Source organism: Marinobacter sp. AN1, assembly GCF_026013985.1.
Lineage (GTDB): Bacteria > Pseudomonadota > Gammaproteobacteria > Pseudomonadales > Oleiphilaceae > Marinobacter > Marinobacter segnicrescens.
The window spans coordinates 2,239,465-2,297,135 of sequence record NZ_CP110342.1 but is presented as its reverse complement, the minus strand read 5'-3'; the positions used below and the strand labels follow the sequence as shown (position 1 = coordinate 2,297,135).

Genomic DNA, 57,671 nt, shown 5'->3' with positions numbered 1-57,671 from the left:
AGTTCCAGTTCCAGGTGACGTCCATCGAACCCGGTTTCGTCGAGAATGCGGGCTACCGTTGAGGGAAGGTCATGATGCTGGAACTGGATGGCCGACAGGTTTACGGCAAGGGTGATTGGTGGCAGCCCCGCTTCGTGCCAGGCCCGGCCCTGGCGGCAGACCTGGCGCAGCACCCACTCACCGATTTCCACGATCAGGCCGCTTTCCTCAGCGATGGGAACGAAACGTGCCGGGGACACCTGTCCGAGAACGGGGTGGTGCCAGCGTAGCAGCGCCTCGGCGCCGATCAGCTCACGATCAATGAGGCTGACCTGGGGCTGGTAGTGCAAGGAAAACTCGTCCCGGGACAGTGCCCCGCGTAGTTCTGCCAATAGTTGCTGGCGCTCGGACGCTTTTTCCTGCATGGCTCTGTCAAATCGCCGCCAGGTGTTTCGACCGTCGGTCTTGGCGGCATACATGGCAGTGTCCGCATTACGATAGAGGGTGGTGAAATCCTGGCCATCCTCGGGGTATAGCGATACACCGACCGATACGGTGGTCACCAGTTGATGCCCGTTTACCGTTACCGGGGCCAGGACCGCCTGCTGTATGCGGGCCAATTCCGTGGCTACCGAGGCTTCGCCTGACTCCACTTCCAGCAGGGCAATGAATTCATCGCCGGAGGATCGTGCAAACAATCGTTTCGGATCCGCGAGTGCTTGCAGTCGCTGACCAAGTTCCCGCAGTAAGGCATCGCCCATGTAGTGACCGAGGGAGTCGTTAATGTCCTTGAAGTTGTCCAAGTCAATATACACCAGCATTCCTTCCAGTCCGTTCCGGGCTGCCTGCTTGAGCCGCTGCTGGGCAAGTTCCTCGAATCGGGCACGGTTGGGTAGCTTGGTGAGGGCATCGTACCGGGCGAGGAATTCGATGCGGCGCAGGTCCGCCCGTTGCTGACTGATATCCCGCACGAAGGCGCAGAAGCCGTTATTGACCACCCCGTCAAAGAGCTGGATGCTCAGCTCCACGTCCCGAACCTCGCCATCCTTGCTCCGCCAGCGGGATTCGAATCGACCTGACCGGTCGTGGGAGACCCGTTCGAGGCGGAAGCCGATGGCGTCGTTCCGTTCGCTGACATCAATGTCCCGGAGGTTCATGGCAAGGAGTTCTGGCTCGGTATAACCTGTCAGGACCACTGCAGCCTGGTTCACCTGGACAAAGTTGCCTTGTTCATCCGCCAGCAGCAGGGCGTCCATGGAGGCCTGCAGCATCAGTTCGTAGTTGGTCTGCAGGCGTCGGTGTTCGGTCACTTCGGTAGCGATGGCACCGGTACCGCTTATCTGGCCGGCCTCGTCAAACAGCGGGAAGTGCACGGCCTCAAACAGCCTTTGCTGGCCTTCTACGGTTACTGCCTCTGTGGAAGCCACGGCCTTGCCGGCACGGATAGCGGTCTGGTTGTTACGCTCGATGGCGTCGGCAATCTGCGCGTCGATTATTTCGTGCGGTGGCTTTCCCGTCATCTCACTCGCTGGCCTGCCTGCCAGGGTCTCAAAAGCCGGGTTTGCAAGGCTGATTCGACCGTCCCGGTCAGTGATTATCAGGATGGCGGGAGAGTTGGTGACGAAAGAGTTGTTGAGCTGCTCGCTTTGCCGGAGCCTGGCAGTCCGCTCCTCTACCAGCTCTTCGAGGTGTTCCTGGTGGCATTTGAGGTCGCGGAACATGAGCTGATAGGGCGTAGTCAACCCGGTAACAAGAATTCCGCGATATATCAGGTAGGTCGAGATAAACAGGAAATAGTGCCCGATTTCGTTGGCCAATCCGTAGACGCTGACATAGCGGGTAAAGGCTAATGTGGCCAGGATGTTGAATACCAGTGACGCCTGGATAAGCCAGTGAACCCCGGGCTCAAAAAGGCCTCGCCGGGCAAACAGCAATAGCATGGCGAGCCCGAACGTGAACGCGATGACGTATTCGGCGTTAATCTTGAACGGAGTCAGGCCGGCTGGCTCAAGGTAGGCATCGGGAAAGAGCCCGGTAACAATAAGCCCGGTAAAAAATGCTGTAGCGGCTGCATAGCCGGCCAATAGCCAGCCAGGTCGAACAGCTCGGGCCGCCAGCAAGGCGGCCAGCAGGAACGCGAAGGCCTCCAGCGACCGGAACGCCACCCACAGCTGGGTAGGCAGGTTACCATCATCCGGGCCGAACAGTCCGATGCCCCGGTAGGCCAGGGTATGGAAGACCTCAATGCCTGCAATAAAGATAGCCGCTTTGCCGACGATCCGGAGGAAGTGGTTATCCGACCATTGACGGGTGTGCCAGGCCAGGGCAAACAGCCCACACAGAACGATGATCCGGAGCAGCTCGACGAGGGTGTGAAACAGCAGGAAGTGTTCCCTGGCAACCAGGTGCAGCACCATGACAATTGCCAGCACACCGGCAAGCTGGGGTGCTGCAAGCAGGGAGTTGGCTTTATCCGCAGACGGTTTCGGTCCGGCCATGGGCTCTTTGAGTTGTTGAAAAAAGTTTCCCGAGTGTACAACAGCCGTAGAGACAGGCGATATCAATTTGATCAGGGTTTGACCTGGCTCAGTTACCCGGGGTAACCCGTGATCCTTCGTATATTTCGGTAAAGGGGAGCAAGGCGCCGGTACATGGGGCGATAGACGTCCTGGTAAAGCTCATTGTAGAGCGCGCTGGCTTCCCGTTCCGGCTGAAAAACCTCGGGTGCTGCCGCCATCCCTTCGGCCGCTGCAGCCACGGAGGGATAAAGCCCCAGCCCGGCGGCTGCAACCATGGCCGCCCCCAGGCCGGACGCCTCCGGTGTGCCGGGACGGCCCGCCGGCATACCAAAAATATCTGCGGTCAGCTGCATGGCGGCGTTGCTGCGGGAGCCGCCGCCGGCAACGCGTAGTGTTGTAACCGGACGACCACTGCGCTTTTCGATGCGCTCCTTGCCTTCCCGGAGTGCATAGGCCAGCCCTTCCAGCATGGCACGGTAGATATGCGCCCGTGTATGCACATCGCCAAAACCAATCATGGCTCCCTTGGCTTCCGGCCCGGGGTGCCGTACTCCGGGTGACCAGTAGGGCTGCAGCATCAGGCCCATGGAGCCCGCTGGCACCGCATTGACCAGTTCATCGAACAGAACTTCGGGCGCAATCCCCCGCTTCTCTGCCATCCGTTGCTCACGCAGGCCAAACTCCCGCTTGAACCAGCTCACCATCCAGTAGCCACGGTAGATCATCACTTCCGATGAATAATGGCCGGGCAGGGCAGAGGGATAGGGAGGCATGAGCCTGATGGCTTCGATATAGCGCCGATTGGTCACGTTGACGGTGGCTGTGGTGCCATAGCTCAGGCAGGCGACCTCCGGCCCGGTACCACCGCTGCCGAGGACTTCACAGGTCTTGTCTGAAGCGCTGGCAACGAGCGGCAGGCCGGTCGCCACTCCCAGGTGGGCGGCTGCCTCCGGGGTGAGTGATCCCAATGATTCACCCGGGGCGACCAACTCAGGAAGCTGGCTGAGGCGTACTGGCATCAGCTTCCATTTGAAATCGCCCGGGCGGGCCCAGCGGTGGCGCTTATAGTCGAAGGGAAGGTACCCCACCTGACTGCCGGTGGAGTCCCGGTAGTTGCCGGTCAGCCGCCAGGTGAGATACCCGGACAGCAACAGGTATTTCTCGGTAGCGCACCACAGATCCGGCTGGTTGCGGGCCAGCCAGTTTGCCTGGGCGTTGCGGCGGAACTGGTCAATGGTTTCCCCCAGGCCGAGCCCACGGAACAGCCATCCCCAGGGGCCTGGCAAGGGGCCATCAATGTCGGCATGGCGTTGGTCGAGCCATAGTATTGCCGGGCGAAGGGGTTTGCCGGCACCATCCAGAGAAACAACCGTGCCCCGCTGTGTGGTGAGGGTTACTCCCTTGACTTGCCCGGGGCTGGCGTCAGTACTGCGCCATAACAGCTTGCAGGCCTCGCCCATTTGCTGCCAGAAATACTCGGGGTGTTGTTCCGCCCATCCGGGCTGGTCTGAAAATAGGGCTCGATGGGCTGGTGTCCGCGGCCCACCAGGCGGCCTGCAGAGTCGAACAGAAGCGCCCTGACACTCTGGGTTCCCTGATCAATCGCCATGATCAGTGGGCGGTTATTGTCTGCCAGTGTCATGGCGATGCACGCTCTGCAGGCAGGGAGAATGCCTCGCGCCACAGGGCCCGGTAGCGCTCGGTCTCGTCTTGCCAGCGTTCATCCGACCAGTTCAGTTCCGGCTGCAGTCGGTTCCGGAGTTCTTCCAGTAGGTGATCGCCTCCCTCCGGTGTCAGTAGCCCGAGGCGGGTGCGGCGTATCAGTAAGTCATCCAGGTGCTCCACGCTCTCTGACCTTGCCGCCCAATGTAGCTCAGCCCAAAGGTACGGAGTGCCGGCAATCGGTTCCAGGGGGCCCGCCGCCAGAACTTCGGACAACAGCGGGCCGTAATAACCCTGCAGGCGGCGCCAGGTGAGGTGGCCGATCTCCCGCGGCCGGGCCAGGTCCGGATTTGGAGGAAAGGTTTGCTGCTGCTCGTCAGTGAGTTGCAGGTTGTCCAGCCAGGGGCTGGCGGTCAGCAGGACTTCCCGGGCGATGACCCGCCAGGTGGTCAGCTTGCCCCCGGCAACGGAGATCAGGCCGTCCTCAGCCCAGACCACATGCTCCCGGCTCTCGCCGGACGGTGCCTTGTCGCCACCTTCCGTAACCACAGGCCGAACACCTGCCCAGGTGGAAAGAACATCCTGCCGACTGACCTTCGCTCCAGGACAGACCGAATGGATCGCCTGCAGCAGGTACTCCACTTCCTGCTGACTGATCCCTGGCTCCTGGTCAAGGTCATCGGTATGGTCCAGGTCGGTGGTGCCTACCACGGTCTGCCCCAGCCAGGGGAAAATAAAAACCGGGCGGCGATCCTCCGGGTGTTGGAGAGTAAGGGATACTGATACCGGTAGCCGGCGAAAGGGCACGATAAGGTGACTGCCCCTCAAAGGGCGGATGCGTTCGTCCGGATGGGGCGTCTGCCACAGGCGGTCGGCCCAGGCGCCGGTGGCGTTAATCACAGCGTTTGCGGTCAGCGTCCGGTTTGCGCCGGGCACGGTGTGGTGATCCTCAAGGGTGACCTGCCAGGGTTCGTGGGGCGGACGCCCAAGAGCCGTAACACGGGTGTAGTTGCGGGTAACAGCGCCTTGGCGTTGAGCCTCGGCCAGCAGCCGCAGTACCAGCCGGGCATCCTCCGTGACGGCGTCAATAAACCCCGTGGCTGCCTTGAGCCCCTCGGTTGATATGCCAGGCAGCCATTGCAGGAGCTCGGAATGGTCAATACGGTGCCGGTAGCGCCTGCCGGCAAACCGGTCGTACAGCCACAGTACCTTGTCGAACAGCCAGGGGCCCGGGAAGCCCCTGTGATAATAATGGGGCATCACATAGCGCATGGGATCCACCAGCCCGGGCAACTCGTCCAGCATGCGCTGGCGCTCCCTTACCGCATCCCGGGTCAACCTGAAATGACCACTGGCCAGGTACCGCAGGCCACCATGGACCATCTTCGACGACCGGCTCGATGTGCCCCAGGCGTAGTCGCTCTGTTCGACCAGCAGGATGTTCAGTCCTGCCGAGGCCGCCTCCAGCGCAATCCCGGCGCCAGTTATGCCACCACCGATGACGATGAGATCGTAATGGGGGTCCAGATCCTCCATAGTCATCCGCCATTATCCTTGCCGGCCCCGGGGCGGACCCGACGCTCCCGCAACAGGATGCCCGGATTGAGGCAACCCTGGGGGTCGAACGTTGTCATCAGGCCCCGAAGGGCCAGCATGCCGGTTTCGCCCTTTTCCACATGCAGCCAGGGTGCGTGGTCCTTGCCGACCCCATGCTGGTGGGAGATCGTGCCCCGGTTTTCCACAATGACGGCTGATGTGGTGTGCTTTAGCTGCTGCCATCGCGCCAGCGTCTTTTCGTAGCTTTCAGCCACCGGGAAGACGTAGGTGGTATAGATACTGCTGCCCTGGGGATAGACGTGGGACAGATGGCTGAATACATGTACCGGCTGGTTCTCGTCCGCCAGGCCATGACGGAGGCTTTCCTCGATTTTACCCATCAGGTGATCGACGTTGTCCCAGTCCGTGGCGGTTTCCAGGGTGTCCACCGCATAACCCTGCTGCCACAAGCTCTCTCTCAGGTAGGGCATGGCAAAGCGATTCTCAGCCCATTTGCGTCCCATACCCGAACCGAGGTAAACACCCTGGAACGCTTTGCAGCAGCGCCGGGCTTCGTTCAGCGCAAAACGACACTGACGCTTCGAGCCAGTAACGCCAATGGTCATCATGCACTTGCCGGTGCCGGCCCCCCGCAGGCTCAGATAACGCTCCAGCATACGGATTTTCCCGGGGTGCCCGGCCAGGGCTAACTGGGTTTCCGTTTCAGTGGGATTGCTCAATCGCACCATCGACAAGGGCATCCTGCCCTGAACCATGTGCCTGGCGGCTTCCCGTGCCGTGTGCCAGTTCGGGAAAAAGAGTACGTGGAACGATTCCCGTTCAGGCAGCTGGGTAACCCGAACCCTGGCTTCAGTGATGATTCCCAGGCGCCCTTCGGAACCCAGCACCATCTCCCGGACATCCGGGCCTGCCGAGGAAGCGGGCAGGGTGGGTATGGTCAATGTGCCCTGCAGGGTCTCAACGGTGCCCCCGGCAAAGAGTTGCTCGATACGACCATAGCGAAGGGATTGCTGACCGCTCGACCGGCTCGCCACCCAGCCACCCAGGGTAGATAACTCAAAGGATTGCGGAAAATGCCCGAGGGTATAGCCCCTTGCCCGCAACTGGGACTCTACCAGCGGGCCAGGTGTGCCCGCTCCAAAAGTGGCGATCTGGCTTTCAGGGTCCAGGTCCAGCAAGCGGTTCATGCGAGCCAGGCTGAGGGTCAGTACGGGCTTGTTGCCGACTACGGGGTTGATGTGACCTGCCACGCTGGTTCCGCCGCCGTAAGGAATGACCGCAAAGCGTTCTTTGACGGCGAGTTCCAGTAGCTCACGGACCTGCTCCCCGGCTTCGGGTTCGGCAACCCCGTCCGGAAACACCTCAAATTCCCCGCTGCGCATGGCTAGCCAGTCCGGCAGGCTCTGGCCGCGGGCGTGGCGGACCCGGATCTCGGGGTCCTTGTTGATCAGCGGATGGTCAGGGAGGCGAGACCCGGGCACCTGCCGGAGAACGTCTTCCAGGGTGGCGTCCGGGAGTGGTTGGGCGGTGCCGGTTCTTTCTCTGAGGTGGGTGACGCCGCTGGCCGGGAGTTCTGGCCGGATACTGTCATCACCCCAGCCGTTCCATCTGCGCATGAGGATTCCCTTGCTGGTGTTTTCTGGCTGCCTGAAATCCTACTGATCTTGTCAGTAAATCAGCGCTTAATAAAGTGCCGCCGGATCTTCCCATTCCATTCTATAAGCCATCCGGCGACACAGGATGAGGTTTTATCGCGGGAAGACGTGTAATCTGCCCTCCTGTTTATTCCCCACTGACTTTGACCGAGGTAACCCATGGCCCGTTTTGAGCAGCTTGGCACCGCCATTATTCCCGGCAAGGGGACACAGCTGCGTTTGCTGCAGCGAAATGATGAGTTTTCCATCAGGATTGCGGGTAGTCCGGGTGAGTTGATGAACAGTCGTCTGCATGGGTCGGAAGATGCACTGGCCACCCTGGCGTGTGAACGCCTGGTTGATAACCCTGCACCGAAGGTTCTCATCGGAGGGCTGGGGATGGGGTTTACCCTGGCCGCAGCGCTCGGCGCGTTGGGGTCGGAAGCTGAGGTTACCGTAGCTGAACTGGTGCCGGAAGTGGAAACCTGGAATCGCGGGCCTTTAGGCAGCGCGGCAGGGTACCCGCTGAACGATCCGAGGGCCCGGGTACACATCGGTGATGTGGTTGAGCTGATCCGGACGTCGCCGGGGGCCTGGGACGCCATCTTGCTGGATATCGACAACGGTCCGGAAGGCCTGACCCGGAAGGAGAACGACTGGCTCTATACCACCCCGGGCATTGCTGCCGCACAGGCAGCGCTGACCCCGGAGGGAATCCTGGCCTACTGGTCTGCCGGCCAGGACCCCGCTTTCACAGAGCGTCTCAAACGGGCCGGGCTATCCGTGGAGCCGGTTACTGTGCGTGCGCTCCGGCCCGGCAAGGGCGCCCGCCATGTGATCTGGCTGGCCTGGTGAGCTGACAACAAGACGGTATTAATCCTCTTCCGCATCCTGTTGCCGTTCGAGGCGCTCCCGTTCTTCCTCCGTGGCAGCAGCAATGACTTCCATGACTTCATTGACATCGGCAATACCCTCGTCGCGAACGAAGTGACCGGTCAGTTTGCTGTCGGGGTGTAGCCTGCCCGATTCGTACAGCGCCCAGATCTCACCAGCATAGTCAGTCTCCAGCAGATCCGGGGCAAAGCGGCCAAAGTAACGGCGCATGTTGTCCACGTCCCGCTGGAACATGCGTTCGGCATTGTTATTACCAGCAGCGTTCACGGCCTGGGGCAGGTCGATAATGACCGGGCCTTCTGGGTCAACCAGCACGTTGAATTCCGACAGGTCGCCATGAACCAGTCCTGCGCAGAGCATGCGGACAACATCAGCGATGACCTTGCCGTGATAGTCGCGGGCCTGCTCCGGGGTAAGGGTGACGTCATCAAGTCGGGGGGCAGCCTCGCCGTTGCTGTCGGCCACCAGTTCCATCAGCAGGACACCGTCCACAAAGCCGAAGGGTTCCGGCACCCGTACGCCGGCTGCAGCCAGGCGGTAAAGGGCGTCAACTTCGGCGTTCAGCCAGGCGTCTTCCTGTTCCTTCTGGCCATACTTCGTTTTCCGGCTCATGGCCCGGGCACGCCGGCTGTTACGTACCTTGCGACCTTCCTGGTACTCGACCGCCTGTTTGAAGCTGCGTTTCTGTGCCTCCTTGAAGACCTTGGCGCAGCGGAGCTGGTTGGCACAACGCACCACGTAGACCTGTGCCTCCTTGCCACTCATCAACTGGTAGAGAACCTCATCTACCAGACCGTCATCTACCAGTGGTTGTAATCGCTTTGGAACCTTCATAGAACCTTTTGGTGGTATTTGTGCTCGTTCTGGCCTGGTCCGGAGAGGCATGCTGGTTTCCGGGACCAGCAAGGACCCCCCGGGTGTTCCCAGGAATGGTTGTGGGGGCAGTATAGAGCGCTGAATAATAAAAAGGCAGTGATAGCGCACACGGCGGCACCGCGAAGCCCTTTGACCGCCTGTTGCAAAACGCAACAGCTGTGGTAATCTGATTCACGTGATCCAAAACGTCAGGAGGTTCCATGACGACTCCCGTCCGGCTAGAAGACACCCTGGTACGCCATGCTGCCGCCGAGGCCCAGGTTCAGCGGCGCTCCACGCCGAAACAGATTGAGTTCTGGGCCGAGATTGGCCGTGCGGTTGCCGGCGAGGTAAGCGCTGAAGACCTGATTGCCATCAGTCAGGGCATACGCAGAGTACGAGTGGAACCGGTATTGCCTGACCCGGTAACAGGTGACGATATCTGGGCGGAAGTTGAGGCTGACCGTGAGTCAGGCTCGTTGTCCCGCCACATTGCCAGTGGTCGTATTGTCTACCAGGCTTCCGAGCGACGCCCCGGTTACCTTGAAGCGATTTACCCGGATGGCCAGAGAATTACCGGGCAGTTCCGCAATGGCCGTTTCGAGCCACTGAGCGGACAGGACCATGCAGCCTGAACTGTGGCTGCTGGCTGGAGGTAATGGTGCTGGTAAATCAACGTTCTACGATCGCTTTTTAAAGCCAAAAAACATCCCTCTCATCAATGCGGATAATATCGCCCGCACCCTGTGGCCGGCTGAACCGGAGGCCCATAGCTACGAAGCTGCGTTGATCGCAGAGAAGGAACGGTTCCGGCTGGTTGAGGAAGGGCAGACCTTCTGCTTCGAGACGGTGTATTCGCATCCGTCCAAGCTGGACTTTATCGCCACCGCCAAGGCAGCGGGTTTCCGCATTCACATCTTCTATTTCTACCTCGGGGACACCGGGCTGCACAACGCCAGGGTCGCGTCACGGGTCCAGGCCGGCGGCCACAATGTCCCGGAGTCCAAGGTGAACAGCCGCGTACCAAGAACCTTTGCCAATATCCGCGATTCCGTTGGGTTGGCGGATGAACTTCATCTGGTGGATAACTCCAGTACCGCCAAACCCTACGTCAGAATCGCCTCCTGGAAGGACGGTACCTGGGAAATCTTTGTAAAGGAGGTGCCGGAGTGGGCAGCCCGGATCATGGGCTGAATTGTCCTTCCCGAAAGGGGCGAAGCCAAAACCTTGCCAGACGCCCCCTAAGCCCCTCCGGATACCTCAGCAGGGACAGCGGCCTGTAGACAAGATGGGGCAGTCACTGCTCTTGGACATCCTTGTAAGAGCGGGCTTTATCCAGCTCCGTACTCCCCCAAGGGCCAGTAACGACCGCTACTGGCCCGGAACCACGCCGCACGCAACACGGGCTCCACCACCCCCGAGGGGCTGGGGCTCATCAGCATAGTTATCGCCACCCTGATGGATCACCAGAGCGCGACCCCGGAAATCATCCATCCGTAATCTTGGAACGAGATAGGTCTGCTCCGACTTGCCTTCCTGGCCAACGTGAATGCGGGGCAGGTCACCAAGATGCCCTTCAGTACTGAAAGGGCCTTTATGGGAACCGGTGTTGTCGGGATCGTAGTGCCCGCCGGCGGCGCCGGCAGGCGTGGTCTCGCCGTCCTTGGTGGCAGGGCCGCAATCCGGGTTCTCGTGCAGGTGGAAGCCGTGGGGTCCGGGCCCCAGTCCGTTCAGCGCGGTCGTTATCAGTACGCCGTGCTCATTCTCCTCAAGGGTGACGGCTCCCAGGGCATCAGCACGTCCCTCTGTGGTGGCCTGGTAGATGTCGACATCAATGGAGTCATTGGCATAGGCAAGGGACGAAGAAATCAGGGTCGCCGAAACTAGAAGGGCCGGTACGGTGGATCTGGTCGGGTTCCTCATGTCTTTCTCCTTGGAAGGGCAAGGGATGTTCACAGGTTATGTCGTAACGCCATTTACGTTGGTACAAAAGACCTCAATCGACGTGTACTTCCCGTTACCAAGCCTAGTAAAGAAAACAGACTGAACGTAACCAGTGGCAGGAACCTAATAAAAATTAATATTCGGGCAACAAGGGTTTCCGAGGGTTTGCTGGGCACAGGGAAATGCCAGGTATTACCCCCGGAAAACTGCGACGTTCTCTCAGGCCGTCAATGCCTTTCCGGTACGGGAGGGATTATCCCTGGCAAGGACGTTACAGATAGACGCGCCAAGCTCCGCGACGTGTTGCAGGTTGACACCTGTCTCGAATCCTTCGCCTTCCAGGAGGTATAGCACATCTTCGGTGGCCACGTTGCCGGTGGCCCCGCTGGCATAGGGGCAGCCGCCCAGTCCGGCAACGGCAGAGTCGAATATGCGGATGCCACGCTCCAGCCCGGCGGTGATATTGGCGATGGCCTGGCCGTAGGTGTCATGGCAGTGCAGGGCGAGGATGTCGGTGCCGGTATCCGGAATGATGGCGTCCAGCAGGGCGTGAATTTCCCGCGGGCGGGCGACACCAATGGTGTCGCCCAGGGAGATCTCATCCACGCCAAGGTCCAGCAGTCGCTGGGTGACGTGGGCGACCTGTGAGGGCTGGATACGACCCTCGTAGGGGCAGCCCACCACACAGGAGACATAGCCCCGGACCCTCCGGCCGGCCGCCCTGGCGCCTTCTACCACGGGCCGGAACCGCTCAATGCTTTCCTCGATGGAGCAGTTGATATTCTTGCGGTTGAAGCTCTCGGAGGCCGCGGTAAACACGGCCATGACCTCGGCGGAAGTCTGCAACGCCGCCTCAAGCCCCTTCTGGTTAGGCACCAGCACCTCTGCGGTAACCTGGGCGGGTTTGCGGATAAGGGACATCACCTCGTCGGTGCCGGCCATCTGCGGCACCCATTTGGGCGAGACAAAGCTGCCGGCCTCAATGCGGCGGTGACCAGCGGCCACCAGGGCATTGAACCATTCCGCCCGCTGCCCGGGGGAGACCGGTGTTTTCTCGTTCTGGAGCCCGTCCCGCAGTCCCACTTCTACCAGGGTTACGGTATTGTCCGCCATGGTCAGTCCTCCGGCTTTTCCAGGGTAATGAGTACCTGGGCTGCTTCCACGTTACTGTCTGTTTGACAGTGAACCGCCTCGACAGTGCCATCAAAGCCGGCTTTCAGGGTGTGCTCCATTTTCATGGCCTCCATGGTCAGCAGCGCCTGGCCGGCCTTGACCGATTCGCCAGGCTTGCAGAGTATCGCGGTCACCCGCCCGTGCATGGGGGCCGTGAGCTCGGTTTCATCGGCCGCAGCTCCCTGGGCCACTTCCGGATGATTGACCCTGACCTTCCAGGTCGCAGCATCGGCAAATACCGCAAGCTCGTCACCCCTCGATGCGCCACCAAGACGGATCCGTCGGCCGGAAAGGCGTACCTCAAGGGCACCGTCATCCATCCGGCCCCAGCGGATGCGGGTCTCTTCATCGTCCATCAATACGGTAAGGCGTCCATAGACGTTTCCCACCCGCAGAACCTGGTAGTGGCCGTGGTGACGATCGCCATCCAGGTCCAGTTCAAAGGGCTGCCAATGGCTGTCCCCCGTGCGGAATCCACTCAGCCGCCCCCAGACATCCCGGCTATCCCGGTGGGAGAGGGCGCCCACCTCGCTGAGCCAGGCCACCAGGCTGAGACGCTTGCGTGCCCAGGGCGAAAACAGGGGTTTGGCAAGCGCTTCCTCATGGATCTCCACGAAACGGGTGGTTAGCCTCGCTGCGGCAAAGTCTTCATGCCGCAATACCCGGCTCACGTAATCCGTATTCAGTACCACGCCATCGGTGTGATAGCGATTAAGGGCTTCGATCAGGTTGATCCTGGCCTCGTCCCGGTCTTCGCCGAACGTGATCACCTTGGCAAGCATGGGGTCGTACCAGGGGGTGATTTCCAATCCCTGCCGGACACCGGAATCGACGCGAACGGTGTCGTTTGCTGCCGGCTCCTGAAGCGTATGCAGGCGCCCCGTCTGGGGAAGAAAGCCGTTGTCCGGATCTTCCGCGTAGACCCTGGCTTCCATGGCGTGCCCCTGACAGCGCAGGTCCTCCTGACGCCAGGGCAGACGCTCGCCGTTGGCAACGCGGATCTGCCATTCGACCAGGTCAAGCCCCGTGACCATCTCGGTGACCGGGTGTTCCACCTGCAGGCGGGTGTTCATTTCCATGAAGAAGAATTCGTGGCTTTCCGGTTCGTAAAGGAATTCCACTGTGCCTGCGCCAACGTAGTCGATGGCTTCACCACAGCGTACGGCGGCCTCACCCATCGCCTTGCGCACGTCATCCGGGATGCCGGGTGCCGGCGCCTCTTCGATGATTTTCTGGTGGCGGCGCTGAACCGAGCAGTCCCGGTCGAACAGGTAGACACCCTTGCCGTGTTGGTCGAACAGCACCTGGACCTCAACGTGGCGGGGCGTTTCCAGGTAGCGTTCAAGCAGCAGTTTGGGGTCACCGAATGAAGACTGTGCTTCCCTTTGGGCGGCCTCGATCTCCGATTGCAGTTCGGAGGCATGCCGGACCACACGCATACCCTTGCCGCCGCCACCGGCGCTGGCCTTGATCAGTAGCGGGTAGCCGATGCGTTCGGCTTCCCGCCGAAAGACATCCGGGTCCTGTGAATCACCGTGGTAACCGGGAACGAGGGGTACACCGGCACCCTCCATCAGGACCTTGGCCGCACTCTTGGAGCCCATGGCGGCAATGGCGCTGGCAGGGGGGCCGATAAAACGCAGGCTGGCCTTTTCACAGGCGGCGGCCAGCTCGGTGTTCTCGGAGAGGAAACCGTAACCCGGGTGAATGGCGTCGGCCCCACTGGTGCGGGCTGCCGTGATTATTTTTTCAATGTCCAGGTAGCTTTTTGCCGCTTCCGCCGGCCCGATGTTCAGGGCAGTATCTGCTTCGAGCGCAAAGGGGGCATTTGCGTCGGCGTCTGAGTACACGGCGACGGTGCTGAGGCCCATGGCTTCTGCGGTTTTGAAGATCCTCAGGGCAATTTCACCCCGGTTGGCGACCAGTATGGAAGTGATAGCGTTGCTCATGAGGTTACCGCCCAATCTGGAGTCCGTTTTTCAAAAAGGCTGCCAGGCCTTCCTGCCCTTCATCCCCGGTGCGCAACCGGGCAATCACTTCAGCGGTGTACTGGATAATCTCATCGGAAACGGCTCCGCCAGAGACAGCAGATACCAGTTCCTTGCCGGCGGCCATCGCTACCGGGCCATTTCGGAGCAGGGCCGTGATGAGTTCTTCGGCCTTGCTGGCAAGTTGATCCTCCGGGACGCACTCGTGGATTAGCCCCAACTCGTGGGCCCGCTCGCTCCGAATCACCTCAGCGGTCTGGAAATAGCGGCGGGCGTGCCGCTGACCCAGGGTACGGACCACATAGGGTCCGATGGCAGCAGGCGTGATGCCGAGCCTTGCTTCGCTGAGACAGAACTGGCTGTTCTCGGTCCCGATGGCAATATCAGCGGCGCAGATCAGGCCCAGGGCGCCACCATAGGCAGCTCCCTGCACCAGGCAGAGAGTGGGCCGGTCAAGCCGGTCCAGTGCCTGCATCAGTCCCGCCAGGCGTTGCGCGTCTTCCACGTTCTCCCGCTGGCTGAGTTCTGCGGTGCGTTTCATATAGTTGAGGTCGGCGCCGGCGGAGAAATGCTTGCCTTCCCCGGCAAGCACCACAACGCGGCAGTCAGGGTTGGTCCCGGCTGCCAGGATGGCGCTGGTAAGTTCCGTAATGATGCGGTCGTCAAAGGCGTTGCGCTTGTCCGGCCGGTTAAGGGTAATGCGGGTAACACCACGGCTGTCAGTGGTACTGATAACGGCAGATTGGTTCATGGCTGATCTCCTTACATCCGGAAGACACCGAAGCGTGTGTCTTCGGCCGGGGCGTTGAGGGAGGCGGTCAGGGCCAGGCCCAGCACATCGCGGGTGTCGGCAGGGTCAATCACCCCGTCGTCCCACAAGCGGGCCGAGGCAAAGTAGGGGTTAGACTGGTGTTCAAACTGATCGATGATCGGCTGCTTGAACGCCTGCTCTTCGTCATCACTCCAGCTCTTACCCTTGCGCTCCAGCCCTGCACGCTTTACGTCTGCCAGTACGCCAGCCGCTTGCTCACCGCCCATAACGGCAATACGGGCGTTGGGCCACATCCACAGGAAGCGGGGGTTGTAGGCCCGGCCACACATACCGTAGTTACCGGCACCAAAACTGCCACCAATGATTACGGTGAATTTTGGGACCCGGGCGCAGGCGACCGCGGTAACCATCTTGGCGCCATTCTTGGCGATGCCGCCGTGCTCAGCCTGTTTACCGACCATAAAGCCGGTAATGTTCTGCAGGAATATCAGGGGGATACCCCTTTGACTGCAGAGTTCTATGAAGTGCGCTCCCTTGAGGGCGGACTCCGAAAAGAGGATGCCATTGTTCGCCACGATACCCACCGGATGGCCATACAGGTGGGCAAAGCCACATACCAGGGTGGTGCCATAACCGGCCTTGAATTCGTCGAATTCCGAGCCATCTACCAGGCGCGCGATGACCTCGCGAACATCGTAGGGTGTGCGAAGGTCAGCAGGCACCACTCCATGGAGTTCGCCGGGGTCGTAGAGTGGGTCTTCGGCCGGCTTCGTGGTCAGCTGGTTCTGCTTTTTGTGGTTGAGGTTGGCGATACAGCGACGGGCGCGTTCCAGGGCCTCTTCCTCGGTATGGGCCAGGTGGTCCGCTACCCCTGAAATATTGCAATGTACGTCAGCACCACCCAGTTCTTCGGCGGATACGTTCTCACCAGTAGCGGCTTTCACCAGCGGCGGTCCGGCAAGGAAGATCGAGCTTTGCCCCTTCACCATGATGCTTTCATCAGCCATCGCCGGCACATAGGCACCGCCGGCCGTGCACAGCCCCAGCACCACCGCAATCTGGGGGATGCCCTTGGCGGACATGTTGGCCTGGCGATAGAAAATGTGGCCGAAATGCTCGGCATCCGGAAAGACCTCGTCTTGCTGTGGCAGGTTTGCGCCGCCGGAATCAACAAGGTAGATACAGGGCAGGTGGTTCTCCTCGGCGACGGTGAGGGCGCGGATATGTTTTTTTACCGTCAGGGGGTAATAGGTACCGCCCTTTACCGTGGAATCGTTGGCGACGATCAGGCACTCCACACCCTGAACCAGGCCGATACCGGCAATAATACCGGCAGCGGGAACGTCGTCATCATAGACGCCGTCCGCAGCAAGCGGGGCGATTTCGAGGAAAGGCGAACCCGGATCGAGCAGGCGGTTGACCCGCTCGCGGGGTAACAGTTTGTTGCGGCTTCGGTGGCGTTCCTGGACTTCCTTGCCGCCACCCTGGGCCACCCGTTCCAGGCGCCGGGCCAGGTCGTCGACCAGTGCCTCCATGGCTTCCTTTCTTTGCCGGAATTCATCCGATTGGGCATTGATGGTGCTGTGGATAATGGCCATGGCAACCTCAGTTGGATTCCTTGAACAGTTCGCGGCCGATCAGCATACGGCGGACTTCCTGGGTGCCGGCGCCAATCTCGTAGAGTTTCGCGTCTCTCAACAGGCGACCGGTAGGGTAGTCGTTGATGTAGCCGTTGCCGCCAAGAATCTGGATGGCTTCGAGGGCCATTTTGGTGGCACGCTCGGAGGTATACAGGATGGCGCCGGCGGCGTCCTTGCGAGTCGTTTCGCCCCGGTCACAGGCCTGCGCCACGGCATACAGGTAGGCGCGGCTGGCTGCCAGTTCGGTGTACATGTCTGCCAGCTTGCCCTGGATGAGCTGGAACTCGCCGATGGGCTGATCAAACTGTTTGCGCTCATGGACGTAGGGCACGACCACATCAAGGCAGGCCTGCATGATGCCGGTGGGGCCGCCGGAAAGCACCACGCGTTCGTAGTCCAGGCCGGACATCAGAACTTTCACCCCTGCGTTTTCGTTGCCGAGGATGTTCTCCTCCGGCACTTCCACGTCTTCAAAGATCAGTTCGCAGGTGTTGGATCCGCGCATACCCAGCTTGTCCAGCTTGGGGCCGCGGGAGAAGCCTTTCCAGTCGCGCTCCACCAGGAAGGCCGTAATACCCCTGGGGCCGCCCTGGGGGTCGGTCTTGGCATAGATGACGTAGGTGTCGGCATCCGGGCCGTTGGTGATCCACATCTTGCTGCCGTTGAGGATGTAACGGTCGCCTTTTTTGTCTGCTCTCAGTTTCATGCTGACAACGTCGGAACCGGCGTTGGGTTCACTCATGGCCAGCGCACCAATATGTTCGCCACTGACCAGTTTGGGCAGGTATTTCTGCTTCTGGGCTTCGGTTCCGTTGCGGTGGATCTGGTTAACGCAGAGATTGGAGTGGGCCCCGTAGCTGAGACCGATACTGGCGCTGGCCCGGCTGATTTCTTCCATCGCGATAACATGGGCCAGGTAACCCATGTCACTGCCGCCGTACTCTTCGCTGACAGTCATACCCAGCAGGCCCATGTTACCCAGCTTGGGCCAGAGGTCGTTGGGAAACTGGTTGTCCTTGTCGGTCTTGTCGGCGACCGGGGCGATTTCGTTCTGTGCGAAGCGCTGTACCTGGTCACGAAGCGTGTCCAGGGTCTCGCCGTGGTTGAAGTTGAGGGTGGTGTATTGGCTCATTGTTATTGTGCCTCTGGTCAGTCGGGAGTTAGTGGATTATTCAGGTTTCACCAAGTGCCTCCCGGCACTTGGTTTCGGCCTCGTCCAGCTCTTCCTGCATCAGGCGGATATCGTGGAGCTGGGCCTCTAGCTGTTCACGTCGTTTCTGAATTTTGCTCAACAACGCATTGATTTGATGTCGGTTATCAGAGTCCGGGTCGTACATCTCGATGAGTTCCCGGGATTCTGAAAGGCTGAATCCCAGGCGCTTCCCCCGGAGGATGAGCTTGAGTTTGACCCGGTCAGCGTCGTTGTAGAGCCGGGTCTGGCCGTCTCGGGTGGGGCTGAGCATGCCGGATTCTTCGTAATAGCGGATGGTCCGGGTGGTAATGTCGAATTCCCGCGCCAGGTCGCTGATGGTGTATTGCCTTGGTGAAGCCATAGTCTTGTTCTTATGCAGTTTACGTTAACGTAAACCAACTCCGGTTCCTGCGCAAGAGGTACATCACTGGAGTGAAGGGGTTATTTGAGGACGTCGATGAGGCGTTCCTGCAGCGATCGCCAGTGGCGTAATTGTTCGGCGTCGCCAGAACGCTTGCTTCGGTTGCCGCGTATGCGCCAAAGGCCTTCGCCGTTGAAGCTGTATACCGGCTCCAGGTCGTCACGTTCCGAAGCCGGACGAATCTGGTTAACAAGGTTATCAAGGATAAGCGGATCGGCGTCGGGGGTGGGGTACCAGGCGACGACCATGTGGGCCTGGTTGAGTTCCAGGGCTTTGACGTAGACGATACGAAGCTGGTCGTCCGGCACTCCGAGGGAGCGCAGGGTGAGGTATTTGGCGATGGAGAAGTCTTCGCAGTCGGCACCGTTGGTTGCCAGCATTTCCACCGGGGTGGCCCAGTAGTCCTCCTGGTCCCAATGTTGCAGGTCGCTGACAAAGGGGGTTCGGTTGAAGAAGGAGTTGACCAGCTGTATCTGGCGCCGGATCGGGGCTGGTTCAGCCAGGCTGTGCAGGCGTTCCCAGTTTTCCAGCCTGGCCCTGGCTTCCAGGCCATACTCTTCCTGGATGTATTGCAGCAGGCCTGAGCCCAGCTCGAAAGCAGTGGCAATAGCGGCAAACACGATGACCAGGAGCAGGGAACTGCTTCTGGCCGCCTGCCGCGTGTATGCCATGGAGTTACCTCAACGTTATTGGTCCTTCAGCCGTTGACGAAGCTCCTCGAGCCGCTGGCGGATCTGTTGGCGACGTTCGTCGGTGGCCTGGGGTGTTGCCATGGCCCGCCGGGACTGGCCGCTAGCCGTGTTCGCGCCGCCAGCATCGGCCTGGTCATTGGGCTGGCCCCGGTTATCAATGGCCGCCAGCTCCATACCCCGGGAGTCGTCCGTCTCGGGAAAGTACAGGTTCTCCAGCTTGCCGCTGCGCTCAATGATGATCCGATTTGCATGCACGGAACGAAGCCTTGCATTCCCCGGGAGCTCATCACCAATGATATAGACCTCAGTGCGGCCTCTGTCATCCTCGACGAGGGCGCTGCCAGGCTGCTCTTCGGTGCCGGCCAGCACTCCCCGCAGGAAGAGCCGCAGGTTGGTCTCCGGCAGGTTTTCCGTGTCCTGCCCGGAAGCGAGGGCCTCGGGGTCGGCGCGTCCGAACAGATCGATACTATCGAGCGCCACCTGAGGTTGCTGCCGCTGCTGGGGGCTGGGCCGCACAGGCTGGGTAGTGGTTGCCTGGTCGTGCAGTGTTTGTTCCTGTTCCCAGAACCGGTAGCCCTGCCAGGCCAGGCTGGCCACCATGGCAACGGCGAACAACAATGCAGTGATCATGGGAAGTCTGGCAGTTAGAGCAGACATGGCTATCCTTTTTTCAACATGCTTGGCCGTATCGCAAGGGCTTGAGAACCCTGACCAGTCTGGCGCCAGACGCTGCCCGGACACTGGTCGTGCGATGTTTCTTCCTTAAAACCTCCGGCATGGTGCCGTTTGCCCGTCATGCATTCCCGGTAGGGCAGAGGCTTCCGGTGACAACTTTCGAGGTCCTGAACGCTCATCACAATGTAACATCCTGTTGCCGATTATAGTGTATTGAGTTATTCAGAGGGCGCCAAAACCTGTGGTAGCCTTCACACCTACAGGGAATAATAAGCGGAACGGTTGTCAGGGAGACAGATAAAAAGCCTCTGACGTCAGTTCTGAACAAGACACGGGGACAGCCTTGACTACTGAAACGCACATCCAGCCGCAGGATGCTCCGCTGGGACGCCTTCCTTTCACGTTCGCCAAGCGCAACGGGGTGATTCTGACCCGCAACGTGTCGGGTGAACCTGTGATACTGGTCCGTCCCGGTGCACCACACAGCGCCCTGGCTGAAGCCAACCGTATCAGCGGAGGCCGCGCCACGTTCGAACCTATCGAACCTGGCGACTTTGATGAAGCACTGAACAATGCGTACCAGAACGATTCTGCCGAAGCCATGCAGATGGTGGAGGGCATTGGTGACGATATGGACCTGGCGTCACTGGCAGAGTCGGTTCCAGAGACAGAGGACCTGCTTGAACAGGAAGACGATGCACCCATTATTCGCCTGATTAACGCCATTCTCACCGAAGCCGTGAAAACCGGAGCTTCGGACGTGCATATTGAAACCTATGAAAAGCGTCTGGTGGTTCGCTTCCGGGTGGATGGTGTCTTGCGGGAGGTCGTTCAACCGAAACGCGCCCTTGCGCCGCTGCTGGTCTCGCGGATCAAGGTTATGGCGAAGCTGGATATCGCCGAGAAGCGCGTTCCCCAGGATGGTCGTATTGCACTGCGGGTGGCGGGCCGTGAGGTAGACATCCGGGTATCCACCATGCCCTCGGCCAGTGGCGAGCGCGTGGTACTCCGTCTGCTGGACAAGCAGGCTGGTAATATCCGGCTGGAATCCCTGGGCATGAAAGGGCGTGACCTGGACCTGCTGCGAAAGATGGTCAAGCGGCCGTATGGCATTCTACTGGTCACTGGACCGACTGGTTCCGGTAAGTCCACGACCCTCTATGCCGGCCTGCAGGAAATCAACGATCGCAGTCGCAACATCCTGACCGTTGAAGACCCCATCGAATACAACCTGCCGGGTATCGGGCAGACCCAGGTAAACACCAAGGTGGACATGACATTCGCCCGGGGACTCAGGGCCATCCTGCGCCAGGATCCGGATGTGGTCATGATCGGTGAGATCCGGGACCTGGAAACGGCCGAGATTGCCATACAGGCGAGTCTCACAGGTCACCTGGTGCTTTCCACACTGCATACCAATACAGCGGTGGGAGCCATTACCCGGTTGATGGACATGGGTATTGAGCCTTTCCTGATTTCCTCCAGCCTGGTCGGGCTGGTCGCCCAGCGACTGGTCCGTGTGCTTTGCCAGGAATGCCGCGAACCCTATGAGCCTTCGGCTGAACAGTGCGAGTTTATCCAGGCAGATCCTTCCAGGCCGCCCACCATCTATAAGGCAAGGGGTTGTGAGCACTGCAATAACCTTGGTTACCGCGGGCGTATCGGTATCTATGAAGTGGTTGAGATTACCGACGCCATGAGCTCAATGATCCATAAACGCGCTGGTGAGCTTGATCTCGAAAAAGTGGCGAGGGAGGCCGGGCCGAGTATCCATGCCGATGGCGTGAACAAGATCCTCGACGGCGTTACCACGGTGGAAGAGGTCCTCCGTGTGACCCACCGGAGCCGCTGATGCCTGCTTTCGACTACAAGGCGCTTGACCGGCGCGGCAAGCAGACCAGTGGGGTTATCGAAGCTGACAGCGCCAGGGCCGTTCGCCAGCAACTTCGCGACAAGGGAATGGCCCCCCTGGCGGTGGAGCCGGCTACCGAGAGGCAGAGCAAGGGTGCGTCTTTCAGTCGGCGGGGCAGCCTGAGTACTTCCGACCTGGCCCTCGTTACCCGCCAACTATCCACCTTGATCCAGTCGGGCATCCCGATTGAGCAGGCCTTGTCGGCAGCCGCCCAGCAGTCCGAAAAACCTGCCATGAAGAGCATGCTGATCGCCATCCGGGCCAAGGTCATGGAGGGCTATACCCTGGCCGACAGCCTGGGTGAATACCCCAGGGCATTCCCCCGCCTTTACCGGTCCACGGTTGCAGCAGGCGAACACGCGGGCCACCTTGACCTGGTACTCAACCGGCTGGCTGACTATACCGAGGCGCGCCAGGAGGCACGGCAGAAAATCCAGCTGGCTGCCATCTATCCGATTATCCTGACTGTCGTTGCCATTGCCATTGTGGTCTTCCTGCTGACGTATGTCGTGCCGGACATTATCGAGGTCTTTGTCAAACAGGGGCAGGAATTACCCGCACTGACCCGGGCCATGCTGTCGGCCTCCGACTTTCTCTCCAGTTATGGCATCTGGCTCTTGCTGGTGCTGGTCCTCGGGGGCATCGCCTTCAGCTTTTCATTGCGAGCAGAGGGTAACCGTCGTCGTTTCCACAAGGCGCTGCTGGACATCCCGCTTCTCAAGGGCATGGTTCGCGGCGTTAATACCGCCCGCTATGCCAGCACACTCAGTATCCTCACAACCAGCGGTGTGCCGTTGGTGGAAGCTATGCGCATTGCCGGTGAGGTATTGGGTAACGACCATCTTCGGGCAAGGCTGCGGGATGCGGCCCAGACCGTCTCGGAAGGTGGCAGCCTTAACAAGGCCCTTGAGCAGACCGGTTATTTCCCGCCCATGATGCTGCATATGATTGCCTCCGGTGAGGCCAGTGGTGAGCTGGACAGCATGCTGGAGCGCACTGCCCGAATGCAGGAAAACACCCTGCAGTCGAAGATCGCCGCCATGGTCGGCCTGTTCGAACCCATGATGCTGCTGGTCATGGGCGTCGTGGTGCTTATTATCGTACTGGCTATCATGTTGCCGATCCTGAATATGAGTAACCTGGTGGGGTGAACCAAAAAACCGTTCACCTGCCAGAACCAGACAAGCAAGACGATCCGTCCAGACCTGGAAGTTCACTGCAAAGCAATCTGAAACCACAAATGGAAGAGAGTACAACGATGAAACAACGCAACCAGCGAGGGTTTACCCTCATCGAAATCATGGTGGTCATGGTCATTCTTGGCCTGCTGGTGGCGGTGGTCGCCCCCAATATCATGGGCCGCAGTGACCAGGCCAAGGTCACCATCGCAAAGACCCAGATGAACAATATTGCCAATGCCCTGGACATGTATCGGCTGGATAATAGCCATTACCCCAGCACCCAGCAGGGCCTGGAGGCACTGGTCAGCCGCCCCTCCGGCTCTCCTGAGCCCAGGAACTGGAACCCGGAAGGCTATCTGAAGAGTGTTCCGGAAGACCCGTGGGGAAATCGTTACGAGTATCAGAGTCCGGGTGCAGAGGGTGCCTACGACCTTTATTCGTTCGGATCCGACGGCCAGCAAGGTGGTGACGGTGACGAAGCTGATATCAGCATCCACGACCTCAACTGACCCTGTGGCGATGCCCGCACCCCGGTGGCTCCGTCAGGCCGGCTTCACCATGATCGAAATCCTGGTTGTGCTGGTACTGCTGGGGCTGCTGGCTTCACTGGCCATCGTCAATCTTGGGGGTGGCGAGCAGCGGGAACTGAACAGTAAGGTTCGTGAACTGTATGTCCTCATGCAGACCGCCGCGGAGCAGGCCATCCTCAATAATGAGGAACTGGGCCTGGTGGTTGACGAACAGGGTTATCGTTTCCTGGTATATGACGAACTGGAACAGACGTGGCGCAGTGAGAGTGAACGACTGTTCCAGGGCCGCAACTTTCCGGAGTGGATGAGCGTCACCCTGTTCAGCGAAGATGATATCCCGCGCCTCGCCCGGGGAAATGACGAAGAAGACGAAGAGGGCAGCCTGCGCCCCGATATTGTGTTTTATTCAAGTGGTGAAACCACGCCGTTTGAGCTGGAGTTCCTGGCAACTACCTCTCCGGATTACCGCTTTCGCCTGGAAGCCGACGGACTGGATGACATCAAGATGCACACTCCATCGGACACGGACGATTTCTGATGCGACAACACGGGTTTACACTTATCGAAGTGCTTGTGGCCCTGATGGTCTTTGGCCTGATCGCAACAGCAGCGTCCCAGGTGGGTAGCCAGTACCTGGGCAGCTTCGAGCGGGTGAGGGATCTGACCATGGCGTCCTGGATTGCCGGCAACCGGATGAACGAGGTTCGGCTTCAGGAGGAATTTCCTTCCATTTCCGAGAGCAGTAAAGAGCTTGAATATGCCGGTCGTCGCTGGCGGGTGGTGACTGAGATTTCCGGTACGGACGAAGAAAGCATGCGTCGGATTGATGTCCGCGTCGAGGCCTATGGTGGTTCAGGCGAGCCTGCGCAGTTACAGAGCCTGTCCGGTTTTCTCCGTGATCCGGAGCAGAGCCTGTGAGCGTTGCGTTGGCTTCCTGTGGCCGCGGTCGCCCTTGGAGTGTCAGCGCTCGCCAGTCCGGGTTTACCCTGATGGAAGTGCTCATCGCTGTCTCCATCACTGCGGTCATTGGCCTGGGTATCTGGCAGGTGCTATCCAGTGTGGTGACCGCCCGGGACCGGGTGGATGAAGTATCGGCGGAATTCGAAAACCTTCAGAAGACGTTTCTTCTGCTGGAGCGGGATTTGCGCCAGGTGACCAGCCGGCCTGTCCGGAATATCTATGGCGACTATGAACCCGCGCTGACCTCGGCAGGAGAAGCCTTTCTGTTGCAGGTAACGCGGCAGGGCTGGCGTAACCCGCTGGGTAAACAGCGCAGCGAATTGCAGCGAAGTGCCTGGGAGTTTACCGGCGATGAAGTCCGGCGCCGGTACTGGGTGATGCTGGACCAGGCTCAGGAAGAAGAAAGCCACGACCAGCTCATGCTCGATGGGGTGACCGCTTTTTCCATGCGCTTCCTCGATGAAGAACGCACCTGGCAGGAAGACTGGCCACCGCCCAACCAGGGAATCCCCAGTGGGCCTGGCGCCCCGGTCATTCCCTTGCCGCTGGCCGTGGAAGTGACCTTGGAGCATGAGCGTTACGGAGAGTTGACACGCCTCTTTCTGATGCCTGATTTCAACGTGACGGCCGTACAGACATCGATCTCCCAGGGGAACCAGGGGGAGGACGAAGCTGAGGAAGGGGAAGACGACGATACTGGCGAAACCGGCGAAACCAGTAGTCAGGCCAGTGACCAGGATCAGGCACCTCAGACCCAGGGGGACGGCACATGACTTTTCGCCCTGCCAGCGGGGGGTGCGGAGTATCCGGCTTCGACCGTTACCAGCGAGGTATGGCGTTGATCATGGTGCTGCTATCCATGGCCCTGGTAGTCATGATGGCTGCCGGCATGGTCAAACAACAGGGGGTGCGGGTTTTTCGGGCAGGGCACTTCCTGGCCCAGACCCAGGGCTACAACGTGGCGCTGGGAGCAGAGGACTTTGCAAAACAGGTTCTGTTCCAGGACCTGAAAACCGATCGTGAGAACAACGAGCTGGTGGATAGCCCGGACGAAGTCTGGTGGCGCTACGCGGCAGTTCTGCCACTGGATGATGGTGGTGTTGCAGAGATTCAGGTGGATGACCTGTCCGGCCGCATTAATCTCAATGACCTGGTGAACCCCGCTGGCGCTATCGACCAGGCAACCAGGGACCGATTGATGCGGTTGCTGATGGTACTCGGGATTACCGATGTTCACGTCGATGCCCTGGTGGACTGGGTAGACCCCGATGAAGAGCCGGTGTCCGCCTATGGTGCCGAAGATGGTCAGTATCTTATGAAAGACCCTCCATACCGGGCAGGCAACCAACCCTTTGCCAGCGTGACCGAATTGCGACTGATCGAGGGTATGACCGAGGAAGCCTACCAATTGCTGCGTCCACACGTTGCGGCGCTTCCGGTTTCTGGAACCGGTATCAATGTTAACATGGCTTCAATACCGGTGATTCGCTCGCTCCACCAGCAGATCACCGATGCCCAGGCCAATACCGTCGTTGAGCGCCGGAAAGAGGAGCGCTTTCTGACCACTGGCGATTTTACGGCGTTGCCCGAGTTCGCAGGACTTGGACTGCGGCCCCAGGGGCTGAAGGTACGGTCAGAGTTTTTCGAAGTGGTTTCCCGTATTACCTGGGATAACCGGGTAACCAACCTGGTGAGCACGGTGTACCGTGACAGCGAAGGCGATTTATCGGTGGTTCGCCGCGACACCGGGCAGAAGCACAGAATAACCAAGGAGCCCTTCGGGGTGTCCGGGGAATAGACCAAGGACGCAGACTATGTCATACCACCTTTACGCAAGGCCGGTAAGCACCAGCGCAGACCCGGCAGATGGCCAGTTTCGCATGGACTGGGTGCTGCTTGACGCCAGCGGTGAACTGCAGGCCAGTGGCCAGGGTGAGACCAGGGACAATATCGAAGATGCACTCAGCCGGAATTCCCTTGAAGGCGTGCGTCTGATTGGCCTCATTCCCGGCGATGAGGCCCTGTTCTGCTTTGCTGATATTCCGGCAAAGCAAGTCCGTTTTATCCGTCAGGCCTTACCGTTTGCTGTCGAGGAACAATTGGCCCAGGACGTCGAAACGGTCCACCTCGCCCTTGGCGGAGCAACTGAGGATGGCTACCGTGTTGCCGCCATTGATCATAAGCGGATGGCCCTTTGGCGGGAGACCTTCCTGGAGTGGGAAGCTGCAGACCTCGAGGCCATCTATCCCGACGCAGCCCTGGTTCCGTTAAGGGGCCATGATTGGGCCATATGCCTGGGCGATGACATGGCGTTGCTGGCCTCTCGCCGCGGCGAATGGATGACCATGAGGACAGAGAACCTGTCGGTTTTTGCCCAGACCCTGGCCATGCCTACGGAAGATGAAGTGGCTGCCGAGGTTCAGGTGGTGGTTTACGGTACCGAAGCCGCCATGGCTGCCAACGAGCAGGCATTATCTGCGCTGGTTGATACCCCGAGGCTGAGCGTGCACCGGGAGCCGATGGAGGGCTCCATTGTTGAGCTGCTCGCGAGCGCGCATTACTACCATGCGGCAGAACCCATCAATCTTTGCCAGGGTAGTTATGCTCCAAGCCAGCGTGAGGGTGGTGCGCTCAGGGCGTGGCGGCCCGCCATTGCCATCGCAGCCGCCTGGTTCCTGCTGGTCATCGGGGCCCAGCTGGGCATGGGGTACTATCATCAACAGCAGGCCAGGGCCCTGGAGGAGCAGGCCATGGCAATCTATCACCAGGCATTCCCGAACGATCGCCGCGCCACCCCGCAGAACGTTCGCCGAGTCCTGGAAGGTCAACTCAGGACTGCAGGTCAGCAGGGTGGTGACGCAGGTTTCCTGCCCTTGATGAAGCATACCGGGCAGCAGTACAGCCAGTTGCCCGGGAATCAGTCGGTTCTGTTCAACTCGGTAAACTACACCCGTTCCCGGGGTGAGTTGGTTGTGGATATACGTGCGGACAGCTATGAACGGCTTAACGCGCTGCGTTCAGGCATCAACGATCAGGGGCTCGATGCCAGTATCGGTTCCGTGGTCAACGATTCTGACGGTACCCGTGCCCGTCTGACGGTATCAGGAGGTTGACCGTGTTTAGCAAACTCAAGGAAAACCCGTCCATCACCCGCCTGGTAGCTCGCTACGATCACCTGCCACGAAGGGATCAGCAGGCTCTGAAGCTGATGGTTGTGGCGCTGCTTCTGGCGCTGGTCTACTTTGCAGTCTGGCGTCCGGTGTCCAGCTACCATGAACAGTCTGTGACCGGCCGCGAGAATGCCAGCGAGTTGCTGGCCTGGATGCAGCAGAACCGTGAGGCGATCCGCCAACTGGGCGGTGGCAGCGCGGCGGCCACCGCGTCAGCCAACAAGCCTGAGAACGGAAGACAATTGATGGCGACGGTTACCTCCACCGCGAGGGAGGCCGGGCTCGACCTGCAACGCTTTGAACCCAGTGGTGACAATGCCATGCGGGTGTGGCTTGAGGACGTACCGTTTGGCCAGGTGGCGCAATGGCTGGAAGGCCTGAGCACCAACCACGGTATCCTGATTGACCAGGCGGCCATGGACCGGCGTGACACCCCGGGTGTGGTATCAGTACGTCTGACGCTGGCAATCTGAGGCTTTATAAGGGAAAGTAAAGGAAAGTGCGCCGCTATTGGCGGCATAACGCTAACAGAAGGGGAGCCTTTCGATGGCAGAAGGCATTGCAACGGCAGACAACGAAAACAAGATCGCCCGGGAACCTTCCATCGTCCGTCTGGATGACACCGCCTTTAACGAGGCCAAGTCGATTCTCTATCAGGCGTACCGGCACGAACCCACCTTCCAGTACCTGTTCGATCATCGTAAGCCCGGGTATGATAAGCGGGTTCGTGCAACCATCCGTGAATTGCTCAACCTCTACTTCGAACTCAACCAGGACGCAATCGGTGTCATGGCGGATGACACGCTGGTGGCGGTGGCGTTCATCGGTGATCCGGAACTGCGCCTGAACCTGGCCGAGCAACTCAGTTGGCGTCTGCGAATGGTGCTAACAGCCGGCTTTGCCTCGACCCGACGCTACCTTGACTATCATGAGAAAATCCGCAGCATGCTGCCGGGTGAGGGAACTCACCAGTTGCCACTGATGGGTGTTCACCCAAAATACCAGAACCGCGGCTTTGGTCGTCGATTGCTGGCGGCGGTAGAGTCGCTGTGTTCAGAAAACCCCCGAGCGAACGGACTGGTACTTGATACCGGTAACAGTCGCTACCTGCCGTTCTATGAGTCCGAAGGCTTCCGGAGCCTGGGCACTATCCGTCTGGGGGACTATGAGGATTTTGTACTGTTCAGGGATGCGGACGTTTCATCGACCAGGGCCGGTTCCCAGGCGTCCTGAACCCCTGACCGGGGCAAAGGGTGGGCAAGCGGTCTGTTTTTACTCAAGTTGAACAGGAGTCCACGTGTCAGAATCCCGGGATTATGATCTTATCGTTATTGGCGCCGGTTCCGGCGGCGTTCGCCTTGCCCGCATGTCCGCCCAGCGGGGCGCACGGGTGGCCGTGGTGGAGTCTCGCTACCTGGGAGGTACCTGCGTCAATGTGGGTTGCGTTCCCAAGAAGTTGTTCGTGTACGGTGCCCATGTCGGGGAGGACCTGGAGGACGCTGCCGGTTATGGCTGGCAGGTTCCCCGCTCGGATGTCCGTTTCGACTGGCCAACCCTCGTCGCCAACAAGAATGCCGAGATCGAACGCCTTAATGGCATTTACGGTCAGCTGCTCGATGGTGCAGGCGTAACCGTTATCCAGGGTACCGCCTCTATACGTGATCCCAATACCGTCGTAGTGGGTGAACGGGAATTGACCACCGATCGCATTACCGTTGCGACGGGCAGCTGGCCTTCCACGCCCGATGTCCCGGGCCGTGACCTGATCCTGTCATCCAACGAAATGTTCTACCTGCCACAGCTCCCCCGGGAGGCCGTCATCTGGGGCGGGGGTTACATCGCAGTGGAGTTTGCCGGCATTCTCGCCGGTCTCGGCGTGGACACGACCCTGATCTACCGCGGGGAGCTGTTCCTCCGTGGCTTTGACGATGATGTTCGTCGCTTCCTGGTTACTGAACTGGAAAAGAAGGGCATCCGCCTGCGTTTCAATACCAATATCACCTCGGTGGAAGAGTCCGGCAACGGTTTTGCCGTTTCCCTGTCCGATGGCAGCATCATGGAGACTGGCCTGGTGATGGCAGCTACCGGGCGTCGGGCACTGACCGATGGGCTGGGCCTGGAAGCTTTGGGAGTAGAGTTCACCACTTCGGGCCACGTCCAGGTGGACGAGTTTTTCCAGACGGCAGTCCCGTCTATTACCGCCCTCGGCGACGTCATTGGTACCCCGCAACTGACCCCCGTCGCGCTGGCCCAGGCCATGGTGTTATCCCGCCGGCTGTTTGGCGATGGCGAAGGGGAGATGGACTACCGAAACATCCCGACCGCAGTGTTCTGTCAGCCAAATATCGGGACGGTAGGCCTGACTGAGGCAGAGGCGAAGGAGGCAGGGCATAGGGTCGTTATCTATCGCTCCGAGTTCCGCCCCATGAAGCATACGCTCAGTGGACGGGACGAACGCAGTATGATGAAGCTGGTGGTGGATGCAGAGGACGACCGGGTATTGGGCGCTCACATGGTCGGGCCAGATGCCGGGGAGATTATCCAGGGTATCGGGGTTGCGCTCAAATGCGGCGCCACCAAGGCAGATTTCGACAGTACCATCGGCATTCACCCCACCTCGGCCGAAGAATTCGTCACCATGCGCACGCCGGTGGCCTGACCGCTGTCTTTGCCTTTCTGAATGATCTCGGGTGCCCTACAAGGGCACCCAGCGACTCAGTACATTCCTGAGCTGGTGCTTGCGTACCGGCTTTGCCAGGTAATCATTCATTCCCGCCTCAAGACAGGTTCTTTCGGTCCCTGGGAGTACATCCGCAGTCAGGGCGATGATAGGCGTTTCGCGGTGCACCTCCCTGTGCTCCCAGTCGCGAATGGCCTGGGCGGCTGTGAAACCATCCATCACCGGCATGTGACAATCCATCAGGATTACGGTGAACGGGGTATTGCTGCCCGTAACGGAGCGAATGGCTTCGCGTCCGTTGGCTACCACTTCGGTCTCGAATCCGAGCCGATCGAGAAGGTTGCGGGCCACGCGCTGGTTGACCGGGTTATCCTCCACGATGAGCGCCCGGGGCGGCTGCTTTCGTTCTTGGGGTGACAGGTCCTGTTGGTTATCCGGACGCGGCAAGTCCGACGCCCCCGCCGGTGCAAGGTTAGAGTCGGTCAACTCGAAAGGCACCTCGAAACGGAAGCTCGAACCCTGGTCCGCATCACTGGAAAGATCAATGTGACCGCCCATCAGTTCCACCAGTTTCTGGACCAGTGTGAGTCCGATGCCGGTGCCTTCTGAACCGCGAGACAGCGACGAGTCGAGTCGCTCAAAACTGTTGAACACCTGCTCCAGCTGTTCTGGCGGAATACCGTGACCATTATCCCGGACCTCGCAGGTGATGAATACGCAATCCCCGGCCTCCTGGTGCCAGTCCAGTGTCACCTTGACGGTGCCATGGTCCGAGAACTTGATAGCATTATCCAGCAGACTGGCCAGGACCTGGCGGTATCTGACCGCATCCCCCGCGACTTCTGGCTGATCCGGCCAGTTTCCGGTGAACTGCAGTTCCAGGGCCAGGCCCCTGGCTTCGCTGGCATGCCGGAAACTGGCCATGCAGTTCTCCGCGAGTACCACAGGATTGAAAGGCCGGTTTTCAAGCAAAAGGGTGCCCTGGTCAAGGCGGGAGACATCCAGAATATCGTTGATCAGCGTCAGCAGGTCTTCAGTAGAGCGCCGGGCTGTGTCCAGGTAATCTCCCTGACGATCAGTGAGAGGCTCTTCGGATACCAGGTCAACCATGGCAAGCATGCCATTGAGGGGCGTGCGCAGCTCATGACTCATCACCGCAAGGAATTCTGTCTTGGCGTGGTTGGCCTGTTCGGCCTTCTCGCGTGCACTTTCAGACAGGGCCAGCGTCTGGTCCCGGGATTCCTGGAGCTGACGGAGGTTACGGGCAAGCTGGTTGAGGTTGTCCTCAAGCTGGGCGATTTCCGCTACCCGGGTACCAACCGGGTCAGCTTCCCGGTAATCCCTCCGGGTCATTGCCAGTACCCGCTCGGCAAGCGTCTGCATGGGATCCAGAAGTGTGGCGGTCAGTCGGTTAACCAGCATCAGGGCAAACACCAACAGGGAAACACCCACAACACCAGACGTCAGCAGGATATCGGTACGGCGCTCAGTCAGCCGTTGCTCACTGACGGCGACCTCGACCGTTCCGACCTTCAGGGCGCCACCGGAGATCCGGTAGTCCGGTTCGAACCAGTCGTCGGTTTCTCCGCCCAGGGCAACGGGCAGCTGCAGGATGTCTGAAGTGAACCGGTGAATGTTCTGGTCCTGCACCTTCTCACCCGGCCACTGGCTGATACCGCCACTGCCGGCGAACGCCACCTGGTTTCCGACCACATCGGTAACCCTTATCCAGGCCAGGTCGGTTTGATTGCTGGCTTGCTGGAGAATGTCATCAAGCACCTTTCGGTTACCGGATACCACCGCATATTCCATGGCCGGGGCCAGGTTGTCCGCCAGCGTCTGGGTTGAGTCAAACAGATCCTGTCGGGCATCGGACAGGCGGGCATTGGTAAAAAACAGCATCAGGCCCACGAACATAAGTACGGCAGGGAGTGCGCCAAGCAGCAGCAGCTGATTTGCCAGGCTCCGTTTGGGGTTGCTATGCCTCATGGCCTTGCCTCCCCGTCAGACTGGTGGAGCAGGCGCCTGACCTCAGCCCTGATTTCATCCCGGTCCGGGAGCGGGAGATTCAGTGAGCGGGCGACCTGATGGTTAATTTCGATGCTGAAGGTCTCCGGGTAAGTCGGCTCAGGGAGCACACCGGTACGTTGCCATTCTCGAATAAAACGCGCTGCCTCTGCGGCGTAGTCAGGCAGGGGCACATAGGAGGAAGCCAGCACCCCGGCCTTCACAAAAGCATGGCTGGGACCGATGACAAGCCGGTTACGCCGGTAGGTCGTCAGCAGGATGTGCTTGATCGTGCGGGGGTTGTAGATCACATTGTCCGGCGTTGCCAGCAGGAAATCACCGTAACTTAACGCGCGCGAAAGGGTCGGAATCAGGGCCTCGTCTCCGGTTACCACAAAAACCCGGGCCTCAATGCCATAGTCGGCAAGCTCTTCGGTCAGCGATTCGTAGTCCCCGATCTGTTCAGGGCGGGCCAGCAGGGCCATTCGGCTGGCCTGGGGCAGGATGACCCGGCCAATCAGGGCCTGTCGTAGCAGCGGTGGATCATAGTAGACCGTGGACATTCGGCCCCCGGCGTTCTCAGCCGCCCCTGCGATCGTCTCCGGGCTGACCAGCAGGGCGAGGATCTGGCGCTGGGTCCCGGTTTCAAGTACCCGGGCCAACGCCTCCTGGCCCAGGGTGATGACCGGTCCGGCTGGGCCATCGAAGGTGCGCAGGGAAGCGAAGGCCCGAACCTCAGTGTCAGGCCCCAGCTCTGCTTCCAGGAGTTCGGTGAATCGGAGGTTAAACGTTGGGTTGGCGGATCCCTGAAGATAGACCACATCGGCGCTGAGCGGTTGGGCAAGCGCCGCCATGGCAACCAGGATGACAAGTGAAGCAAGCAGGCGCAGGCGAGGGGCCCGCACGTGATTGGTTATGTTCATTCTGGCTTTAGGGGAAAAACAGCTGCCCATACCCATCCTGGTGGTTGTCAGTTTCCGGCGACCGGGTGCGTCAGAACCTGACGCCTGCCTCAAGGAAAAACTGGTTTCGGTCCGTGTAATTGTTGTCGCGGCTTAACAACGGGTTGTCATTGAGGTAATGCTGGACGATCACCGCTATATCGTAGCTCACTCGGGGTCCGTGGACTGATTTTGCAACCCGCAGGTCCGCCCTCTGATAAGGCCCGCTGCGGAACTCGTCGGCGACGTACCAGGCAAGCGCTGAACTCCAGTCCTCCGGGTAGCGCTGTATCCAGGACACACTGCCTGTATGGCGAACGGAGAGTCGGGCTTCTCGGGCCAGGGTTTCCTGCTGTTCTTCAACCGACAAGCCATCGTTGGCCGTGTAACGGCCTTCCTGGTCCATGTAACCGTAGGCCAGGCGGAGCCTTGTATCACCCAGGTCAAGGGCGGTTTCCAGCTCGATGCCTTGCTGGTCAATGGCAACACGGTTACCCAGGTCAAAGTCTTCCACATTGATGATCCCGGCAACCAGGTCGCGAAGCTCGTCATAGAAGTAACGCACTTCAGTGGAAAGAACGCCATGTCCCAGCCGGAACTGGCCATAGTAGCTGATTTCCCGGCTGGTGATCCTCTCCTCGTCCAGGTCGCCGGTTGCCTCGGCATAGTATCCGGAAAAGTCCACGGGGCTGGATGCGTCGTATTCGGCATCAATTCTCTGACCTTCCAGGTCCTGGTAAACAGATGGTGAGACGTTTTCCGGTGTATAGGCCCAGTTGGCGCGCTGTTCCAGTGCGTCGGGTGTGCGAACGGCCCGGGAATAAACAAAACGGAGTGTCTGGTTCTCGGTCAGGTGAAGGTTTGCGGCCAGGCGGGGTGACAGGAAGTTGTCGTCCAGCAGGGAAGTGTGCTCGTAGTTCGCTCCGGCATTAAACGTGAGCCAGTACACAGGGGTGTATTCGAGGTTGGCAAACAGGCGGGACTGATAGATCTCGCCGCTGCCACCGAAGAAGGTTTCGGACTCGTAGCCATCCTCCCGGTACCCCAGGCCACTCACCAGTCGCAGGTCCGGATTCAACTCCCAGGTGTCCTGCAACTCAAACTCCAGGCGTTGTTGCTGGAGGTCCTCATTGAGACTCGTACACAGGGGCAAGGGGACGCCATCCAGCTGGATACAGCTGGTCCAGTCCTTGTCGCGATTGTACCTCTGGTAACTGGTCTGGAATTCGATCAGGTGCTTGTCCAGCCCTGAGTAGCCGTACCTGGCTTGCAGGTAATGATCCCGCACCTCATCGTCCGGCTCGCCCTGGATGCCAAGATCGGCACCCCCCATCTTGAGGGGATCATCCTCATCGATTCCGTCTGTCACCCCGGCCCGGAATTCGAAAGAGTGGTAGGGTGATGGCTGTAGAACACCATCATAATAGAACTGATTGAACTCGAAGCCATCCCGGATGGGCACCTTGCGAAATGCATCGTCGCTGTCGTATTGGAAATCATAACCGTCCGACTCCCGCCGGTGCCATGCCACCCGCCAGCTGTATTTATCCCGGGCATGGCCATGATAGGCTGTGTAATTGCGGATGCCTGGCCCGCCGCCCTGGGCGTGCAGGCCGGTGCCGGCCGTGTTTTCCGGTGACAGGGTTATGATATTGATGGAGGCCAGAAAGGCGTTGTTGCCATAGGCTGCCGAGTTCGGCCCACGGCTGACTTCAATCCGGTCAATCAGTTCAATGGGAACCGGCATCGCATTCCAGTCCACGTCCGCCAGGCTTGGCAGGTAACCGGTACGGCCATCGATTAGTACCTGCAGGCGCCGCTGCTCATAGGCTACGGTGCCGTGGTAACTGACAGTCGGCTGGTTTGTCCCCACGGCAGCGACCGTCATGCCGGGAACCAGTCGGAAAACGTCAGCCAGTGCGACCATACCGAGATCACGGATGGTTTCGCCGGAGATAACCGTTGTCGTACCTGGTACCCGGGCCTTGGGCTGGCGCAGGCGGGTGGTGGTCAACACCTCGGGAACCGCGCTGTAAATGTCCTCTGCGGTCCCTGACTCACCGAGTGCAAGCCATGGGGGGACCTCTGTGCCATCCGCACCGGCCGCCGGACTGGTCAACAGGGTTGCCACCAGTGCCAGGCTCATACTAGCGGGCATTACTGGAGGTACTGCTTTGCCGAGTATGTAGATCATTCTGTCCGTGGCCTTACCGGGAATGAGCCAGATGAATATTATTTTAAGATTAGCTCAGGAATTGGCATCATATCGGAAAGTCAGCCGCCTGCAACCTGGAGCACCTTATTAGATGAACTGTTGGGAAACACTGGGGATCGAGCCAACCCGAGACACGGCGCGGATTCGCAACGCCTTCGAGCAGCAAAGCAAGTTTGCGGAGGGAGAGGAAGCCCGGCGCCTTGAGGCGGCTTTCCGCGACGCCATGGCGGAGGTTGGTCATGACGTGCCTTCTGCTGCAGCGCCAGAGGTGGTTTCAGCCCCGGCCAGCGAGTCCCAACCCTCCGGTGCCAATGCCTCGCGCTGGCAGTCCGAAGCGCACAGTGCTCCCCTGTCCTCCAGTGAACAGCAGGTGGTACGAGAGGTCGTGATACAGGTGAACGCCATGTTGAATGACCATGTCCGGCTACAGGATGTGGCTATCTGGCGAGCAATCCTGACCGAACCACCAGCGGACCAGGAGCATGTGCGGGCTGCCATTGGTGAAGAGCTTGAGTCCAGCTTGCGACCACTGGCCGAAGAGTCACGCCTGCCCGCGCCAGTGGCCCGCTTCCTGGAGGACTGGTTCGGCTGGTACGGCATGACCGATGCCCTGGACCGGCAGGAGCTGGAAGGCGATGCCAACCTTGATGACGCGGGGCGCTACCAGGGAATCAGCTATCCATCATCCGAAGAGGGCGACAATCCACAGCCCGAGCGTCCCCAGATGACCAATTTCTGGCCCGCAGTAATTGGCTGGATCGTCGGTATCATCATCCTGACCAGCCTGTTCGGGGCCTTGACCGGGGGAGGGGGCTGAAGAGCCCCTTCCGCCAATGGCTCAGGGCGTTGCAGTCCCTCTTTGTTCACCGGCAGCGTCAATAAGCCGCCGGTACCGCTGCGCCAGCATCGCGCCGACAATCACCTGGATCTGGTTGTAGCACATGATGGGCAGCACGATCATGCCGAAGCCCGGATGACCGGAGAACAGCACCTTCGCCATGGGCAGCCCGGAAGCCAGGCTTTTCTTCGATCCGCAGAATACCACCGCTGCCTCATCCTCCAGGCTGAATCCGAACCGCCGCACGAGCAAGTGCGCGACCAACATAAAGAAAGCCAGCAAGGCAAAGCACAGCACGATGGTCAGTCCGATGGCCGTTACCGGCAGGTTTTCCCAGAGCCCGCTGACCACGGAGTGGGAAAAGGCTGAGTACACAATCAGCCAGATCACACACTGGTCGTAGCGGGACGCCAGGTTTTCGTGCCGCGCCAGGAATCCCCCCAGCCAGGGCCGCATGGCATGGCCGACAGCAAACGGCAGCAGCAACTGAATAACGATATCCCGCAACGCTTCCAGTACCGAGAAGCTGCCACCCCCCGACGTACTGACCAGCAGGATCAGCAAAAACGGCGTTAGCATCATGCCGAACACATTCGACGCCGCTGCACTGCATATGGCTGCGGGTACGTTGCCCCGCGCCATGGCCGTGTAGGCGATGGACGACGATACCGCCGAGGGCAGGACCCCGAGATAGAGAAAACCCAGCCCCAGATCTTCGGGCATCCATTGGGGGGCGATCCCGCTCAGGCCGTTGATGGGAAGCACCACCAGGGGAAAGAACACAAAGGTGAGGGCGGTGATTACGATGTGCAGCCGCCAGTGGGTGGCACCATCAATGATCTGCTGCCGTGACAGGGCAGCCCCGTGAAGGAAAAACAGCAGGGCAACCGCGATGGTACCCGCTACGGACAGCGTCTCAGCAGCGCTCCCCCTGACCGGCAGGAAGGTGGCCAGTACGATGGCACCCAACAGCAGCATCGTGAAGGTATCCAGGCGGAATTTCATGATTGCGGCTCCTCCAGGGCAGCAAGGCTGGGCTTGAGAAGCGCACGGGCCAGGACGGCGGCCTTGTCAGGATTCTGTTGCCGGATAGCGGCGAGCAGCAGCTCATGATCTTCCTGGGAAGGTTCCGGCAGGTCGGCTTCCTGCTCAGTCCGTTGAATGGTTTCCGCTACCGACTGGGCAAAATACCGGTACAGCTCCAGCAGGGCAGGGTTGTGGGCAGCTTCCACCAGGGTGTGGTGAAACGCCTCATCGTGGGCGATTCGCTGTTCCAGGTTATCGCCGGCCCGGGCCCGCTGGTCCAATGCCTCTGTCATCCGTTCGATGTCGCTGGCGGTCCGGCGCCTGGCAGCCAGACCCGCAGCCTCGGCTTCGAGCATGATTCGCACTTCCAGCTGATCACGGAGACGGGAGCGGCCAATTCGTCGCAGTGACTCGCCAGGATCTCGGGTTGAACGGACGTAGGTGCCGTCTCCCTGCCGGGTTTCCAGCATGCCCACATGGGCCAGAACCCGCACCGCTTCACGTATGGTATTGCGACTGACACCGAGGGATTCTGCCAGCTCAGCCTCTACTGGCAGGCGCTGGCCAATTTGCCACTCGCCCTGCTGTATCGCCTGGCGCAGGCTGTCGATGGCTGTTTCCACCAGGGATCCGCGACGAATGGGGCTGAGATTTTCATAAACAACCTATCCTTTGATCAGATAACCAATCATCCTATGATTGGTTGATTAATACAAGGTCACGGGTAACAAGCTGAAAAATCGGTCTATACTGCCTCGGTACAGGCCACATTCTTTTTCATAGCGACGAGGTTCCCATGGAAAAACCGGTGCACACACTGTCAGAACTGTTCGAGCAACTGGGATTGCCCAGTGACAGCGACGCCATCGAAGCATTCATTGCAGAGCATCGGCCGCTGCCTGAAGGCACGCGGCTGCCCGATGCGTCTTTTTGGAATGAAAGCCAGCGCCACTTCCTGAAGGAAGAGTGGGAGGAGGATGCAGACTGGGCTGAACTGGTCGATACGCTGAACAACCGGCTACGTTAGCGCCGGTTATCCAGGTGTAAGAGTGGAGTCGGGGGATCAGTACCGCAGCAGGGCTGATCCCCAGGTAAAGCCACCACCGAAGGCTTCCAGCAGAACCACTTCATTACGCTTGATACGACCATCACGGACAGCGACGTCCAGCGCCAGCGGAATAGATGCCGCCGAGGTATTGCCGTGCTGATCCACCGTGACGACGACCTGGTCCATCGACATATTCAGCTTCTTCGCGGTGGCCGCGATGATCCGGAGGTTGGCCTGGTGCGGCACCAGCCAGTCAATATCGGATTTTTGCATCTGGTTGGCGGCCAGGGTCTCGTCAACAATCTTGCCGAGCGTGTTTACGGCAACCTTGAACACTTCGTTGCCCTTCATTTCAATAAAGGCCTGGCCTGCCTTTACCTGATCGTAGTTCGAGGCAATCCCGCAGGGAACGTGCAGCAGTTCTTCATACTGGCCGTCAGCGTGGATATGGGTTGAGAGAATACCGGTCTCCTCGTCCGCTTCGAGTATGACCGCCCCGGCCCCGTCACCAAAAAGCACGCACGTGCCGCGATCTTCCCAGTTAACAATGCGGGAAAACACCTCGGCGCCAACCACCAACGCCTTGCGGCTGCTGCCGGTGCGAACGAATTTGTCAGCCACCGACAGGGCGTAGACAAACCCGCTGCACACAGCCTGGATATCAAAGGCCGGGCACCCCTGAATACCCAGCCGGGCCTGCAGAATGCAGGCACAACTGGGGAAAATCTTGTCAGGGGTAGAGGTTGCAAACACGATCAGGTCGATGTCCTGCAGCTCGATACCGGCGGCTTCTGCAGCCCGACGGGCAGCGACTTCGGCCAGGTCAACCGTGGTCTGCCCCGGTTCAGCCACATGGCGCTGTGATATGCCGGTACGCTCCCTGATCCACTGGTCGGTGGTATCCACCATTTTTTCCATGTCTTTGTTGGTCAGGACATTGTCCGGCAGGTAGGACCCTGTGCCGGTAATTCGAGCGTATGGCATGCGTGACGTTTCCCGGGATTGCAAAATGATGTCAAAGTCGAAGTTTATGAATGCATCCTACACTGTATCAAGCGCTCGGGGTTATTAGCGATTTGTCAAAGATGCCCCGAAACCCGTTTTCCGGTCGCAAGCAGCAACCCGAAACATGGACGAGAGGCAACTTGACCAACCCTTGACCAGCGTCCTTTACTGATTAAGACCCACATAACCGGTCACTTCCGCTGGCTGGTTCAAGGGCATGAACAGGGCTCCGGCGGTTAGCCAGGCAATGGCTACGGGGTAATTCCCGAAGAAACGCTCAACAGTAACCCCCCCAACGAGAGCGATGCCATGGCACAAGCAGAACCGTTATACCCGGTTCCGGTCGAGGAACCAAACGCGCCAGAAGACTGGCTTCAACCTTTCAGGGACGTCCGGGCTGTGACGGAACAACTGTGCAGCCCCCTGGAAACCGAAGACTATGTCATCCAGAGCATGGACGATGTAAGCCCACCCAAGTGGCACCTGGCACACGTTACCTGGTTTTTCGAGACATTCCTGCTCAAGCCCTACCTGAGGGGGTATGTGCCCCTGAACGACGCTTACGACCATCTTTTCAATTCCTACTATGAAACCCACGGCGACCCGTTCCCCAGGCCTCGGCGGGGGATTCTGTCGCGGCCCACGGTGGCCGAGATCTATCGCTACCGGCATTACGTCGACGAGGCCATGGGACTTTTGCTGAGCAATCCGCCAGCCGAACACAGCCGAACGATTGCGGAGCGCGCCTGCCTGGGCATCCACCATGAGCAGCAGCACCAGGAGCTGCTGGTTATGGACATCAAGCACATCCTTGCGCAAAACCCGCTGCGCCCGGCCTATACCAACCGTTTGCAGACTCCGCCGCCCCGGCACCCTGTGGCGATGGGCTGGTACCCGTACGAAGGGGGTGTGGTGTCGGTTGGCGTCGAGCCTGACGGTGAGGAGTTTTCCTTCGATAACGAACAGCCGGCCCACAGGCAGTACCTTGAACCATTTGAACTCGCCACTCGGCCGGTGACAAACCAGGAGTTTGTGCATTTTATAGAGCAGGGCGGTTACCGGGATCCGGCCCTTTGGCTGTCAGACGGATGGAATCTCGCAAGGCAAGAGGGCTGGGAAGCACCCCTTTACTGGCGCCAGGAGGGAAAACAGTGGTGGCACTATACCCTGCGGGGCTGGTGTCCGATTGATCCCGACGCGCCAGTCTGCCATGTCAGCTTCTATGAAGCCGATGCCTTTGCCCGTTGGGCCGGGGAGCGGCTGCCGACCGAGGCTGAATGGGAACATGCGGCGACCCACACGCCCAACCGGCACGGAAACTTCCTGGACAGCGGTTACCTGCAGCCCGTCGGCACACGGGTTCGCCACGACTTCGACAAACGACGCCCCGGGCAACTGCTCGGAGACGTGTGGGAGTGGACGGGAAGTGCCTACCGGCCGTATCCGGGCTTCCGGGCCCTGTCCGGCAGCCTTGGGGAATACAACGGCAAGTTCATGTCCGGGCAGATGGTGTTGCGGGGCGGATGTTGCGCGACTCCGGCCAGCCATATTCGTCCTACCTACCGGAATTTCTTTCCACCTTCAGCCCGCTGGGCTTTTTCAGGATTCAGACTCGCCAGGGAGGCACGCCAGTGAGTACCGCAACCGTTCAGTTCCACAATCAGCTACCGGAACACCATGCACCCACCATGGCGCAGGAAGTGCTTTCGGGGCTTACTTTCCAGCCAAAGTATTGCTCACCAAAATTCCTTTATGATCATAAGGGTTCAGAGCTTTTCGAGAAAATATGTGAACTACCGGAATATTATCCGACCCGGACGGAGGAGGCGATCCTGGCCAGGGTGGTACCGGAAATTGCCAACCTGGCAGGCCCCGGCGCAACCCTGGTGGAGTTTGGCAGCGGCGCCAGCCGCAAAGTGCGGTTATTGCTGGAATGCCTGTCGGTGGACCGCTATCTGGGAATCGACATTTCCCGGGATTTTCTGATCAATAGTACACGGCGGTTGGCGGCAGACTATCCCTGGCTGGAAGTGCACGCCGCCTGCGCAGACTTCACACAGCCGGTGGACCTGCCAGAGTCCATTGAGCCGAGTCGGCTGGTGGGCTTTTTCCCGGGATCCAGTATTGGTAATTTCACACCGCAGGAAGCTGAGCGCTTTTTAAGGGGACTGCACCGACTTCTGCCACCGGGCAGCGGCCTGTTGATCGGTGTCGACCTGGTGAAGGACCAGACTATCCTGGAGGCAGCTTATAACGACCGCGCAGGGGTGACCGCAGAATTCAACCTGAACCTGCTGGACCGGCTGCGGCGGGAGCTGGGACTGGAGATTGACCGCAAACGGTTCCGGCACCACGCGTTTTTTGATCCACGGCAATCACGGATCGAGATGCACCTGGTAAGCCGGGTAGCCCAGGTACTCAAGTTCAACCACGAAACCATCCGTTTCCGCGAGGGCGAATCCATTCACACCGAGAACTCCTACAAGTACTCCGTGCCAGGCTTCCAGCAACTCGCAGCCCGCGCCGGTTATACGGGACGACGGGTTTGGGTGGACGATAAAGGTTTGTTCAGTGTGCATTACCTGGTAGCCGCTCCGGCAAGCTAGTAATCTCTGATATCAAATAACCGACACGGTAGAGCTGGCTATATGAACTTGATCATCATCGGCGCGGGCATTATGGGGACCACCTTTGCCACGCTGGCAAAAGAGCTGGCGCCAGAGCTGGATGTCACCATACTGGAGAGACTGGACCGTGCCGGTGCGGGCAACTCCTGGGTATTCAACAACGCCGGTACAGGTCATGAAGCGAATTGTGAGCTGAATTATACCCCGGTCGATGAAGAGGTTATCTCGGTCGAAAAAGCCCTGAAGATCCATGCCCAGTTCAATGTGGCCAAACAGTTCTGGGCTTACCTGGTAGAGAAGGGCGCCATCAAGGACCCTGGATCCTTCATCAATCAGACCAGGCACTGCACCATTGTCTCCGAGTCAGCCATTGAAGAACTGCGCCTGAGATTCAAGGAAATGGCCGCTCATCACTTTTTCGAGCATATGCGGTACTCGGAAGATTTCGATGAGATAAAGAGCTGGATTCCATACACCATGGACGAACGGCCACGCCAGGAGAAAATGGCGGCGACCATCGTCGATACAGGTACAGACGTAAACTTCGGCGCACTGACAGAGCAGATGGCCGAGCATGCGGTGAACAACCTGGGTGTGAAGATCCAGTACGGTACCCATGTCAAGCGTGTACACCGCAGCCCCTCGGGAAGCTGGCTTGTGGAAACACAAAGCCGGGACGTTGCCACGCAGTACAAGGCGGATGTTCTGTTTGTAGGTGCCGGCGGGGGCGCATTCCCGATCCTGAAAAAGAGCCACTTGCCATTCGCGAAACGGTTCACCGGCTTCCCTGTGGGCGGGCGCTTCCTGCAGGCGCCTATCAGCCCGGAACAGGCCGACCAGTACCGTGCCAAGACCTATGGCAAAGCGAAGGTCGGCGCACCTCCCATGTCGGTGCCGCACCTGGATTTACGGGTGGCGGATGGTCAGTACTACCTGCTTTTTGGTCCCTTTGCATCGTTCAAACCGGTCCTGGAGAAGGGCCGTGGATTTATGGATTACCTCCGCTCGATGCGACTCCACGACGTTCCGGGCCTGCTGAATGTCGCCATGGAGCATTTCCCCCTGGTCAAGTACCTGGTCTCCGAGACCTTCAAGGGTGAAAAAAGTATGTTCGAGGAGCTGGACAGCTTTGCCCCTGGCATGAGCAAAAAGTTTAACTGGAAGCCGGTTGAAGCGGGCCAGCGGGTGCAGATTATCAGGGACGGTGATTTGCAGATGGGCACCGAAATACTCGTATCAAGCGACAAGACCTACGGAACGATCCTCGGGGCATCACCCGGGGCATCGGTTTCTCCCGAGGTCATGCTGCGCTGCCTGGAGGAAATGCTGCCTGACATTTTCTCCAATGAAACGGCCGAGAAAAAGAAAAAGGAAATCTTCCCCGAGGATAATCTCGCGAACCTGGCCAACAATCCTGATCGCTACCGGGAGATTCGGGACACCGTCAACAAACGTCTGGGAATAACCCAGCCACCACGTGACTGAAGCCGTACGGTTGCGCCTGGCAAATTACCTGAGAACTACGTTAACCATTCCGAGACCGTTGGGGATGCTTCGACCACGCCACTAAGCCTTTTCAAGCCTGCGGTTCCGCCTTGCTCACCCTTGTGTACCGCCACATAACCCAGACCGGGATCAGGGTCAGTACAAAGACCCCCGTCAGGATCAGAAAGCTGTCCTGAAAGCCCCTGACCGAGGCCTGAAAATAGATGGCCTGGCGCAGAAAGCCAAGGGATGCTGGCCCCAGCTGATCCGGCGTCAGCCCGGCAGCCGGGGCCATGCTCTGGAACCGGGCCAGTAGCTCCCCGGTAAGCGCATTGGCGGCGGTCTGGGTATCGGTGATCACCCGGGCGTGCTGCATGGTGCGCCAGTCGAGCGTGACCGACAGCAGGTTGACGCCGATAGCACCACCGATCTGACGGGAGAAGTTAGCAGCACCAGAGCCCTGGCTGACCAGGCTGTAATCCAGTGCCCGCAGGGAGCCGGTGCCGATGGCAGGCATGCCGAAGCCCAGCCCCAGGCGGCCGATGGTTACCCAGAGCACGATCAGCCACGGCAGGGTATACACATCCATCAAGCCCATCATGTAACTGGACCCCGCCAGCATCACGGTGCCCAGGGTAATCACCGCCGGCGCCGGGTAACGGTCTGCCATATAACCGGCCACCGGGAAGATTAACGCCATGGCCAGTCCCGCCGGCATCAGCAACAGGCCGGCCGCCGTGGCGGTAAAGCCCTGGATCTGCTGCACAAACAGCGGAATGAGGTAGGTGGAGCCGAACAGGCCGGCCCCGTAGCAAAAGCTGATGGCGCAACCGGCGGCAAACCCGGGAATGGCGAAGATCCGCAGGTTCAGCAGGGGTTTGGGGGTCACCAGCTCCCAGGCGATGAACGCCACTGCCATTAGCAGCGCAAACAGGCCGGTGCCCACGATGAGCAGGGACCGCCAGTCTTCCCGCTGGCCATTGGACAGGGTCCACAGCAGGCTGACCAGAAACAGGCACAGAAACCCGAAACCGATCCAGTCGAAACGGGATGACGGGCTGCCCTCGGCTTTGTCCGGCGCAAAGTACAGGGCAAAACCGATGGCCATCAGACAGGTGGGCAAAGGCATGAAGAACACTGCCCGCCAGCTGATCCAGTCCACCAGTACCCCACCGACAGCAGGACCAAGGGCAGGGCCGAGGATTACCCCCAGGCCGTAGATCCCCATGCCCAGCCCCCGCTGTTTCTCCGGGAATACCTGGAAAATGATGGTCATGGCCAGGGGCTGGATAACTCCGGCCATGGCGCCCTGCAAGACCCGGGACAGAATCACCAGGTCCTCGTTCGGGGCGACGCCACCCAGCACTGAGGCCAGCATGAACACCACCAGGCAACCAATGTAGGCCGCCTTCATGCCGAACGCCTGCAGAGCCCATGCGCTGACCAGCATGAACGCCGCCATGGCGGCCAGAAAGCCGGTGGATAGCCACTGTGCTTCCGTCTGGGCGATGCCGAAATAGCCCATGATGTCGGGAATGGCCACGTTGACAATGGTGGTGGCCAGGGTCATGGAGAGAGTGCCTAGCATCACCGTGGCGGTGCCCAGCCATTTATAGGCGGTACCGTAACGGTGAAACAGGTCCTCAGTCGTCTGCGACATGGATACCCACCTCGACCATCATGCCGGGGCGCAGGCGCGGATCCGGCTCGTCAAAGTGGATTCTCACCGGAATCCTTTGCGTGGTCTTGGTGAAATTTCCGCTGGGGTTGGGGCTCGGCAACAGGGCGAACTCGCTGGTCGCTGCGGCGCCAACGCGCTCGACCCGGCCACTGAAACGCTCACCGGAGAAGGCGTCCACCCGGATGCGTACGGCCTGGCCTGTCCGCACCCGGGCAAAGGTGGTTTCCTTGACGTTGGTCTCGATCCAGAGCGTGTCCGGGTTGTACACCATCATCAGGTTCTGGCCGGCCTGCACATATTCGCCCGGCTCTACAAAGGTCCGGGCCACCACGCCGGTCAGGGGACTGCTCACGCGGTGATCCGCCACATCCAGTGCCAGCCGCTGGCGACGGGCCGCTACTTCACTCAGACGTGCATCGAGGGACGCCAGCTCCTGCCTTAAAACCTGCTGGTTAAGGGCCTGGGCCTCAGCTTCCGCGAGGGCGGCTTCGGCAGAGCTCTGGCCGGCGCTTGCTGCGCGTAGCTCCGTTTCGGCGCTGTCGACCAGGTATTGGGTATCCGCCAGCTGCTGGGCAGACACCATGTTATTGCTCGCCATGCCCTTAAGCCGGGCCAGATCGGCACGGGCCTTGTCCAGATCCAGCTGGCGCTTCTCCCACTCCACGTTCGCAGCCTGCAGGGCCCGGCGGGCGATCATGATGCGGCTTGCATCCACTGCTTCGGCCAGCGCCAGTTCCGCTTCCAGCCGGCCACGCTCGACCTGCAGCGCCACCTGGCTGGCTTCGATCACCCGCAAGTCCTGCTCTGCCTGGGCACTGTCCAGTCCCAGTAACAACTGGCCCTGGGTGAGGCTATCCCCTTCGGTAACCGGCATCTCGAGAACACGCCCCGCCAGACGGGCAGCGACCGAGACCATGTCCGTCTTGATGCGGGCGTCGGTGACATGTACATGGGTGAGGCGATAATGCACCCAGCGACCGGCCCAGAACAGGGTGGCAGCCACCAGCAGAAGCACAATTACGAGTCGGACGATCTTGCCGCCCGCACGCCCCGGCAAGGGGTTGGCGAGTGTGGCCATAAACATCACTGACCTTATAATTTTGTTATTGAGGCAGTCACTGCAGAGGGATAAAACGCAGGCTAATGGATAGGCTTCCATTAACCGAGCTGAAAATCAACGATTTTATTGAAGCGATTCAGATGTCAGTAGACGACCACGGCAAGGACTAAACCTCTGTGAGGATCTATCAGTAACTTACCGCCAAATTCCACACAATTCGCAAGCACTGCGGGGCCAAATCAGGTCCAGCGGTATCTCTATAGTCCTGATCCGCCCCGGCGACTTAAACACCGGCTTCGGGGCGCCCCACACTCGGGCTTTCGGAACAGCACTGAATAACATGCCGCAAAGTGCTAAATTCGTGCTGTTGGCCATAATCCAACCAACGCAAGCGGAGCCCCTATGAATAAGCGACGTCACCAGGATACGCCCATAACGGTCGCCACCCTCGACGATCTCTCAGCGTTGGCAGACTATTCGTTCATGGATACGCTCAACTGCGATCCCGAGGCGAAAGCAGACGGAGTTGACCACGCGCCACGACAGGTCTTTTCCGGCCACTATGTTCCGGTCAGACCCACACCAATCGAAGACCCCGAGTACGTCGCGCACGGGAAAGCCCTGTTTCACGAACTGGGTTTCGCCGACAGCATAGCCCAGTCAGATGACTTTGTTCGCATGTTCTCCGGCGACTTATCCCGGGTTCCGGAGCCTCTGCGCAACGTCGGGTGGGCCTGTGGCTACGCACTTTCCATATACGGCACTGAGTTCTATCAGCAATGCCCGTTCCATACCGGCAACGGCTACGGCGACGGTCGCGCGATTTCAGTGCTTGAGGCCGTCATCAACGGCCAGCGCTGGGAAATGCAGCTGAAAGGGGCAGGGCGCACGCCCTACTGCCGAGCGCGGACGGCCGGGCCGTTTTACGGTCTAGTGTGCGGGAGTTCCTGGCTCAGGAGCACATGCATGCGCTCGGCGTGCCCACGTCAAGGTCTCTGAGTCTGTACGTGTCGAAAACCGAGAAAGTCAGGCGCCCATGGTATTCGGAGGGCTCACGTTCAATCGATCCTGACGTGCTTATCTCCGAGCCAGTTGCAATCTCTACGCGGGTCGCGCCATCGTTCATTCGGGTGGGGCAGCTTGAGCTCTTTAGTCGTCGCGCCCGCAAGCAGGAACACCCACAGGCGATGGAGGAGCTCGAGAAGATCGTCTTGCACCTGATCGATCGTGAGTACAGCGACGTTATCGACCAGTCACTGGCCACCGCAAAAAAAGTGGTATTGCTTGCAGACGAGTTCCGCAGCCGACTAACGTCGCTTGTTGCTAACTGGATCCGTGTTGGCTACTGCCAGGGCAACTTCAACAGCGACAACTGTGCGGCAGGCGGTTTCACGCTGGATTATGGACCATTCGGATTTTGTGATGTATTTGATCCGCATTACCAACCGTGGACGGGTGGCGGGCATCACTTCGCGTTTCTCAACCAGCCAGCGGCGGCCGAACGCAATTTCTACTTGTTTTGTTCGGCGATGCGGCCACTGGTGGCAGGTCATTCGGACTGTCTTCGACAACTAGAGGACATTCAAAGTGATTTCCCGAAAGTGATGCAGGCGCAAATGGAAAAAATGTGGGCCGCCAAACTCGGACTCGACGCTTTCGATGCGGATTTGCTTCGCGAGCTGGCAACGCTGATGATGCAAACACCTGTTGATTACACCCTGTTCTTCCGGGAACTCTCATACTTGCCAGAGGACATCGAGGCACTCAAGAAGAGTTTCTACAAGGGCCGGACCTACGCTGCCGACCCCGAAGGGCTGGACAAGCGCTGGTCAGCGTGGCTCACACATTGGCATTCACTCACGCGACCTGGCACGCGTGAGGAGCTTTCCAGTCAGATGAAGCTCGTCAACCCGAAGTACAGCTTGAGGGAGTGGTTCGTGGTGCCTGCTTATCAGCAAGCGGCAGCGGGAAACTACGCTTTGCTGCGAGAACTCCAGGACGTGATGACGCAGCCATACGCCGAGCAATCTGTGGACGTAGAGAAGAAGTACTACAGGCTGAAGCCGCTGGAGCTCTTTGACGTTGGGGGGGCGTCACACTATAGCTGCTCGTCGTGACCATCACCGGCACCCGGGCAGCAGCGCAAGATAACAAAGCGCCACAGCCCAGGTGGAGGGTGTGCACGGCCATGGGGATCCACCATTAATCAATTTACGTGGGAATTAAGTGCTTTGTTATGTAGTGCATTGACCGCCTTATATTTCAGATCTATTTCACAGGTGTCGGATCAGGAAATGACCAACTGCCGTCGAGGAGGGCCTGACGCGGTTGATAGAGGCGCACTAGGTAATTCCACCCATCGGTAATGGGTATGCAGTTCACCCGACCGTCGTCGCAACCACCAAAGAATACTGTTACCCCTCCGTTTGGATCAGGTGTCGCCGTTAAGTTGTTGATCGAATTGATCCCGAGGTCGTTCGCTTCCATGAAGCCGTCGTTGTTGTAGACAGTAATTGAAAAAAATCCATCAACAGGGACGTCTTTGACATACAGTCTGTGGTTCACCGAGCCATCGTTTTGCTCGGGGTAGACGTTGATGTACATTGCGTCCTCCTTCGGGTTGCCCCCGAAGCCAAACGCCGTTCCAAGAAGATGGTAGATCGGATTGAGTTTGTCTTTTTCCCCAAACATGGCAGACGTGTCGCTGACGGTAGCAGACAGGACATTAAGCGCGTCGCGTACTGTACTCAGTGACTCTTCATCCCATTCCGGGACTTCCAACGCGCCCGCGTCCGCCTGTTGCACCGTTATTTGATCCTGCAAAGCGTTCGCCTGGAGGACGTCATCGGGGTCATTCGGTAAGCTAGACGACCACATTAAGTACTAAATCTACGTTACTACATATCAGAGTGTTACCTGCCAAATTCCACGCAAAGTACTAAAACAACTTCAAGTAGATTCTAGGATAGTATGATGGATCGGTTTTCCACACAAAGTACTAAATTTGTCGTCCAAATCATTTACGCTAACCCGGATTTCTCATGAAGAAGGTAGCATGAGGAAGGAAGAAGCGGCTTAAAGTGTTAGAATTCAAGTTCCTACACAAAAACCCACACTAAAAGCCGCTATCCAAAATGGTACCTCAAAAACTGACCTTCTCGCCACTCTCCCGCCGCCAGATTGAAGCCGATTTCTCCGGAGGCCATATCACCTCGGATGCCGGTGTGTTGTTACTGCGCGAAGTCGATAAACAACACCGGCTAACCCAGCGACTGGCCGAGACGCTGACCGACCAGCGGGATGCCCGCATGATTCGTCATGGGCTCAACACCATGATCCGGCAGCGCGTCTACGGCGTGGCCAGCGGCTACGAAGATCTGAATGATCATGAAGCGCTTCGCTTTGATCAGGCACTACAAACCGCCACGGGGAATGCCTCGACTCTGGCCGGCAAGTCCACGCTTTGTCGAATGGAGCAGGCGATGGATCGGCAAACCATTGTCAAAGCGCATGAGTTGCTCTGGCACCACTTTATCGAGCAGCATGAGAAGCCGCCCAAGGAAATCGTGCTGGATTTTGACGGCACCGGTAATTTTCAACCCAGTTGTCCATTTTACTGCGTTTAAGCAGCCGATTTATTCAGCTCGATTTCCTGCAATTTGCCGGGGTTGAGTGACACAGCACCCACAGGCTTCCAGTTTCGGGTTGCCTTGGACCAGCGCCGAGGATTCCGACGTTTGGCTGCCTCATACACCCGCTTACGATGCTGCAATTGCTCCAGATCCTTTCCGGTATGACGCGCACTCGGGGTGACGAAGTTGATGCCGCTATGCAGGTGATGGTTGTTGTACGCATTTTCGAACGCCAGCATCCAGTCGCGCCCCTCAACCAACGAGGCAAACCCCTTTGATGGCCAGGCCGGGCAGTATTTCAGTGTCCGGAACAGCGACTCTGAGTACGGGTTGTCATTGCTGACACGAGGCCTGCTGTGTGACATCGGCATGCCCAGTTCAGCCAGCCGTGCACGTAACGTGTGCGACGTCATAGGCGCCCCATTGTCCGAGTGCAGAACCGGTGGCTTGTTCCAGCAACCTTCGCGCAACAGCGCGCGCTCGATGAGCTGTTTTGCCAGCATTCCGGACTCAGCATCATGTATTTCCCAAGCCACGATCTTGCGGCTGTAAATGTCCAGCACCAGGTACAGGTACCAGTGCTGACCACGAACCGCCGACGGGCAGTAACTGATGTCCCAGCTCCACACCTGATTGGGGCCAGTGGCGGTAAAGCTGGTGGGCTCCGGCACCTTGCGCCTTGGCTTCATATGCCCTCTGTGGTTCTGCTGCTGATGCTTTTTCAACACCCGGTAAAACGATGATTCAGACGCCAGGTAGACACCCTTATCGGCCAGCTGAGGAACAATCTGCGAAGGCGGCAGGCTGCGGTATTCAGTCTGATTACAGGTGGCCAGAATGGCAACCTCCTCGGCAATCGTCAGCTGATGTGGCTGTTCAGCCTGCTTGACCAGTGGCCGGCGATCCGGGGTAACCATCCCGTCGGCTTGTCGCCAGCGCTTTACCGTGCGCTCGCTCAGACCCATGAGCTCGGCTGCCTTGTGCCTAGGGGCGCCGCCAGCCACAGCCTCATCAAAGTACTGCAACAGCCTTGTACGCTCAGCCAGCGAGGTCAGTTGTCCTCGTTGTCCGGGGTTTCGCCGTACAAGGCTTCGAGCTTTTTTGATAACACCAGCAAGGAGGTCGTTTCCGCCAGTACACGGTCTTTGCGACGCACTTCTGCCTGGAGCTTCTTGATAGTTTTGCGTGCCTCACGCTGCTGCTTATGAGCGGTCTTATCGCTTTCCACCTGCATGCCTGCGCCCTGGAGGCAACCCGCCTTCCAGCGCTGGATTTGCTCGGGGTACAAGCCCTTCTCGCGACAATACGCGCCGAGCTCGGCTTCAGACATGGGCGCTGTTTCAATCACAGCAGCCAGCTTGGCTTCAGGAGACCACTCGTCTCCATTGTTACGATTACCCGGCACAGGCATTCCTTGTTGTCGACACTGTTTCAACCAACTATACAGGGTCACATCGGAGATGCCTTCCTCTGCGGAGACAGAGACAACGGTCCGGTTATGGGGTGGCAAGAGCTTGTTGAGAACTGCCGCTTTACGTTCATCGGAATAGCGTGGCATGTGTGCATCCATACCGCCCCCTGTGATGTGGTTTCAGGCAAAACTGCCTACTGGACAACTAGGCTGACACAGGGGGGCACCGATATTCCGGTGCACGGCGACCAGCCGGGTAAGTTCTTTAACCGGTATTACGACCATCACTGCTACTTCCCGCTTTACGTCTTCTGCGGTAGGCACTTGCTGGTGAGCTATCTGCGCACCAGCAATCGAGGTGATGCCCGGCACAGCTGGGCCATTCTGGCGCTGCTGGTGCGATTTATTCGCGAGTATTGGCCACAGACCCGGATCGTGTTCCGGGGCGACTCCCACTTCAGCAAGCCCCGACTGCTGGCCTGGTGCGATCGCAACCAGGTGGATTACATCGTAGGCATGGCCCGCAACCAGCGGCTGGAGGCGCTTGCCGCCCCAGCCATGGACAAAGTCCGGACCTACTACGAGGCTCATGGCCATAAGCTCGCCAGCACCTTCCGCTTCCGCTACAAAGCCCGAAGCTGGCATAAGCCACGCTGGGTGGTTGCGCGCCTGGAATATGGCCCTCAAGGCCCGAACCCCCGGTTCGTTATCAGCTCCCGCTACGATGACGGATTCAAGCTCTACTACGAACAGTATTGCGCACGGGGTGATATGGAGAACCGGATCAAGGATCAACAACTGGATCTGTTTGCCGGTCGCACCTCCAGCACACACTGGTGGACCAACCAGTGGCGGCTGATCTTATCCGGCTTCGCCTACACCCTGTTCGAGCGTTTGCGGGTGCATCTGAAAAACACGCCCTTCGAACGTATGAGTGCCGGCACCTTGCGCTTGAAGCTGATCAAGGTTGGCGCAGTCATCATCCGCAACACCCGCCGAATACGGGTGTTGATGAGTGATAGCTATCCACACAAGAACGATCTCTCAGCACTGGTTCAGCGCTTGGTGCCCCAGTAGATAATCGGGCTCCCCCGGCCCGATACCAATGGGGGAAAGGGGGAGTTGTGCCTGAATGCCGGAAACTGGCTAAATAATCGCCAACTTCGACCATGACCACTCGGATCTGGCACTACCAGGCTTGGTCTGCGAAGGTTGTTGGAGCACTATGAGAAATCCGGGCTAAGGCGTCTATTCTGGGTGGTATCAGAGTCATCCGACAGGTGCCATAAATCTTGCCGAGCCGTTCCTTAATGCCTGTAGATTTGGCGTAACGCTATCAGACGTCTACTGTACCGGGGGGGCGCCAGATCAATGACTTGTAACATAAAATCAGGTACTTTATCAGCGGTTTTTCTGTCGCCAACCAGTCGAAGAAGATGGGATGATTTTTGATGAATTTTAGGGCTATAAGATGGTGGTGCGGGTGCATGTCGAGTCACTCGGGTGCTGACAAAACCTGGGGGCTTCTCCCACTAACACCGGAATTCATCGAAAAGGAACATGGAGGTTATCTAAAGGCACTTCAGCAAGCCCTCAAAGCCCCCCAAATCCGAAATATTGCACTATCCGGTCGATACGGCGTTGGCAAAAGCAGCATCCTTCAGGAGCTAGCCAGGTCACAGAAGAGCAATGTCGTTGAGCTCTCCCTCTCCACGTTGGCGCCTTTGGCCGACGAAGGGCTTGACGATGCGGTACCCAAGCAAGCGAAAACCACCACGAATCGGATTCAGCAGGAAATAGTCAAACAACTTCTTTATCGTGAAAAACCGAGTAAGACGCCAGGCTCGCGGTTCAGAAGGATCGAACGCTTTAGCCTTTTTCGGGAGCTAGTCCTGGCCGGTCTGGCTGGATCAGCCATAGCAGTCGTTGGTCTGTTGACCGGATGGACTAGCCAGATTGACGCAGCACTCTTACCAAATACGGACCTTGGCCGGTGGTCCCACGGTATTATTCTCGCGGTCGGTATTGTGGTTACAAGTCTCGTTCGGTGCGCTCTCTATGGGCGAATCCAGATCCGCCAACTTTCGGCAGGGGCAGCCACCGTTACGCTGGACGATCACTCTGTTTCGTATTTTGACCAATATCTCGACGAAATCGTTTATTTTTTTGAAGTTTCAAAACGCAACATCGTAATTTTTGAGGATATCGACCGGTTCAATAATGCCCGGATTTTCGAGACATTACTGGCCCTAAATACACTGTTAAACACACAACGTCCCGACGATAACCCGATTCGATTCATCTATGCGATTAAGGACAGCATTTTTGATCAGAGTAAGTTCAAAAAGGATGAAAAACCCGATGTAGAGGCAGGTGAAGATCCGGCGCAGGCTGAAGCGGTGCGGGCCAACCGAACGAAATTTTTCGACCTGGTTATACCGGTCGTGCCGTTTATTACACACCGAAGCGCCAAGAACCTAGCCTGGGGAATTGTTAAGGACCTGGACTCGGAAGTCGGTGCCGCATTAACCGATCTTGCTGCTCGTTACATACCCGATATGCGGTTAATCAAGAATGTGCGTAATGAGTTTATTGTGTTTCGCGATCGGATCTTCTCCGGCTCAGGCGCAGACTTGGCATTACGCAAAACCGAACTGTTCGCGATGATGCTATACAAATGCACGCATCTCGCAGACTTCGAGGCCATCAGCCTCGGCAAAAGTGACATAGATGAGATATACCAAGCAGAGCGCAATCTCGTTTCTCTCAATATCAATCGGATCCAAAGAGAGATTCGCCAGGCCCGCAACAAACTGGAAACTGTAGAGTACATTACGACCGAAAGTGAGTCCCTTGGGGATAAACTCTTGAGGCACATCGAGCGTACTGTTCGCTCAGCAAGGCACAATTCAACTGCCGGAGAAATACTTTTCAACGGAAAGCCGGTAGGAGAGGGCTACCTTCGAACCAGCCAGTTTTGGCAAGAGTTTACCCAAATCCAAAATGACCAAGCGTTAGTATGGAGATTTTCGAATATTTCGCTCGTTTTTCCTCGTTCAGATATAAAAGAGGTGTTGAATAACTCCCTGAATCCAGATAGGTGGAATGAACAAGCGGAGGAACAACTCAAAGACGAGATTGACAGTCACCTAGAAGACCTCAGATTTCTTCGAGGGGCCAATATGTCGGACTTAATAACCCGTCCAGAGTTTACCGTTGAGTATGACGAAGAGCCTAAATCATTCGACGAGATAGTCCGAAGCAATTTTGTTGACCATGGCTTGGCGTATGAATTGATCCGCAACGGCTATATCAATCGAAATTTCACGCTATATACAGCCACATACCATGGAAATCGGGTGAGTGCGGCCGCTCAGAATTTCATAATGCTCCACGTAGAGCGCGATCTAATGGACGAACATTTTGAGCTCGATGGTCCGGATGTTGACGCCGTGATTCGCGAATGTGGATCACAATCGCTAGCGGAGCCGGCTCTCTACAACGTGGCGATTTTGGACCATTTATTGATTAAAAAGAACAAAAAGACTGCGGACATCATGATTGGCTCCCTTGTCCAGTTTGGGGAGCGACAACAACGTTTTGTACAAGCATACCTGAATAATGCGACAGAACGAGCTGCTTTCGTTGAGCGTTTTACTGCGTTCGCGCCCGATGTTCTGAAAAACTTGGTCGAGAACATTGAACTGGCTGATTCAGAGCGTCTTGAATTTGTGAGCCGTGCCTTAGGCAGTATTCCAAAGAACTTGGAGTACCACACCAATAAGCCCGTACGAGCCTACCTCATCGAACACTACACAGAATTCCCAGTGCTGACGTCTGAGTCAATTAGCACTGACAATGCAGAACGAATTGCCCGTATCTATGCAGCATCTAAGATTCAGGTATCAGCACTTGAGCCTCTGACCTCGCCAGTTAAACGGGTCTTCGTCAACTACGACTGTTACGCCATTACGCGAGAAAACCTCGCAATTGCCTTAGAGAGCGATACTGAGCTTACGTTAGATCGTGCGAAAGAAAAGAGTGAAGTCGTCTACCGGCGTCTTCTACAAGACCTTCCGGATTATCTGTCAGCAATTGAAGGCACATCATTCACAGTCGGTACTGCATCGTACTTTGCCTCTGTAATCGAAGATGTAATTGAAGCGGACGCAAACCAGCTCAACAAAATAATTGCGGCGGCATCGAATGACTGTGTTGTTGATGAGATAAAGGATGTATCTGAGGAAGCCTGGCCCCACCTAGCCCAACATGGGAGGTTCCCCATCACCTTCACCAATGTGGATGAGTACGTTGAGGTGATGGGGGAGGTAGATGCATATCTGGCCCGGTTGCTTGACTCTTCGAACGCAATTATCGAACACAAGTCTGGTGATGAAGAGCATAAGGAAGCGCTCGCACTGAAAATACTTGCGACTGATAATTCCCTATTGTCAGCTTCTTCCCGAGTCAGGCTGGTGGTGAGTCTACAGCTCGAAAACTACCTTAGCGTAGATAGTATTGAAGTAGAGAGCGGCGAGCTATTTGGACTGCTTTTACGGGAAAATGAAATCGCGGATTGCGCCAAGAACTATATCTACCTCTCCGAAACCGATTGGCCCACTCGCGAGCAATTTATCGAGCAGTCGGGAAAGTTCCACGAATATATGACCCCCGATTTGGTGGGAGGGGACGTTGCCGAACTTTTGCGAAGTGAACGTGTTTCTATTGCAGTCAAAGAAGAAATCGTTAGTGCCGCTAGCGAGTATGCAGAAAGCTGCGATTATCGGGGGCTAACCGAGCTGGCAAGGTATGCGGCTCAGAATGATTATGTCCTCGCACCTGAGTTAGTAGAAAAAATGGCGGCCAATCAGGTCTCGGAGCGCAACATCCTTCAGTTGCTGCGCCCGAACTTAAACTCCATGCCTTACGATCAACTCGCGCGAACACTCCGCTACCTTGGTGAAAACTATATTTCTTTGACATCGCCTGGGCGGGACCAGCCTAAGTTTCCCGATACAGACGAGGATAGAGAACTTCTCGACAAGCTAAAGGAATATGGCTATGTCGTTTCAAACATCAAATCAGCACGCGGAGGTAGGCTGAAGGTGACGAAACGGCACAAAGCTAACTAGACGAAAATAGAAGGGGATATGGGGCTAGCATAGTTGTGGGCCTGACTGGCAAGTCTGTAGTGGTTCAATGATTCCGGACACCAACGTAGGTGGTAAAATCGCCACCATAAACGAGGTGTCTGATGACCAGAAAGCGACGTTCTTTTTCTCCTGAGTTCAAACAGGAAGCAGCCAGCCTGGTGCTGGATTGACCTGCCCCCAGTCTTTAATCCAACTGCTCCCTAGTAATGTCCGTTACTTTTGAATCAGTTGTTCCAAGTCGGAGAGCGGAGGCAAACTCCAGAGGTGTCTGATACCCCAAGGATGAATGCGGTCGCTGCTTATTGTAGTCCAAGCGCCAGTTACTGATTTTCTGCCGGGCGTGAGCAAGATCCCGGAACCAATGTTCATTCAGACACTCATCCCGGAATTTTCCGTTAAAGCTCTCGACGTAACCATTCTGCATCGGCTTTCCAGGCTGGATGAGCTTCAGCTCAACGCCATTATGGTAAGCCCATTGATCCAATGCTCTGCCAGTAAATTCCGGCCCCTGATCTGTTCTGACGGCTTTCGGGTAACCTCGGAAGGCTGCTATGGCGTCTAGGGTGCGCGTCACCTGCTCCCCTGAGATGCCCATGGCAACGGGAATGTCGAGGCATTCCTTGGTGAAGTCATCCACGATCGTCATGTAGTCCCCCCAGAAAATAATCGAGGTTTTGAGTAGAGACTTTTACAATGATCGCAGAAGGAGCGACAGATGAAGAAGTCTCGATTTACTGACAGCCAGATCATGGCGATTTTGAAGCAGCACGAAGCCGGTGTTCCGGTGGCTGAGTTGTCTCGTGAGCGGTAATTTTCAACCCAGTTGTCCATTTTACTGCGTTTAAGCAGCCGATTTATTCAGCTCGATTTCCTGCAATTTGCCGGGGTTGAGTGACACAGCACCCACAGGCTTCCAGTTTCGGGTTGCCTTGGACCAGCGCCGAGGATTCCGACGTTTGGCTGCCTCATACACCCGCTTACGATGCTGCAATTGCTCCAGATCCTTTCCGGTATGACGCGCACTCGGGGTGACGAAGTTGATGCCGCTATGCAGGTGATGGTTGTTGTACGCATTTTCGAACGCCAGCATCCAGTCGCGCCCCTCAACCAACGAGGCAAACCCCTTTGATGGCCAGGCCGGGCAGTATTTCAGTGTCCGGAACAGCGACTCTGAGTACGGGTTGTCATTGCTGACACGAGGCCTGCTGTGTGACATCGGCATGCCCAGTTCAGCCAGCCGTGCACGTAACGTGTGCGACGTCATAGGCGCCCCATTGTCCGAGTGCAGAACCGGTGGCTTGTTCCAGCAACCTTCGCGCAACAGCGCGCGCTCGATGAGCTGTTTTGCCAGCATTCCGGACTCAGCATCATGTATTTCCCAAGCCACGATCTTGCGGCTGTAAATGTCCAGCACCAGGTACAGGTACCAGTGCTGACCACGAACCGCCGACGGGCAGTAACTGATGTCCCAGCTCCACACCTGATTGGGGCCAGTGGCGGTAAAGCTGGTGG

The 57,671-nt window shown here is 58.4% G+C and carries 44 protein-coding genes and 6 pseudogenes (2 of these 50 only partly in view); 24 read left to right on the top strand and 26 right to left on the bottom strand.

All coding sequences use genetic code 11. The annotated features are described in order from the left end of the window. The 4 genes and pseudogenes from LJ360_RS10590 to LJ360_RS10575 all read right to left on the bottom strand — a co-directional run. On the bottom strand, positions 1 to 2,477 hold the 5' portion of the coding sequence (locus LJ360_RS10590) for an EAL domain-containing protein (RefSeq protein WP_264993948.1). The gene continues 394 nt to the left of window position 1, outside the view; only the first 2,477 of its 2,871 coding nucleotides appear in the window; its start codon is at positions 2,475 to 2,477; its stop codon lies off the left edge, out of view. A 92-nt stretch (positions 2,478 to 2,569) separates the two neighbouring features. Continuing rightward, a pseudogene (locus LJ360_RS10585) lies at positions 2,570 to 4,140 on the bottom strand (FGGY-family carbohydrate kinase). After that, the gene (locus LJ360_RS10580) at positions 4,137 to 5,702 is read right to left on the bottom strand and encodes a glycerol-3-phosphate dehydrogenase/oxidase (protein WP_264993947.1); all 1,566 of its coding nucleotides are present in this window, start codon (positions 5,700 to 5,702) and stop codon (positions 4,137 to 4,139) included. Before LJ360_RS10580 ends, LJ360_RS10585 begins: the two are co-directional and overlap by 4 nt. Next, positions 5,699 to 7,333 carry an FAD-binding oxidoreductase gene (locus LJ360_RS10575; RefSeq protein WP_264993946.1) on the bottom strand — a complete coding sequence of 545 codons (1,635 nt, stop codon included), beginning with the start codon at positions 7,331 to 7,333 and terminating at the stop codon, positions 5,699 to 5,701. The genes LJ360_RS10580 and LJ360_RS10575 overlap by 4 nt, the downstream gene beginning before the upstream one ends. Before the next feature lie 198 nt (positions 7,334 to 7,531). Here LJ360_RS10575 and LJ360_RS10570 point away from each other — a divergent pair, with 198 nt between their 5' ends. Further along, complete coding sequence (locus LJ360_RS10570; protein ID WP_091853708.1) at positions 7,532 to 8,206, top strand: spermidine synthase; 675 nt, start codon at positions 7,532 to 7,534, stop codon at positions 8,204 to 8,206. A gap of 18 nt (positions 8,207 to 8,224) precedes the next feature. On the opposite strand, the gene LJ360_RS10565 is transcribed toward LJ360_RS10570, so the two are convergent. Continuing rightward, positions 8,225 to 9,079 carry a PA4780 family RIO1-like protein kinase gene (locus LJ360_RS10565; protein WP_091853705.1) on the bottom strand — a complete coding sequence of 285 codons (855 nt, stop codon included), beginning with the start codon at positions 9,077 to 9,079 and terminating at the stop codon, positions 8,225 to 8,227. Between the two features lie 242 nt (positions 9,080 to 9,321). Between LJ360_RS10565 and LJ360_RS10560 the strand changes: the two genes are divergently transcribed. Both LJ360_RS10560 and LJ360_RS10555 read left to right on the top strand, forming a co-directional pair. After that, positions 9,322 to 9,735, top strand: a complete 414-nt coding sequence (locus LJ360_RS10560; protein WP_264993945.1) for a ParD-like family protein — start codon at positions 9,322 to 9,324, stop codon at positions 9,733 to 9,735. After that, a complete protein-coding gene (locus tag LJ360_RS10555) occupies positions 9,725 to 10,294 on the top strand; it encodes an AAA family ATPase (protein WP_264993944.1) in 570 nt (189 codons plus the stop codon). The genes LJ360_RS10560 and LJ360_RS10555 overlap by 11 nt, the downstream gene beginning before the upstream one ends. A gap of 177 nt (positions 10,295 to 10,471) precedes the next feature. On the opposite strand, the gene sodC is transcribed toward LJ360_RS10555, so the two are convergent. From sodC to LJ360_RS10510, 9 genes are all read right to left on the bottom strand, one after another. Further along, the gene (gene sodC, locus LJ360_RS10550; RefSeq protein WP_264993943.1) at positions 10,472 to 11,023 is read right to left on the bottom strand and encodes a superoxide dismutase [Cu-Zn] SodC; all 552 of its coding nucleotides are present in this window, start codon (positions 11,021 to 11,023) and stop codon (positions 10,472 to 10,474) included. A 240-nt stretch (positions 11,024 to 11,263) separates the two neighbouring features. Beyond that, positions 11,264 to 12,157, bottom strand: a complete 894-nt coding sequence (locus LJ360_RS10545; protein WP_264993942.1) for a hydroxymethylglutaryl-CoA lyase — start codon at positions 12,155 to 12,157, stop codon at positions 11,264 to 11,266. 2 nt (positions 12,158 to 12,159) lie between these two features. Then, complete coding sequence (locus LJ360_RS10540; protein ID WP_264993941.1) at positions 12,160 to 14,166, bottom strand: acetyl/propionyl/methylcrotonyl-CoA carboxylase subunit alpha; 2,007 nt, start codon at positions 14,164 to 14,166, stop codon at positions 12,160 to 12,162. 4 nt (positions 14,167 to 14,170) lie between these two features. Continuing rightward, positions 14,171 to 14,956 (bottom strand): enoyl-CoA hydratase-related protein, encoded by a 786-nt coding sequence (locus LJ360_RS10535; RefSeq protein WP_264993940.1) that lies wholly within the window; start codon positions 14,954 to 14,956, stop codon positions 14,171 to 14,173. Between the two features lie 11 nt (positions 14,957 to 14,967). Continuing rightward, entirely contained in the window at positions 14,968 to 16,575 is a 1,608-nt protein-coding gene (locus LJ360_RS10530) for a carboxyl transferase domain-containing protein (RefSeq protein ID WP_264993939.1), read from the bottom strand. 7 nt (positions 16,576 to 16,582) lie between these two features. Continuing rightward, a complete protein-coding gene (locus LJ360_RS10525; protein ID WP_091853691.1) occupies positions 16,583 to 17,749 on the bottom strand; it encodes an isovaleryl-CoA dehydrogenase in 1,167 nt (388 codons plus the stop codon). A gap of 40 nt (positions 17,750 to 17,789) precedes the next feature. Then, on the bottom strand, positions 17,790 to 18,170 hold the full coding sequence (locus LJ360_RS10520) for a MerR family transcriptional regulator (RefSeq protein WP_091853689.1): 381 nt from the start codon (positions 18,168 to 18,170) through the stop codon (positions 17,790 to 17,792). Positions 18,171 to 18,250: 80 nt separating this feature from the next. Next, entirely contained in the window at positions 18,251 to 18,901 is a 651-nt protein-coding gene (locus tag LJ360_RS10515) for a transglutaminase-like cysteine peptidase (protein ID WP_091853687.1), read from the bottom strand. A gap of 15 nt (positions 18,902 to 18,916) precedes the next feature. Next, positions 18,917 to 19,579, bottom strand: a complete 663-nt coding sequence (locus tag LJ360_RS10510) for a type II secretion system protein N (protein ID WP_264993938.1) — start codon at positions 19,577 to 19,579, stop codon at positions 18,917 to 18,919. Between the two features lie 361 nt (positions 19,580 to 19,940). Here LJ360_RS10510 and gspE point away from each other — a divergent pair, with 361 nt between their 5' ends. From gspE to gorA, 11 genes are all read left to right on the top strand, one after another. Then, complete coding sequence (gspE, locus tag LJ360_RS10505) at positions 19,941 to 21,449, top strand: type II secretion system ATPase GspE (protein WP_091853683.1); 1,509 nt, start codon at positions 19,941 to 19,943, stop codon at positions 21,447 to 21,449. Next, on the top strand, positions 21,449 to 22,660 hold the full coding sequence (gene gspF, locus LJ360_RS10500) for a type II secretion system inner membrane protein GspF (RefSeq protein WP_264993937.1): 1,212 nt from the start codon (positions 21,449 to 21,451) through the stop codon (positions 22,658 to 22,660). Before gspE ends, gspF begins: the two co-directional genes overlap by 1 nt. Positions 22,661 to 22,767: 107 nt before the next feature. Next, positions 22,768 to 23,199: a type II secretion system major pseudopilin GspG gene (gspG, locus tag LJ360_RS10495; protein WP_281247030.1), complete on the top strand. Its 432-nt coding sequence runs from the start codon at positions 22,768 to 22,770 to the stop codon at positions 23,197 to 23,199. Continuing rightward, positions 23,162 to 23,758, top strand: coding sequence for a type II secretion system minor pseudopilin GspH (gene gspH, locus LJ360_RS10490; RefSeq protein ID WP_264993936.1), 597 nt, complete (start codon positions 23,162 to 23,164; stop codon positions 23,756 to 23,758). The genes gspG and gspH overlap by 38 nt, the downstream gene beginning before the upstream one ends. Further along, complete coding sequence (gspI, locus tag LJ360_RS10485; RefSeq protein ID WP_245742657.1) at positions 23,758 to 24,138, top strand: type II secretion system minor pseudopilin GspI; 381 nt, start codon at positions 23,758 to 23,760, stop codon at positions 24,136 to 24,138. The genes gspH and gspI overlap by 1 nt, the downstream gene beginning before the upstream one ends. Beyond that, positions 24,135 to 24,953, top strand: a complete 819-nt coding sequence (gene gspJ / locus LJ360_RS10480; protein ID WP_264993935.1) for a type II secretion system minor pseudopilin GspJ — start codon at positions 24,135 to 24,137, stop codon at positions 24,951 to 24,953. Before gspI ends, gspJ begins: the two co-directional genes overlap by 4 nt. After that, positions 24,950 to 25,978, top strand: a complete 1,029-nt coding sequence (gene gspK / locus LJ360_RS10475) for a type II secretion system minor pseudopilin GspK (protein ID WP_177186070.1) — start codon at positions 24,950 to 24,952, stop codon at positions 25,976 to 25,978. The genes gspJ and gspK overlap by 4 nt, the downstream gene beginning before the upstream one ends. A gap of 16 nt (positions 25,979 to 25,994) precedes the next feature. Further along, positions 25,995 to 27,293 carry a type II secretion system protein GspL gene (gene gspL / locus LJ360_RS10470; RefSeq protein WP_264993934.1) on the top strand — a complete coding sequence of 433 codons (1,299 nt, stop codon included), beginning with the start codon at positions 25,995 to 25,997 and terminating at the stop codon, positions 27,291 to 27,293. A 2-nt stretch (positions 27,294 to 27,295) separates the two neighbouring features. Beyond that, entirely contained in the window at positions 27,296 to 27,823 is a 528-nt protein-coding gene (locus LJ360_RS10465; RefSeq protein ID WP_264993933.1) for a type II secretion system protein M, read from the top strand. A 73-nt stretch (positions 27,824 to 27,896) separates the two neighbouring features. Next, positions 27,897 to 28,583, top strand: a complete 687-nt coding sequence (locus tag LJ360_RS10460) for a GNAT family N-acetyltransferase (RefSeq protein ID WP_091853666.1) — start codon at positions 27,897 to 27,899, stop codon at positions 28,581 to 28,583. 64 nt (positions 28,584 to 28,647) lie between these two features. Beyond that, positions 28,648 to 30,009, top strand: a complete 1,362-nt coding sequence (gene gorA / locus LJ360_RS10455) for a glutathione-disulfide reductase (RefSeq protein WP_264993932.1) — start codon at positions 28,648 to 28,650, stop codon at positions 30,007 to 30,009. Between the two features lie 36 nt (positions 30,010 to 30,045). Here the strand turns inward: gorA and LJ360_RS10450 are convergent, their stop codons facing one another. The 3 genes from LJ360_RS10450 to LJ360_RS10440 all read right to left on the bottom strand — a co-directional run bounded on the left by LJ360_RS10450 (position 30,046) and on the right by LJ360_RS10440 (position 35,136). Next, positions 30,046 to 32,019 carry an ATP-binding protein gene (locus LJ360_RS10450; protein ID WP_264993931.1) on the bottom strand — a complete coding sequence of 658 codons (1,974 nt, stop codon included), beginning with the start codon at positions 32,017 to 32,019 and terminating at the stop codon, positions 30,046 to 30,048. Beyond that, positions 32,016 to 32,960 carry an ABC transporter substrate-binding protein gene (locus LJ360_RS10445; RefSeq protein ID WP_264993930.1) on the bottom strand — a complete coding sequence of 315 codons (945 nt, stop codon included), beginning with the start codon at positions 32,958 to 32,960 and terminating at the stop codon, positions 32,016 to 32,018. Before LJ360_RS10445 ends, LJ360_RS10450 begins: the two co-directional genes overlap by 4 nt. 70 nt (positions 32,961 to 33,030) lie before the next feature. After that, positions 33,031 to 35,136, bottom strand: coding sequence for a TonB-dependent receptor plug domain-containing protein (locus tag LJ360_RS10440; protein ID WP_264993929.1), 2,106 nt, complete (start codon positions 35,134 to 35,136; stop codon positions 33,031 to 33,033). Positions 35,137 to 35,284: 148 nt separating this feature from the next. Between LJ360_RS10440 and LJ360_RS10435 the strand changes: the two genes are divergently transcribed. Next, positions 35,285 to 36,010 (top strand): J domain-containing protein, encoded by a 726-nt coding sequence (locus tag LJ360_RS10435; RefSeq protein ID WP_264993928.1) that lies wholly within the window; start codon positions 35,285 to 35,287, stop codon positions 36,008 to 36,010. Positions 36,011 to 36,031: 21 nt separating this feature from the next. Here LJ360_RS10435 and LJ360_RS10430 read toward each other — a convergent pair whose 3' ends face one another. Together LJ360_RS10430 and LJ360_RS10425 are read right to left on the bottom strand one after the other, a co-directional pair. Further along, entirely contained in the window at positions 36,032 to 37,036 is a 1,005-nt protein-coding gene (locus tag LJ360_RS10430; protein ID WP_264993927.1) for a bile acid:sodium symporter family protein, read from the bottom strand. After that, positions 37,033 to 37,680 (bottom strand): FadR/GntR family transcriptional regulator, encoded by a 648-nt coding sequence (locus LJ360_RS10425; protein ID WP_264993926.1) that lies wholly within the window; start codon positions 37,678 to 37,680, stop codon positions 37,033 to 37,035. Before LJ360_RS10425 ends, LJ360_RS10430 begins: the two co-directional genes overlap by 4 nt. Before the next feature lie 173 nt (positions 37,681 to 37,853). On the opposite strand from LJ360_RS10425, the gene LJ360_RS10420 reads away from it, so the two are divergent. After that, positions 37,854 to 38,084 (top strand): DUF2789 domain-containing protein, encoded by a 231-nt coding sequence (locus LJ360_RS10420; protein WP_091853649.1) that lies wholly within the window; start codon positions 37,854 to 37,856, stop codon positions 38,082 to 38,084. Between the two features lie 36 nt (positions 38,085 to 38,120). Here the strand turns inward: LJ360_RS10420 and LJ360_RS10415 are convergent, their stop codons facing one another. Beyond that, positions 38,121 to 39,089 (bottom strand): beta-ketoacyl-ACP synthase III, encoded by a 969-nt coding sequence (locus tag LJ360_RS10415; RefSeq protein ID WP_091853647.1) that lies wholly within the window; start codon positions 39,087 to 39,089, stop codon positions 38,121 to 38,123. A 330-nt stretch (positions 39,090 to 39,419) separates the two neighbouring features. On the opposite strand from LJ360_RS10415, the gene egtB reads away from it, so the two are divergent. From egtB to LJ360_RS10400, 3 genes are read left to right on the top strand one after another with little or no spacing between them, the layout of a single operon-like run. Then, a complete protein-coding gene (gene egtB / locus LJ360_RS10410; RefSeq protein WP_264993925.1) occupies positions 39,420 to 40,745 on the top strand; it encodes an ergothioneine biosynthesis protein EgtB in 1,326 nt (441 codons plus the stop codon). Positions 40,746 to 40,798: 53 nt separating this feature from the next. Beyond that, positions 40,799 to 41,716 carry an L-histidine N(alpha)-methyltransferase gene (egtD, locus tag LJ360_RS10405; protein ID WP_091853728.1) on the top strand — a complete coding sequence of 306 codons (918 nt, stop codon included), beginning with the start codon at positions 40,799 to 40,801 and terminating at the stop codon, positions 41,714 to 41,716. A gap of 42 nt (positions 41,717 to 41,758) precedes the next feature. Then, complete coding sequence (locus tag LJ360_RS10400) at positions 41,759 to 43,222, top strand: malate:quinone oxidoreductase (protein WP_264993924.1); 1,464 nt, start codon at positions 41,759 to 41,761, stop codon at positions 43,220 to 43,222. Positions 43,223 to 43,313: 91 nt separating this feature from the next. Here the strand turns inward: LJ360_RS10400 and LJ360_RS10395 are convergent, their stop codons facing one another. Beyond that, complete coding sequence (locus LJ360_RS10395; protein WP_264993923.1) at positions 43,314 to 44,882, bottom strand: DHA2 family efflux MFS transporter permease subunit; 1,569 nt, start codon at positions 44,880 to 44,882, stop codon at positions 43,314 to 43,316. Beyond that, positions 44,866 to 45,981 carry an HlyD family secretion protein gene (locus tag LJ360_RS10390; protein ID WP_264993922.1) on the bottom strand — a complete coding sequence of 372 codons (1,116 nt, stop codon included), beginning with the start codon at positions 45,979 to 45,981 and terminating at the stop codon, positions 44,866 to 44,868. Before LJ360_RS10390 ends, LJ360_RS10395 begins: the two co-directional genes overlap by 17 nt. Positions 45,982 to 46,365: 384 nt before the next feature. Between LJ360_RS10390 and LJ360_RS10380 the strand changes: the two are divergent. After that, a pseudogene (locus LJ360_RS10380) lies at positions 46,366 to 48,080 on the top strand (protein adenylyltransferase SelO). Between the two features lie 151 nt (positions 48,081 to 48,231). On the opposite strand, the gene LJ360_RS10375 reads toward LJ360_RS10380, so the two are convergent. Next, positions 48,232 to 48,786 carry a DUF1214 domain-containing protein gene (locus LJ360_RS10375; protein WP_264993919.1) on the bottom strand — a complete coding sequence of 185 codons (555 nt, stop codon included), beginning with the start codon at positions 48,784 to 48,786 and terminating at the stop codon, positions 48,232 to 48,234. Positions 48,787 to 49,097: 311 nt separating this feature from the next. On the opposite strand from LJ360_RS10375, the pseudogene LJ360_RS10370 reads away from it, so the two are divergent. Next, a pseudogene (locus tag LJ360_RS10370) lies at positions 49,098 to 49,550 on the top strand (transposase); the annotation flags it as partial. 35 nt (positions 49,551 to 49,585) lie between these two features. On the opposite strand, the gene LJ360_RS10365 reads toward LJ360_RS10370, so the two are convergent. Continuing rightward, a protein-coding gene (locus tag LJ360_RS10365; protein ID WP_264996024.1) for an IS3 family transposase occupies positions 49,586 to 51,153 on the bottom strand; the annotation gives its coding sequence in 2 pieces (ribosomal slippage) (positions 49,586 to 50,671 and positions 50,674 to 51,153; 1,566 coding nt in all). Positions 51,154 to 51,228: 75 nt separating this feature from the next. On the opposite strand from LJ360_RS10365, the pseudogene LJ360_RS10360 reads away from it, so the two are divergent. Together LJ360_RS10360 and LJ360_RS10355 are read left to right on the top strand one after the other, a co-directional pair. Further along, a pseudogene (locus LJ360_RS10360) lies at positions 51,229 to 52,083 on the top strand (IS1380-like element ISMaq3 family transposase); the annotation flags it as partial. A gap of 410 nt (positions 52,084 to 52,493) precedes the next feature. Next, complete coding sequence (locus tag LJ360_RS10355; RefSeq protein ID WP_264993918.1) at positions 52,494 to 56,138, top strand: P-loop NTPase fold protein; 3,645 nt, start codon at positions 52,494 to 52,496, stop codon at positions 56,136 to 56,138. Between the two features lie 205 nt (positions 56,139 to 56,343). On the opposite strand, the pseudogene LJ360_RS10350 reads toward LJ360_RS10355, so the two are convergent. Beyond that, a pseudogene (locus LJ360_RS10350) lies at positions 56,344 to 56,805 on the bottom strand (integrase core domain-containing protein); the annotation flags it as partial. A 69-nt stretch (positions 56,806 to 56,874) separates the two neighbouring features. Here LJ360_RS10350 and LJ360_RS20035 point away from each other — a divergent pair. Further along, a pseudogene (locus tag LJ360_RS20035) lies at positions 56,875 to 56,964 on the top strand (transposase); the annotation flags it as partial. Between the two features lie 36 nt (positions 56,965 to 57,000). Here LJ360_RS20035 and LJ360_RS10345 read toward each other — a convergent pair. Next, positions 57,001 to 57,671, bottom strand: a protein-coding gene (locus LJ360_RS10345) for an IS3 family transposase (protein WP_264996024.1); it runs 897 nt beyond the window's last position. Within the gene, positions 57,001 to 57,671 belong to an annotated coding region that runs on past the window's edge; the region does not span the whole gene.

Excerpts from the sequence above, each read along its gene's own strand:
- LJ360_RS10460 (WP_091853666.1), top strand. The coding sequence starts at position 27,897 with ATGGCAGAAGGCATTGCAACGGCAGACAACGAAAACAAGATCGCCCGG.
- LJ360_RS10560 (WP_264993945.1), top strand. The coding sequence starts at position 9,322 with ATGACGACTCCCGTCCGGCTAGAAGACACCCTGGTACGCCATGCTGCC.
- LJ360_RS10575 (WP_264993946.1), bottom strand. The coding sequence starts at position 7,333 with ATGCGCAGATGGAACGGCTGGGGTGATGACAGTATCCGGCCAGAACTC.
- LJ360_RS10420 (WP_091853649.1), top strand. The coding sequence starts at position 37,854 with ATGGAAAAACCGGTGCACACACTGTCAGAACTGTTCGAGCAACTGGGA.
- LJ360_RS10390 (WP_264993922.1), bottom strand. The coding sequence starts at position 45,981 with ATGGCCACACTCGCCAACCCCTTGCCGGGGCGTGCGGGCGGCAAGATC.
- LJ360_RS10545 (WP_264993942.1), bottom strand. The coding sequence starts at position 12,157 with ATGGCGGACAATACCGTAACCCTGGTAGAAGTGGGACTGCGGGACGGG.
- LJ360_RS10445 (WP_264993930.1), bottom strand. The coding sequence starts at position 32,960 with ATGAACATAACCAATCACGTGCGGGCCCCTCGCCTGCGCCTGCTTGCT.
- LJ360_RS10520 (WP_091853689.1), bottom strand. The coding sequence starts at position 18,170 with ATGGCTTCACCAAGGCAATACACCATCAGCGACCTGGCGCGGGAATTC.
- LJ360_RS10570 (WP_091853708.1), top strand. The coding sequence starts at position 7,532 with ATGGCCCGTTTTGAGCAGCTTGGCACCGCCATTATTCCCGGCAAGGGG.
- LJ360_RS10510 (WP_264993938.1), bottom strand. The coding sequence starts at position 19,579 with ATGTCTGCTCTAACTGCCAGACTTCCCATGATCACTGCATTGTTGTTC.
- LJ360_RS10355 (WP_264993918.1), top strand. The coding sequence starts at position 52,494 with ATGTCGAGTCACTCGGGTGCTGACAAAACCTGGGGGCTTCTCCCACTA.
- gspI (WP_245742657.1), top strand. The coding sequence starts at position 23,758 with ATGCGACAACACGGGTTTACACTTATCGAAGTGCTTGTGGCCCTGATG.
- LJ360_RS10515 (WP_091853687.1), bottom strand. The coding sequence starts at position 18,901 with ATGGCATACACGCGGCAGGCGGCCAGAAGCAGTTCCCTGCTCCTGGTC.
- LJ360_RS10530 (WP_264993939.1), bottom strand. The coding sequence starts at position 16,575 with ATGGCCATTATCCACAGCACCATCAATGCCCAATCGGATGAATTCCGG.
- egtD (WP_091853728.1), top strand. The coding sequence starts at position 40,799 with ATGGCGCAGGAAGTGCTTTCGGGGCTTACTTTCCAGCCAAAGTATTGC.
- LJ360_RS10535 (WP_264993940.1), bottom strand. The coding sequence starts at position 14,956 with ATGAACCAATCTGCCGTTATCAGTACCACTGACAGCCGTGGTGTTACC.
- LJ360_RS10555 (WP_264993944.1), top strand. The coding sequence starts at position 9,725 with ATGCAGCCTGAACTGTGGCTGCTGGCTGGAGGTAATGGTGCTGGTAAA.
- LJ360_RS10400 (WP_264993924.1), top strand. The coding sequence starts at position 41,759 with ATGAACTTGATCATCATCGGCGCGGGCATTATGGGGACCACCTTTGCC.
- LJ360_RS10435 (WP_264993928.1), top strand. The coding sequence starts at position 35,285 with ATGAACTGTTGGGAAACACTGGGGATCGAGCCAACCCGAGACACGGCG.
- LJ360_RS10540 (WP_264993941.1), bottom strand. The coding sequence starts at position 14,166 with ATGAGCAACGCTATCACTTCCATACTGGTCGCCAACCGGGGTGAAATT.
- LJ360_RS10415 (WP_091853647.1), bottom strand. The coding sequence starts at position 39,089 with ATGCCATACGCTCGAATTACCGGCACAGGGTCCTACCTGCCGGACAAT.
- gspG (WP_281247030.1), top strand. The coding sequence starts at position 22,768 with ATGAAACAACGCAACCAGCGAGGGTTTACCCTCATCGAAATCATGGTG.
- LJ360_RS10450 (WP_264993931.1), bottom strand. The coding sequence starts at position 32,019 with ATGAGGCATAGCAACCCCAAACGGAGCCTGGCAAATCAGCTGCTGCTG.
- LJ360_RS10565 (WP_091853705.1), bottom strand. The coding sequence starts at position 9,079 with ATGAAGGTTCCAAAGCGATTACAACCACTGGTAGATGACGGTCTGGTA.
- gspL (WP_264993934.1), top strand. The coding sequence starts at position 25,995 with ATGTCATACCACCTTTACGCAAGGCCGGTAAGCACCAGCGCAGACCCG.
- LJ360_RS10430 (WP_264993927.1), bottom strand. The coding sequence starts at position 37,036 with ATGAAATTCCGCCTGGATACCTTCACGATGCTGCTGTTGGGTGCCATC.
- gspF (WP_264993937.1), top strand. The coding sequence starts at position 21,449 with ATGCCTGCTTTCGACTACAAGGCGCTTGACCGGCGCGGCAAGCAGACC.
- egtB (WP_264993925.1), top strand. The coding sequence starts at position 39,420 with ATGGCACAAGCAGAACCGTTATACCCGGTTCCGGTCGAGGAACCAAAC.
- LJ360_RS10440 (WP_264993929.1), bottom strand. The coding sequence starts at position 35,136 with ATGCCCGCTAGTATGAGCCTGGCACTGGTGGCAACCCTGTTGACCAGT.
- LJ360_RS10525 (WP_091853691.1), bottom strand. The coding sequence starts at position 17,749 with ATGAGCCAATACACCACCCTCAACTTCAACCACGGCGAGACCCTGGAC.
- LJ360_RS10395 (WP_264993923.1), bottom strand. The coding sequence starts at position 44,882 with ATGTCGCAGACGACTGAGGACCTGTTTCACCGTTACGGTACCGCCTAT.
- sodC (WP_264993943.1), bottom strand. The coding sequence starts at position 11,023 with ATGAGGAACCCGACCAGATCCACCGTACCGGCCCTTCTAGTTTCGGCG.
- LJ360_RS10580 (WP_264993947.1), bottom strand. The coding sequence starts at position 5,702 with ATGACTATGGAGGATCTGGACCCCCATTACGATCTCATCGTCATCGGT.
- gspK (WP_177186070.1), top strand. The coding sequence starts at position 24,950 with ATGACTTTTCGCCCTGCCAGCGGGGGGTGCGGAGTATCCGGCTTCGAC.